The organism is uncultured Eubacterium sp. (assembly GCF_937958975.1).
Lineage (GTDB): Bacteria > Bacillota > Clostridia > Lachnospirales > Lachnospiraceae > Eubacterium_G.
Genome location: NZ_CALGRE010000023.1, coordinates 1 through 57,671, shown reverse-complemented (window position 1 = coordinate 57,671; position 57,671 = coordinate 1). Strand labels below are relative to the sequence as shown.

54 protein-coding genes and 2 pseudogenes (1 of these 56 running past the window's edge) are annotated in these 57,671 nt (G+C 34.7%); 46 read left to right on the top strand and 10 right to left on the bottom strand.

The window, feature by feature from the left end; translation table 11 throughout:
• From Q5O86_RS04180 to guaA, 12 genes are all read left to right on the top strand, one after another.
• A protein-coding gene (locus tag Q5O86_RS04180) for an ABC transporter ATP-binding protein (protein ID WP_302625892.1) crosses the window boundary here: on the top strand, positions 1-1,039 show its 3' portion. It extends 80 nt beyond the left edge of the window; the window shows 1,039 of its 1,119 coding nt (coding positions 81-1,119); the start codon falls outside the window, past its left edge; its stop codon occupies positions 1,037-1,039.
• Positions 1,040-1,421: 382 nt separating this feature from the next.
• Positions 1,422-2,510 carry a CdaR family transcriptional regulator gene (locus Q5O86_RS04175; protein WP_302625891.1) on the top strand — a complete coding sequence of 363 codons (1,089 nt, stop codon included), beginning with the start codon at positions 1,422-1,424 and terminating at the stop codon, positions 2,508-2,510.
• Between the two features lie 154 nt (positions 2,511-2,664).
• A complete protein-coding gene (gene ftsE, locus Q5O86_RS04170; RefSeq protein ID WP_302625890.1) occupies positions 2,665-3,336 on the top strand; it encodes a cell division ATP-binding protein FtsE in 672 nt (223 codons plus the stop codon).
• Positions 3,337-4,245 (top strand): permease-like cell division protein FtsX, encoded by a 909-nt coding sequence (gene ftsX, locus Q5O86_RS04165; RefSeq protein WP_302625889.1) that lies wholly within the window; start codon positions 3,337-3,339, stop codon positions 4,243-4,245.
• 13 nt (positions 4,246-4,258) lie between these two features.
• On the top strand, positions 4,259-5,506 hold the full coding sequence (locus Q5O86_RS04160; RefSeq protein ID WP_302625888.1) for a murein hydrolase activator EnvC: 1,248 nt from the start codon (positions 4,259-4,261) through the stop codon (positions 5,504-5,506).
• Between the two features lie 83 nt (positions 5,507-5,589).
• On the top strand, positions 5,590-6,771 hold the full coding sequence (locus tag Q5O86_RS04155) for a S41 family peptidase (protein ID WP_302625887.1): 1,182 nt from the start codon (positions 5,590-5,592) through the stop codon (positions 6,769-6,771).
• Between the two features lie 31 nt (positions 6,772-6,802).
• Entirely contained in the window at positions 6,803-7,147 is a 345-nt protein-coding gene (locus Q5O86_RS04150) for a hypothetical protein (protein ID WP_302625886.1), read from the top strand.
• A gap of 2 nt (positions 7,148-7,149) precedes the next feature.
• Entirely contained in the window at positions 7,150-8,352 is a 1,203-nt protein-coding gene (locus Q5O86_RS04145) for a cation:proton antiporter (RefSeq protein ID WP_302625885.1), read from the top strand.
• Between the two features lie 14 nt (positions 8,353-8,366).
• Positions 8,367-8,972 carry a YesL family protein gene (locus Q5O86_RS04140; RefSeq protein WP_302625884.1) on the top strand — a complete coding sequence of 202 codons (606 nt, stop codon included), beginning with the start codon at positions 8,367-8,369 and terminating at the stop codon, positions 8,970-8,972.
• 158 nt (positions 8,973-9,130) lie between these two features.
• The gene (gene uvrB, locus Q5O86_RS04135) at positions 9,131-11,110 is read left to right on the top strand and encodes an excinuclease ABC subunit UvrB (protein WP_302625883.1); all 1,980 of its coding nucleotides are present in this window, start codon (positions 9,131-9,133) and stop codon (positions 11,108-11,110) included.
• A gap of 15 nt (positions 11,111-11,125) precedes the next feature.
• Positions 11,126-13,972: an excinuclease ABC subunit UvrA gene (gene uvrA / locus Q5O86_RS04130; protein WP_302625882.1), complete on the top strand. Its 2,847-nt coding sequence runs from the start codon at positions 11,126-11,128 to the stop codon at positions 13,970-13,972.
• A gap of 950 nt (positions 13,973-14,922) precedes the next feature.
• Positions 14,923-16,467 carry a glutamine-hydrolyzing GMP synthase gene (gene guaA / locus Q5O86_RS04125; RefSeq protein ID WP_302625881.1) on the top strand — a complete coding sequence of 515 codons (1,545 nt, stop codon included), beginning with the start codon at positions 14,923-14,925 and terminating at the stop codon, positions 16,465-16,467.
• A gap of 383 nt (positions 16,468-16,850) precedes the next feature.
• Here guaA and istB read toward each other — a convergent pair.
• The 4 genes and pseudogenes from istB to istA all read right to left on the bottom strand — a co-directional run bounded on the left by istB (position 16,851) and on the right by istA (position 18,875).
• Positions 16,851-17,594, bottom strand: a pseudogene (istB, locus tag Q5O86_RS04120) (IS21-like element helper ATPase IstB).
• Between the two features lie 47 nt (positions 17,595-17,641).
• Positions 17,642-17,887, bottom strand: a complete 246-nt coding sequence (locus Q5O86_RS04115; protein ID WP_302625880.1) for a transposase — start codon at positions 17,885-17,887, stop codon at positions 17,642-17,644.
• Positions 17,888-17,978: 91 nt separating this feature from the next.
• Positions 17,979-18,140, bottom strand: coding sequence for a hypothetical protein (locus tag Q5O86_RS04110; protein ID WP_302625879.1), 162 nt, complete (start codon positions 18,138-18,140; stop codon positions 17,979-17,981).
• A 111-nt stretch (positions 18,141-18,251) separates the two neighbouring features.
• A complete protein-coding gene (gene istA, locus Q5O86_RS04105; protein WP_302625878.1) occupies positions 18,252-18,875 on the bottom strand; it encodes an IS21 family transposase in 624 nt (207 codons plus the stop codon).
• Between the two features lie 150 nt (positions 18,876-19,025).
• Here istA and Q5O86_RS04100 point away from each other — a divergent pair, with 150 nt between their 5' ends.
• The 16 genes from Q5O86_RS04100 (at position 19,026) to Q5O86_RS04035 (ending at position 30,773) form a co-directional block, all read left to right on the top strand.
• Positions 19,026-19,226, top strand: a complete 201-nt coding sequence (locus tag Q5O86_RS04100) for a plasmid recombination protein (protein WP_302625877.1) — start codon at positions 19,026-19,028, stop codon at positions 19,224-19,226.
• 33 nt (positions 19,227-19,259) lie between these two features.
• Complete coding sequence (locus Q5O86_RS04095) at positions 19,260-19,439, top strand: hypothetical protein (RefSeq protein ID WP_302625876.1); 180 nt, start codon at positions 19,260-19,262, stop codon at positions 19,437-19,439.
• Positions 19,440-19,562: 123 nt separating this feature from the next.
• Complete coding sequence (locus Q5O86_RS04090) at positions 19,563-19,748, top strand: DNA-binding protein (protein ID WP_302625875.1); 186 nt, start codon at positions 19,563-19,565, stop codon at positions 19,746-19,748.
• A 4-nt stretch (positions 19,749-19,752) separates the two neighbouring features.
• Complete coding sequence (locus tag Q5O86_RS04085; RefSeq protein WP_302625874.1) at positions 19,753-20,217, top strand: hypothetical protein; 465 nt, start codon at positions 19,753-19,755, stop codon at positions 20,215-20,217.
• An 18-nt stretch (positions 20,218-20,235) separates the two neighbouring features.
• Positions 20,236-22,365 (top strand): DNA (cytosine-5-)-methyltransferase, encoded by a 2,130-nt coding sequence (gene dcm / locus Q5O86_RS04080; protein WP_302625873.1) that lies wholly within the window; start codon positions 20,236-20,238, stop codon positions 22,363-22,365.
• A 57-nt stretch (positions 22,366-22,422) separates the two neighbouring features.
• The gene (locus tag Q5O86_RS04075) at positions 22,423-23,190 is read left to right on the top strand and encodes a hypothetical protein (RefSeq protein WP_302625872.1); all 768 of its coding nucleotides are present in this window, start codon (positions 22,423-22,425) and stop codon (positions 23,188-23,190) included.
• A 35-nt stretch (positions 23,191-23,225) separates the two neighbouring features.
• Positions 23,226-23,606: a hypothetical protein gene (locus tag Q5O86_RS04070; RefSeq protein ID WP_302625871.1), complete on the top strand. Its 381-nt coding sequence runs from the start codon at positions 23,226-23,228 to the stop codon at positions 23,604-23,606.
• Between the two features lie 56 nt (positions 23,607-23,662).
• On the top strand, positions 23,663-25,222 hold the full coding sequence (locus Q5O86_RS04065) for a hypothetical protein (protein WP_302625870.1): 1,560 nt from the start codon (positions 23,663-23,665) through the stop codon (positions 25,220-25,222).
• Positions 25,223-25,615: 393 nt separating this feature from the next.
• The gene (locus tag Q5O86_RS04060) at positions 25,616-26,854 is read left to right on the top strand and encodes an AAA family ATPase (protein WP_302625869.1); all 1,239 of its coding nucleotides are present in this window, start codon (positions 25,616-25,618) and stop codon (positions 26,852-26,854) included.
• 184 nt (positions 26,855-27,038) lie between these two features.
• Positions 27,039-27,299 carry a hypothetical protein gene (locus tag Q5O86_RS10895; RefSeq protein ID WP_368074733.1) on the top strand — a complete coding sequence of 87 codons (261 nt, stop codon included), beginning with the start codon at positions 27,039-27,041 and terminating at the stop codon, positions 27,297-27,299.
• 14 nt (positions 27,300-27,313) lie between these two features.
• Positions 27,314-27,451, top strand: a complete 138-nt coding sequence (locus Q5O86_RS10890) for a KilA-N domain-containing protein (RefSeq protein ID WP_368074737.1) — start codon at positions 27,314-27,316, stop codon at positions 27,449-27,451.
• Between the two features lie 174 nt (positions 27,452-27,625).
• The gene (locus Q5O86_RS10885; RefSeq protein ID WP_368074732.1) at positions 27,626-27,895 is read left to right on the top strand and encodes a hypothetical protein; all 270 of its coding nucleotides are present in this window, start codon (positions 27,626-27,628) and stop codon (positions 27,893-27,895) included.
• A gap of 18 nt (positions 27,896-27,913) precedes the next feature.
• Complete coding sequence (locus tag Q5O86_RS04050) at positions 27,914-29,080, top strand: DUF4062 domain-containing protein (RefSeq protein ID WP_302625868.1); 1,167 nt, start codon at positions 27,914-27,916, stop codon at positions 29,078-29,080.
• Positions 29,081-29,680: 600 nt separating this feature from the next.
• Complete coding sequence (locus tag Q5O86_RS04045) at positions 29,681-29,845, top strand: hypothetical protein (protein WP_302625867.1); 165 nt, start codon at positions 29,681-29,683, stop codon at positions 29,843-29,845.
• Positions 29,846-29,934: 89 nt separating this feature from the next.
• Positions 29,935-30,171, top strand: coding sequence for a RhuM family protein (gene rhuM, locus Q5O86_RS04040; RefSeq protein WP_368074736.1), 237 nt, complete (start codon positions 29,935-29,937; stop codon positions 30,169-30,171).
• A complete protein-coding gene (locus Q5O86_RS04035) occupies positions 30,168-30,773 on the top strand; it encodes a YdcF family protein (protein WP_302625866.1) in 606 nt (201 codons plus the stop codon). The genes rhuM and Q5O86_RS04035 overlap by 4 nt, the downstream gene beginning before the upstream one ends.
• A 451-nt stretch (positions 30,774-31,224) precedes the next feature.
• Here Q5O86_RS04035 and Q5O86_RS04030 read toward each other — a convergent pair whose 3' ends face one another.
• Positions 31,225-31,419: a hypothetical protein gene (locus Q5O86_RS04030; protein ID WP_302625865.1), complete on the bottom strand. Its 195-nt coding sequence runs from the start codon at positions 31,417-31,419 to the stop codon at positions 31,225-31,227.
• A gap of 76 nt (positions 31,420-31,495) precedes the next feature.
• On the opposite strand from Q5O86_RS04030, the gene Q5O86_RS04025 reads away from it, so the two are divergent.
• Both Q5O86_RS04025 and Q5O86_RS04020 read left to right on the top strand, forming a co-directional pair.
• Positions 31,496-34,198, top strand: a complete 2,703-nt coding sequence (locus Q5O86_RS04025; protein ID WP_302625864.1) for a UvrD-helicase domain-containing protein — start codon at positions 31,496-31,498, stop codon at positions 34,196-34,198.
• 77 nt (positions 34,199-34,275) lie between these two features.
• The gene (locus Q5O86_RS04020; RefSeq protein ID WP_302625863.1) at positions 34,276-34,980 is read left to right on the top strand and encodes a GIY-YIG nuclease family protein; all 705 of its coding nucleotides are present in this window, start codon (positions 34,276-34,278) and stop codon (positions 34,978-34,980) included.
• Between the two features lie 18 nt (positions 34,981-34,998).
• On the opposite strand, the gene Q5O86_RS04015 is transcribed toward Q5O86_RS04020, so the two are convergent.
• Together Q5O86_RS04015 and Q5O86_RS04010 are read right to left on the bottom strand one after the other, a co-directional pair.
• The gene (locus tag Q5O86_RS04015; protein ID WP_368074735.1) at positions 34,999-36,912 is read right to left on the bottom strand and encodes a BlaR1 family beta-lactam sensor/signal transducer; all 1,914 of its coding nucleotides are present in this window, start codon (positions 36,910-36,912) and stop codon (positions 34,999-35,001) included.
• Positions 36,803-37,189: a BlaI/MecI/CopY family transcriptional regulator gene (locus Q5O86_RS04010; RefSeq protein WP_302625862.1), complete on the bottom strand. Its 387-nt coding sequence runs from the start codon at positions 37,187-37,189 to the stop codon at positions 36,803-36,805. The genes Q5O86_RS04015 and Q5O86_RS04010 overlap by 110 nt, the downstream gene beginning before the upstream one ends.
• 184 nt (positions 37,190-37,373) lie before the next feature.
• Between Q5O86_RS04010 and Q5O86_RS04005 the strand changes: the two genes are divergently transcribed.
• The 4 genes from Q5O86_RS04005 (at position 37,374) to Q5O86_RS03990 (ending at position 42,358) form a co-directional block, all read left to right on the top strand.
• Positions 37,374-39,461, top strand: a complete 2,088-nt coding sequence (locus Q5O86_RS04005; protein ID WP_302625861.1) for a penicillin-binding transpeptidase domain-containing protein — start codon at positions 37,374-37,376, stop codon at positions 39,459-39,461.
• A 118-nt stretch (positions 39,462-39,579) separates the two neighbouring features.
• Positions 39,580-40,719 (top strand): DUF6070 family protein, encoded by a 1,140-nt coding sequence (locus Q5O86_RS04000; protein ID WP_302625860.1) that lies wholly within the window; start codon positions 39,580-39,582, stop codon positions 40,717-40,719.
• 293 nt (positions 40,720-41,012) lie between these two features.
• On the top strand, positions 41,013-41,282 hold the full coding sequence (locus Q5O86_RS03995) for a hypothetical protein (RefSeq protein ID WP_302625859.1): 270 nt from the start codon (positions 41,013-41,015) through the stop codon (positions 41,280-41,282).
• 101 nt (positions 41,283-41,383) lie between these two features.
• Positions 41,384-42,358 (top strand): ATP-dependent 6-phosphofructokinase, encoded by a 975-nt coding sequence (locus Q5O86_RS03990; RefSeq protein ID WP_302625858.1) that lies wholly within the window; start codon positions 41,384-41,386, stop codon positions 42,356-42,358.
• An 8-nt stretch (positions 42,359-42,366) separates the two neighbouring features.
• On the opposite strand, the gene Q5O86_RS03985 is transcribed toward Q5O86_RS03990, so the two are convergent.
• Together Q5O86_RS03985 and Q5O86_RS03980 are read right to left on the bottom strand one after the other, a co-directional pair.
• The gene (locus Q5O86_RS03985; RefSeq protein WP_302625857.1) at positions 42,367-43,713 is read right to left on the bottom strand and encodes an MATE family efflux transporter; all 1,347 of its coding nucleotides are present in this window, start codon (positions 43,711-43,713) and stop codon (positions 42,367-42,369) included.
• Positions 43,688-44,563 carry a helix-turn-helix transcriptional regulator gene (locus tag Q5O86_RS03980; protein WP_302625856.1) on the bottom strand — a complete coding sequence of 292 codons (876 nt, stop codon included), beginning with the start codon at positions 44,561-44,563 and terminating at the stop codon, positions 43,688-43,690. Before Q5O86_RS03980 ends, Q5O86_RS03985 begins: the two co-directional genes overlap by 26 nt.
• 192 nt (positions 44,564-44,755) lie before the next feature.
• Between Q5O86_RS03980 and Q5O86_RS03975 the strand changes: the two genes are divergently transcribed.
• The 7 genes and pseudogenes from Q5O86_RS03975 (at position 44,756) to Q5O86_RS03945 (ending at position 51,697) form a co-directional block, all read left to right on the top strand.
• Positions 44,756-45,007 (top strand): DUF3781 domain-containing protein, encoded by a 252-nt coding sequence (locus tag Q5O86_RS03975; RefSeq protein ID WP_302625855.1) that lies wholly within the window; start codon positions 44,756-44,758, stop codon positions 45,005-45,007.
• 92 nt (positions 45,008-45,099) lie between these two features.
• Positions 45,100-46,758, top strand: coding sequence for an RNA polymerase sigma factor (locus Q5O86_RS03970; RefSeq protein ID WP_302625854.1), 1,659 nt, complete (start codon positions 45,100-45,102; stop codon positions 46,756-46,758).
• 126 nt (positions 46,759-46,884) lie between these two features.
• The gene (locus Q5O86_RS03965; RefSeq protein WP_302625853.1) at positions 46,885-48,480 is read left to right on the top strand and encodes a peptide chain release factor 3; all 1,596 of its coding nucleotides are present in this window, start codon (positions 46,885-46,887) and stop codon (positions 48,478-48,480) included.
• A gap of 18 nt (positions 48,481-48,498) precedes the next feature.
• A complete protein-coding gene (locus Q5O86_RS03960) occupies positions 48,499-48,852 on the top strand; it encodes an arsenate reductase family protein (protein WP_302625852.1) in 354 nt (117 codons plus the stop codon).
• Position 48,853: 1 nt separating this feature from the next.
• Entirely contained in the window at positions 48,854-49,474 is a 621-nt protein-coding gene (locus Q5O86_RS03955) for a YitT family protein (protein WP_302625851.1), read from the top strand.
• Positions 49,475-49,503: 29 nt separating this feature from the next.
• Positions 49,504-49,908: pseudogene (gene cdd, locus Q5O86_RS03950) on the top strand (cytidine deaminase).
• Between the two features lie 136 nt (positions 49,909-50,044).
• Positions 50,045-51,697: a Na+/H+ antiporter NhaC family protein gene (locus Q5O86_RS03945; protein WP_302625850.1), complete on the top strand. Its 1,653-nt coding sequence runs from the start codon at positions 50,045-50,047 to the stop codon at positions 51,695-51,697.
• 113 nt (positions 51,698-51,810) lie between these two features.
• Here Q5O86_RS03945 and Q5O86_RS03940 read toward each other — a convergent pair whose 3' ends face one another.
• Positions 51,811-53,211, bottom strand: coding sequence for a sodium-dependent transporter (locus tag Q5O86_RS03940; protein ID WP_302625849.1), 1,401 nt, complete (start codon positions 53,209-53,211; stop codon positions 51,811-51,813).
• A gap of 180 nt (positions 53,212-53,391) precedes the next feature.
• On the opposite strand from Q5O86_RS03940, the gene Q5O86_RS03935 reads away from it, so the two are divergent.
• The 5 genes from Q5O86_RS03935 (at position 53,392) to Q5O86_RS03915 (ending at position 57,540) form a co-directional block, all read left to right on the top strand.
• A complete protein-coding gene (locus Q5O86_RS03935; protein WP_302625848.1) occupies positions 53,392-54,516 on the top strand; it encodes an aldo/keto reductase in 1,125 nt (374 codons plus the stop codon).
• Between the two features lie 25 nt (positions 54,517-54,541).
• Entirely contained in the window at positions 54,542-55,531 is a 990-nt protein-coding gene (locus Q5O86_RS03930; protein ID WP_302625847.1) for a YafY family protein, read from the top strand.
• A gap of 136 nt (positions 55,532-55,667) precedes the next feature.
• Complete coding sequence (locus Q5O86_RS03925) at positions 55,668-56,240, top strand: RNA polymerase sigma factor (protein ID WP_302625846.1); 573 nt, start codon at positions 55,668-55,670, stop codon at positions 56,238-56,240.
• A complete protein-coding gene (locus tag Q5O86_RS03920) occupies positions 56,230-57,009 on the top strand; it encodes a DUF4367 domain-containing protein (protein WP_302625845.1) in 780 nt (259 codons plus the stop codon). The genes Q5O86_RS03925 and Q5O86_RS03920 overlap by 11 nt, the downstream gene beginning before the upstream one ends.
• 114 nt (positions 57,010-57,123) lie before the next feature.
• Complete coding sequence (locus tag Q5O86_RS03915; protein WP_302625844.1) at positions 57,124-57,540, top strand: hypothetical protein; 417 nt, start codon at positions 57,124-57,126, stop codon at positions 57,538-57,540.
• Positions 57,541-57,671: the final 131 nt, after the last annotated feature.

Here is a 57,671-nt window from a genome sequence, read left to right as displayed (position 1 = left end):
CAAAGACAAGGAATTTATTATTTTCGTAGGACCATCAGGTTGTGGAAAATCTACAACACTTCGTATGATTGCTGGTCTTGAAGAAATTTCATCAGGAGAGTTATACATTGGAGATAAGTTAGTAAACGATGTGGAGCCAAAAGATAGAGATATAGCAATGGTATTCCAGAACTACGCTTTGTATCCACATATGACAGTATATGATAACATGGCATTTGGTCTTAAATTAAGAAAAGTACCAAAGGCTGAACAGGAAAGATTAGTTAAGGATGCAGCTAAGATTCTTGACCTTGAGCAGTTACTTGACAGAAAGCCAAAGGCTTTATCAGGTGGTCAGAGACAGAGAGTTGCCATGGGACGTGCAATTGTTCGTAATCCTAAGGTATTCCTTATGGATGAGCCTCTTTCAAACTTAGATGCTAAGTTGAGAGTACAGATGCGTGTCGAGATTGCTAAGATTCATAAGAGATTAGGCGCTACAATCATCTACGTTACACATGACCAGACAGAGGCTATGACACTTGGTACAAGAATTGTAGTTATGAAAGATGGTATTGTTCAGCAGGTTGATTCACCTAAGAATTTATATGATAAGCCGGTTAACTTATTTGTAGCAGGATTTATGGGTTCACCACAGATGAACTTCATCGATGCTGAGGTTGAAAAAGACGGCAATGAGATTAAGTTACATATTGGTCAGGCTAGAACATATATCACAGTTCCGGCAGAGCAGGCTAAGAAGCTTGAAGAAGGCGGATATATTGGAAAAACAGTTGTTATGGGTATTAGACCGGAAGATATTCATGATGAAGAAAGTTTTATCGAAATGTCACCGGATAGTGCGTTCACAACAACAATCAGAATTTACGAATTACTTGGTGCAGAAGTTTATTTGTACTTTGATGTTGAAGGCTTTGATTGTACAGCAAGAGTAAACTCTCGTACAACAGCCAGACCGGGTGATGAAGTAAGAATGGCAATGGATCTTACAAAATTACACATCTTTGACAAAGACACAGAAGAAGTGATTACAAATTAGTTAGGCGAAAGCCGTGCAAATAAAATCAAAAAGAGGCCGACTTGTGTTTACACAAGAGTCGGTCTCTTTTTGATTTTATTTATAGGGCGCCGCCCTCTAGTGAGATGAAGCGAAGCGGAATCGAACTAGGCACGGCTTTCGTAAAATGGAAAAGAGCCAAGAAAGCCGTTAGTTGAGATGAAGCGAAGCGGAATCGAACTAGGCACGGCTTTCGCAAAATGGAGAAGAGCCAAGAAAGCCGTCAGTTACAGTTTTTTGATACAAAATGTTCACGAAATTTTAAAGTATTATCCCATGGTTACTCTTGTTTTTTGATAAGAACTAGGTTAAAATATAACTTGAATAATTGTTTTGAAAAGGCAATAACACAAGGAGAGTTTTTATGATTTCAAATCAAATTTTACAAAATACAATAGAGGGAATAAAAAGCATATCAAGAGTAGACTTATATGTTGCAGATACAGATGGAAAAGTGATTGCAGGAACATCCCAGGCGGGAGAGCAGTTTGGACATGCAATTATGTCATTTGTTGCTTCACCGGCAGATAGCCAGTCTGTTCAGGAATATCAGTTTTTTAAGGTATATGATGAGAATCAGTTAGAACTGATATTAATTGCACAGGGAACGAGCGATGACGTATTTATGGTTGGCAAGATGGCAGCCTTTCAGATACAAAATTTGTTGGTTGCATATAAAGAGAGATTTGACAAAGACAATTTTGTCAAAAACCTTCTTTTAGATAATCTCCTCCTTGTTGATATTTATAATAGAGCAAAAAAATTGCACATTGATGTCGATGCAAGAAGATGTGTATGTATTATTGAGACAAAGAATGAGAAAGACAGTGTTGCACTTGAAACAGTGAGAACATTGTTTGCAGGTCATAAAAAAGACTTTATAACAGCAGTAGATGAAAAAAGTATTATTCTTGTAAAAGATTTAGATGAGAAACAGGGATATGAGGAGGTGGAACGCATTGCCAATACAATCGTAGACATGTTGAACACTGAGGCTATGGTAAAAGCAAATGTTGCATATGGAACGATTGTGAAGGAAATTAAAGAAGTATCACGTTCTTATAAAGAAGCGAGAATGGCACTTGACGTGGGAAAAATTTTCTTTAGTACAAAAAATGTTGTAGCGTATAACAATCTTGGAATTGGCAGGTTGATATATCAGTTGCCGATTCCACTGTGCAAGATGTTTATTAAAGAAATTTTTGAAGGAAAATCACCGGACGAGTTCGATGAGGAGACGTTGTCTACAATTAATAAGTTCTTTGAAAATAGTCTGAATGTTTCTGAAACATCCAGACAGTTATATATTCATAGAAATACATTAGTTTATAGATTGGACAAGCTTCAAAAGAGTACCGGTTTAGACCTTAGAGTGTTTGAGGATGCCATAACATTTAAGATTGCATTAATGGTTGTTAAATATATGAAGTATATGGGTAATGCAGATTTTTAAAATATTATAGCTCTATTACATAGAGCTATGTTGCCTAATTGGCACATACGGTAAAAGTGAAAAGCAAGGATGAGATTGCTTTTCACTTTTAATACGTTATAAATGAGCAGAGGTAGATAACAGAGATAAACGATAGGGATTAAGGAGAATGCAAATGATTAAAATTGAAGGTGTAAGTAAATCCTATGGCAATGGAGCACCGGCACTTAATAATTTGAACCTTGAAATAGATGAGGGTGAATTTGTTTTTGTTGTGGGAGCAAGCGGCTCGGGCAAATCAACATTTATCAAGTTACTTTTAAAGGAATTAAATCCAACTGACGGAAATATAACAGTGAACGATACCAATCTGTCGAAACTTAAGTCGAGAAGCGTGGCAAAGTATCGTAGAAAAATAGGAGTAGTATTTCAGGATTTTAGACTTTTACAGGATAGAGATGTGTATTCCAATATAGCGTTTGCACAGCGTGTTATCGGTGTAGCACCGAGAGAGATAAAGAAGAATGTGGCGAGGGTTTTGTCTCTGGTTGGATTGTCAGAGAAATACCGTTCCAATCCTAATGAATTATCCGGTGGAGAGCAGCAGAGAGTGGCATTGGCAAGAGCGCTTGTAAATCAGCCGGAAATTCTTTTGGCAGATGAGCCAACCGGAAATTTGGACCCGGAAAATTCTTGGGAAATTATGAAATTATTAGATAAAGTTAACAAGCAGGGAACCACCGTTATCGTAGTTACGCATAATATGGAGATTGTGGATAAGATGCAGAAACGGGTAATTACGATGAAAAAAGGTGTCAAGGTAAGTGATAGCAAGGTGGTGGAATAGATGAATACAAGAACAGCGAGATATTGCCTGAATCAGGGGCTGGTAAATATAAAAAGAAATAAACTGTTTTCTCTGGCATCTATTGGAACGATTGCTGCATGTATTTTTCTGATTGGAATTATATTTACTATTATTATTAATGTTAATTTTATGGAAAAACAGGTAGAGCAAAATCTTGGAGTTACTGTTTTCTTTGATAAAGGGATTCAGCAGCAACAGGTGGATGCCATAGGAGAACAGATAAAGTCAGACAATCGAGTGGAAAAATACGAATATACATCAGCGGAAAAAGCCTGGGAGGGATTTAAAGACAGTTATTTTGAGGACGATCCGGACTTGGCATCTGGTTTTGATAAGGATAATCCATTGGCAAATTCGGCATCTTATACAGTATTTTTGAAAAATATAGATGACCAGGATGCGTTTGTTAAAAAAATGGAAAGTTTAGAGGGTGTCAGAAAAGTAAAACATTCGGAACAGGCAAAGGAAACTCTCACTACTGTGGGTAAGGTTTTAGGTTATGTTTCCGTGGCTCTGATTATTATTTTATTAGGCGTCGGTATTTTCTTAATAAGCAATACGGTTATGATAGGAATTTCTGTAAGACAGCATGAAATAAAAATTATGAAGTTAATTGGTTCAACCAATGCGTTTGTAAGAGCGCCGTTTATTATTGAAGGTATAATTATTGGATTGATTGGTTCTGCATTACCACTTATCCTGATAAGAGTAATATATAATAGACTGATTGGGTTTGTTATATCGAAGTTTGGGGTTATGGCGAGTGCCATATCATTCGCTTCGGCGCGTGACATTTTTGTAATATTGGTTCCAATGGGACTGGGGATTGGAGCAGGTATCGGATTGATTGGTTCGGTGCTATCACTTAGAAAACATTTGAAAGTATAAAAGAGGAAGTATTATGAGAAGATTATCGAGAATATTTAGTCTGGGATTGGCGGTTATGCTTGGCGTCACTATGACATGTGCAACGTCATTTGCAGATGTAAAGAGTGAAAGGGACAAGTTGTCTGATTTGAATGCACAGAAAGATGAAGCAGCAGCAGAGAAAAGAAAGCTTGAAAATTCTAAATCTGATGCTGAGGCATACATAAGCAATGTGGACAAGCAGCTGACAAGACTGGCTACAGATATTTATGAGACAGAGCAGAATCTGGATAAGACAAAAGATAAGATTAGTAAAACAAATAAAAAACTTAAGACGGCGCAGGAAAGTGTTACGGTTCAGTATAGTGATATGAAATTGAGAATACAATATATGTATGAAAACGGTGACACTCAGATGTTGGATTTAATTTTAAATTCGGGTAGTATTACGGAATTTTTAAATAAAGCTGAATATATTACAGAGTTGTCACAATACGATAGGAAGATGCTTCAAAAGCTAAAAGACACGAGACAGGAGATTGCTGATGCGAAAAAAACTTTAGAGACAGAAGAGAAAAATCTTGTGGCAATGCAGAAACAGCAAAAGAGTGATAAGGCAGAGTTGGAGCAATTGTCAGAGTCAAAGAAACAGGAATTGGCTTCTTATAAGTCGCTGTTAGCGGATAACGAGGCAAATGCGGCAGCGCTTGATGATGCAATTAATGCGCAGGAGAGAAGAATTGCATCCGCAGAACAGGAAAGTATTGCGGCGGCAAAAAGGGCAGCGGAACAGAGAGCAGCGGCACAAAAAGCTGCGCAGGCACAGCAGGCAGCAAACAATAAACCAAGCGGAAATCAGGGAAATACCGGAGGCGGTTCCCATTCCGGAAATGGTAGTTTTATATGGCCTTGTCCGGGATATACATCTGTGTCATCAGGTTATGGTTACAGAAGCGATCCGTTTTCAGGCTCCAGTTCATTTCATAATGGAATAGATATACCGGCACCGTCCGGAACGCCGGTCGTGGCAGCAGGTTCCGGAACTGTAGAGTGGTCCGAGCCAAATCCAACAGCCGGTAACTGGATTGGAATTAATCACGGAAATGGAGTATATACTATTTATATGCATATGTCTGCATTATTGGTAGGCGCAGGTACTCAGGTAAGTGCCGGACAGACGATAGGTCTTGTGGGAACAACGGGTTCTTCTACAGGAAATCATCTGCACTTTACGGTCAGAGTAAATGGTGCTTATGACAATCCGTATAATCATTTAAAGTAATAAAGTTATAGTTTAATTATCACTTAGATTACATATATATGAGGATGAATTGAAAAAATAAAGAAAGAAGAAAAGAAAGAGATATGAAGAAAAATAAGACTAGATTTGTACCAGGCTTTCTGCTTGGAATGCTGGCAATGCTTGTTTTGGTTGCAAGTATTGGTATTGGGCTTTATTTTTCAAAAGAGAAAATAAATGTTGGAACGCCGGTTAGTGATAAAGTGTCAAATAAAATTGATTTTTTAGAGAAATTAATTGAGGCAAAGTATTTAGACGAAACTGATAAAGACAAATTGGAGCAGGGAATATATAAAGGGTTACTCTCTGGTTTGGAAGACCCTTATTCGGTATATTATACCAAGGAAGAATATGCAGCTTTGATGGAGGAAACTTCCGGAACTTATTGCGGTATCGGCTGCCTTGTTTCTCAGGATGCTAAAACCGGTGTAATTACAGCAATTAATGTTTTTGATAATTCTCCTGCAATGAAAGCCGGAATGAAGGATGGAGACATTATTTATAAGGTGGAAGATAAAGAAGTTACCGGAGAGGACCTTAACAATGTTGTAGCGAAAATGAAAGGTGAAAAACATACAAAAGTTAAGATTAACATATACCGTGCTTCAGAAAAGAAGTATATGGATGTGGAAGTTACAAGGGATGAGGTAAATGTCCCAACTGTTGAGTATAAAATGCTGGATAAAAAAGCCGGGATTGGTTACATACAGATAACGCAGTTTGAACAGGTGACCGACAAACAATTTTCTGTGGCATTGGCTGATTTAAAAAAGCAAGGAATGAAATCGGTTATCTTTGACGTAAGGGATAACCCGGGCGGTCTTTATGATGTTGTATGTAATATACTTGACGAGTTACTTCCGGAGGGTACACTTGTTTACACAATGGATAAGGATGGCAAGAAAGTTGAGCAGACTTCGGATGCAAAAAGCGTTAATATACCAATAGTCGTGTTACAAAATGAGAACAGTGCCAGTGCTTCAGAGATTTTTGCCGGAGCAATTCAGGATTTTGGTGCCGGAAAGATTGTCGGAACACAGTCTTTTGGTAAAGGAATTGTTCAAAGTATTCTTCCGCTCAGTGATGGTTCAGCAGTCAAATTGACAGTGGAGAAGTATTATACACCAAAGGGTGTGAACATTCATGGTAAAGGAATTACACCGGATGTGGTTATTGAAGCCGGAGAGGATGAAAAGAAAGATTTACAGTTAGAGAAGGCTGTGGAGACGATTAAAAAGATGAAATAAAGAATCAATAGGGTAATGATTGGAGGTTTGGATGAAGCAGCTGACGATGATTTTAAAAAAGACCGAGTTAATCAGTGAATTGAATGAGGAATTAAAAAATATTGGTATTCATCATGGAACGATTGTTGACGCGAAGAGCATGACCAATGGTCTTAGAGCGTGGTCAGACGATTCGATTATTATAGGTGGGGTTCTCAGAAGAGCGAAAAATTTTGAATATAATGAGAGTTGTAAAATTCTTATGTTTATACTTGAGGATGAACAGTTAGAGAGTGCAAAGAGAGTAATTAATGACGTAGTCGGTGATATCAGCAAGCCCGGTACAGCTATTATGTTTACAACTCCAATTGATTTTGCAGAGGGACTTGGAGAATAAAAATGGAATCCAAATATTTACTACTGATATATTTAACTGTTGGACTTTTTTTGTGTCTGATTGCGGGAAAAATTGTTAAACAGTTTAAATTACCAAATGTTACAGGATATATTATAATGGGACTGATTGTAGGGCTTGTGCTTGGAACACATCAGATGGAAACACTTTTTGGAGAAAATGTGGCAGAGGAAATGGTTTCTAAATTTGATGTAATTAAGGATTTGGCGACAGGCTTTATCGCGTTTTCTATCGGTACTGAGTTTGAATTTAAATATATAAAAAAACTGGGAAGTTCACCTGTCGTAATTGCATGTTGTGAATCTGTAGGAGCAGTTGTATTTGTTGCTCTCGGTATTTATATTGTCACTGGGAATATACAGTTGGCATTGATTATGGGGGCCATTGCGGCGGCAACAGACCCGGCGGCAACGATTTTAGTGGCAAGGCAATATAAGGCTAAGGGAATTGTGACCAGAACATTGATACCGGTTGTTGCGATTGATGATGCTACAGCGTTGATGTCATATGGTATTTGCGTGGCGTTGGCAAGGTCCCTTACAGGGCAAATTTCAGCAGCAACTTTTATTGAACCGATAAAAGAGATTTTTGGTTCGCTGGCATTTGGAATTTTGCTTGGAGTAATATTTACTATATTAATTAAGTTTTATACCGGTCGCGGAAACAGACTGGCAATCACAATAGCAATGGTTTCTTTATGCGTTGCTGTTTCTCATATTGAAGTATTGAGTTTTTCGCCACTTCTTGCCTGTATGGCACTCAGTATTACTGTGGTAAATATTTCTCACAATTGGGAACCGGTATTTGAACAGATGGATAGAATGACCCCTCCTATTTTTATGTTGTTTTTCTTTGTCACAGGGGCAGGAATGGATATCTCTATTTTACCTAAGGTAGGTCTTATCGGTGTTGTTTATATTATTGTTCGTGTAATAGGAAAAATGGCAGGGGCTTATCTTGGCGGCAGGATTTCTCATGCTGATAAAAATGTTCAGAAGTATCTTGGTATCGGTTTGATACCGCAGGCAGGTGTCGCTATTGGACTTGCTATGATGTGTGGAACAGTGGTTCCGGAGTATGCAAGTGAAATTACGGCTGTAGTGGTCTGTGGTACGATTATTTATGAATTGGTAGGTCCAATATTTACAAAGATTATGCTAGTAAAAATCGGTGAGATAAAACAATAAAGGCGGGAAAGTTTATGTTTAAAATGGATAGCGCTTTTTTTAGAGTTGTGAATAAAATTTTTGACGTGGCTGCTGTAAGCATTCTTTGGTTTGTATGCAGCCTTCCGTTATTTACGGCGGGGGCAGCGACAACGGCATTATATGATACAGTTTTAAAAAATATAAGAGGGAATAGAGGGTATTGCTATAAAGGATTTTTTCATTGTTTTAGAGAAAATTTTAGAAATACAGTTGTTCCATCTGTTATATTTGTAATTTTAACACTTATATCTATTGGAGATGTGGTTATATTACATAATAATATAAGAGAAGTACCGGAATTTGCAGGGATGCAATTTATATTTATTGGATTTTGGGGAATGATAATGACATGGGCAATATGGACTTTTGCCTTGACTGCAAGATTTGAGAATACATGGAAAGTTACAATGAAAAATGCGGCCATTATGTTTTTTGCGCATTTGCCGACTACTTTTATTATTATAATTATATTTGGAATATCTGCGATGCTGTTTTGGGATATTCGATTTTCTGTTGCTTTTGTACCTGTTGGAGCAATGTTTTTAAACAGTTTGCTGTTGGAAAAGGTTTTTGTAAAGTATATTGAGAAAGAAAACTAAAATAAAACAAAATGTAGTGTGAAATTATTCAGAAAAAAGGTTTACATAAAAAGTACAGAATTAATTGAACAAATGTTCGAGTAATTCTGTACTTTTTTATGCTTCAGTGGTACAATGAGTGTGGTAATAAGAAAAAAATTATTGGAGAGGATATGGAGATGGATAGATTTGTTTTAAAAGCGCCTTTTAAGCCTACAGGTGACCAGCCACAGGCAATAGAAGCTTTGGTGAAAGGCTTTCAGCAGGGAAATCAATTTGAAACATTGCTAGGTGCTACCGGTTCGGGAAAAACTTTTACAATGGCAAATGTGATACAGGCTTTAAACAAACCTACGTTGATTTTGGCACATAATAAAACATTAGCAGCTCAGTTATATGGTGAGTTTAAGGAAATGTTTCCGGATAATGCCGTAGAGTATTTTGTCTCGTATTATGATTATTATCAGCCGGAGGCATATGTTCCGAGTACGGATACTTATATTGAGAAGGATTCAGCAATTAATGATGAGATAGACAAGCTTCGTCATTCGGCAACTATGGCGTTAATGGAAAGAAAAGATGTTATTATAGTATCATCGGTTTCCTGTATTTATGGATTGGGTGATCCGATTGATTATAAAAATATGGTTGTGTCTCTTCGTCCGGGAACAATTAGGGATAGAGACGAGGTGATTCATAAATTGATTGAAATCCAGTATGACAGAAATGATATGGATTTTAAACGTGGAACTTTTAGGGTAAGAGGTGAAAACTTAGAGGTTTTTCCTGCTTCGTATACGGATAGCGCTGTAAGAGTTGAGTTTTTTGACGATGAGATAGAGCGTATTACAGAGATAGATACATTGACAGGGGAAGTAAAGAGGGCTTTGGAGCATGTGGCTATATTTCCAAATTCCCATTATGTTATCCCACCGGAGAGAATGGAGGGAGCTATCAAAGCAATTGAAGCAGAGTTAGCGGAACAGGTAGCTTTTTTTAAATCAGAGGATAAGCTCATAGAGGCGCAGCGCATAGCGGAACGCACAAATTTTGACATGGAGATGTTACGAGAGACAGGAATATGTTCGGGAATAGAAAACTATTCGAGACATATGGCCGGGTTAGAACCAGGTGCTACACCTCATACGTTAATTGAATATTTTGGAGATGATTTTCTTATTATAATAGATGAAAGTCACATTACACTGCCACAGGTTCGTGGGATGTATAATGGTGACCAGTCCAGAAAGGGTACACTGGTGGATTATGGATTTCGTCTTCCGTCGGCAAAAGATAACAGACCGCTGAAGTTCGAAGAGTTTGAGAGTATGATTGACCAGATGTTGTTTGTATCGGCAACGCCGAATGTATACGAAAAAGAGCATGAATTATTGAGAGCAGAACAGATTATCAGACCTACGGGACTGCTTGACCCAGAAATTAGTGTGCGTCCTGTTGAAGGTCAGATTGACGATTTGATTTCAGAGATTAATAAAGAGGTAGAAAAGAAGAATAAGGTGCTTGTTACTACATTGACAAAACGTATGGCAGAGGATTTGACAGATTATATGCGTGATGTGGGAATACGGGTGAAATATCTTCATTCTGATATCGATACGCTAGAGCGTACGGAGATTATCCGTGATATGCGTTTAGATGTCTTTGATGTATTGGTCGGTATCAATCTTCTTCGTGAGGGGCTTGATATTCCTGAGATTAGTCTGGTGGCTATTTTGGATGCGGATAAAGAGGGATTTCTGCGTTCAGAGACTTCACTGATACAGACGATAGGACGTGCGGCGCGTAACTCGGAGGGACATGTAGTTATGTATGCTGATACGATAACTGAATCTATGGACAAGGCAATTTCTGAGACAAACAGAAGACGTGAGATACAGAAAAAATATAACGAAGAAAATGGAATTACACCGACAACGATTAAGAAAGCGGTTCGTGATCTTATCAGTATTTCTAAGGAAGTCGACAAGAAGATTAATGATATAGAAAAAGATCCGGAGTCTATGGACAAAAAGGAATTGAAAAAGCTGATGGACAAGGTAGAAAAGAAAATGCAGAAAGCAGCGGCAGAGCTGGATTTTGAAACGGCGATTGAGATGCGTGAGCGCCTTGCAGAACTTAAGCTGATGTATCATAGATAAGAAAGGAATAGAGAGATGGCAAATAAGAAAAAGTACATTAAGATTAGAGGGGCATGTGAACACAATCTAAAAAATATAAATATAGATATACCAAGAGATGAATTTACGGTTATTACAGGGTTAAGTGGCTCTGGAAAGTCCTCTTTGGCTTTTGATACCATTTATGCAGAGGGGCAAAGAAGATATATGGAGTCATTGTCTTCTTATGCAAGACAGTTTTTAGGTCAGATGGAGAAACCGCAGGTGGAAAGTATTGAAGGACTGCCGCCGGCTATTTCTATTGACCAGAAATCTACAAATAGGAATCCACGTTCTACGGTGGGGACGGTGACGGAAATATATGATTACAAGAGATTGTTGTTTGCAAGAGCCGGTATACCACACTGTCCAAAATGTGGAAAAGAAATAAAAAAACAGACCATTGATGAAATGGTAGATAAAGTTATGGAATTGCCGGAGCGTACAAAGTTTCAGATACTGGCACCTGTTGTGCGTGGAAAAAAAGGAAGGCATGAAAAGGTATTTGAGAGTGCAAAAAAAAGTGGTTATGTCAGAGTTCGTGTAGATGGAAATATGTATGAACTTACAGAAGAAATAAAATTAGATAAAAATATAAAACATAACATTGAAATTATTATTGATAGATTGAGTATTCGAGAAGGAATTGAGAAGCGTCTTACGGATTCTATTGAAAATGCATTGAAGCTTGGAAATGGATTGATGGTTGTAGATGTAATTGGCGGAGAGGCAATTACTTTCAGTCAGAATTTTGCATGTACTGATTGTGGCATTAGTATTGATGAAATACAGCCGAGAAGTTTTTCTTTTAATAATCCGTTTGGTGCATGTCCGGATTGTTTTGGGTTGGGATATAAGATGGAGTTTGATATTGATTTAATGATTCCGGATAAAAGTCTCAGTATTAATGAGGGAGCTATTGTCGTTCTTGGATGGCAGAGTGCAAACGATGGAAAGAGTTTTACAAACGCAATTTTACAGGCTTTGGCTAAAAAATATGGATTCAGCCTAGATACACCGTTTGAAAAATATCCTAAAAACGTGCAGGATATTTTAATTAATGGAACTAATGGTGAGCGCGTTCCGGTACATTATCAGGGACAACGTGGTGTAGGAACTTATGATATTGCATTTGAAGGATTGGTGAGAAACGTAGAAAGGCGTTATCGTGAGACCGGTGCGGAATCCAGTAAGGCAGAGTATGAGACTTTTATGAGAATTACACCGTGTGCAACCTGTCATGGGCAGCGGCTTAAGGCAGAGTCTCTGGCTGTAACAATTGGAGATAAAAATATATATGAAATGACAGAAATGCCCGTGAGAGATTTGAAACAGTTTCTGGATGAACTTAAACTTACGGATACACAGTTGGCAATTGGAAAAGAAATTTTAAAAGAAATTAAGGGAAGATTACAGTTTTTAATAGATGTGGGGTTGGATTATCTGAGCTTATCCAGAGCTACCGGAACTTTGTCCGGAGGAGAGGCACAGCGTATCAGACTGGCAACACAGATTGGTTCCGGTCTGGTTGGTGTTGCATATATTATGGATGAACCAAGTATTGGTCTGCATCAGAATGATAACGAAAAACTGCTTGCTACATTGAAACATTTGCGGGATTTAGGAAACACTTTGGTGGTAGTAGAACATGATGAAGATACAATGTTGGCGGCTGATTATGTAGTTGATATTGGCCCTAGGGCAGGAGAGCATGGCGGTGAGGTCATTGCAAAGGGAACAGCACAAGAGATTATGAAGAATAAAAAGTCCATAACAGGGCAATATCTTAGCGGAAAAATTTGCGTGCCAGTGCCTGAGAAAAGAAGAAAACCTACTGGATTTATTAAAGTAGTAGGGGCAACAGAAAATAATTTGAAAAATATCAGTGTAAAAATTCCTCTTGGTATATTTACATGTGTTACCGGAGTTTCCGGCTCAGGGAAAAGTTCTCTTGTCAATGAGATTTTATATAAAAGCCTTGCAAGGCAGTTAAATCGTGCGAGAACGATTCCGGGCAGGCATAAAAAAATAGAGGGTGTGGAGCAGCTGGATAAGATTATTAATATAGACCAGTCACCGATTGGAAGAACTCCGCGTTCGAATCCGGCAACCTATACCGGGATGTTTGATATGATTCGAGATTTGTTTGCTACGACGATGGATGCAAAGGAACGTGGCTATAAGAAGGGACGTTTTAGCTTTAATGTGAAGGGAGGGCGCTGTGAGGCATGCTCCGGAGATGGAATCTTGAAGGTTGAAATGCATTTCCTGCCTGATGTGTATGTTCCATGTGAAGTTTGTGGTGGAAAGCGATATAATCGTGAGACTCTCGAAGTGAAATATAAGGGTAAAAATATTTATGATGTGTTAGAAATGACGGTGGAAGAAGCATTAGACTTTTTTCAAAATGTACCGAGAATATATAATAAGGTGAAAACACTTTATGATGTGGGTCTTGGATATATTAAGCTGGGACAGCCAAGCACACAGTTGTCCGGAGGAGAGGCACAGCGCATCAAATTAGCAACAGAATTGAGCAGAAGAAGCACGGGAAAGACGATTTATGTTTTGGACGAGCCGACGACAGGACTTCATTTTGCAGATGTGCATAAATTGGTTGAGATTTTGCAGAGGCTGACCGATGAGGGCAATACGGTATTGGTGATTGAGCATAATCTTGATGTGATAAAGGCAGCAGATTATATTATTGATATGGGACCGGACGGTGGTGACCGGGGAGGCACTGTAGTTGTTGCAGGAACACCGGAAAAGGTGGCGGAACATGAGACGAGTTATACGGCAAAATTTGTGAAGCAGATGCTGGAAAAAGCAACTAAGAAGTAGATAATTATTGTGAATGAGTTAGATTCATTTTATCGTGTTTTGTTGTTTGAAGAAATTTTGTGAGGTTTTTATAAAAAAACGATTCATAAAAATGTTTAAAATTTATAGGTTTTAGGCAAAGTGATGAAGATAAAAAAGTTGCTCTAAAACCCTTTAAATCAGGCAGAAAATATGGTAAATTTTAAGTACAAATTAAATAAGTTTTTTATACCGAATGTTTTTACAAGGTGCATTAACAGCATGTGTTACCGGATGTCGACCCGGTAACAAAAGTATCTGAGTATAGGTAAGCAAAGGAGATTACCAATTGATATCCTGCTTATATTACAGTGGAAACGAAGAAGACTGTAAAATGAGTATTTTTTGGATAAAGTATCACGGAGAGTTGGAAAGGATAGATGAGTATTCAAAACGAAGATTCGACGAGGAATGATATTTTATTTGAGCAGATATCTAAAGCCGTAAGCAGGCAGAGAAATAGATAATTGGAAATAAAAGAGCCGATAGTAGAAGAGAAAAGTCGGATATGAGTGATGAGAAAGTTTCCGGAGGAGAAAGAAAAGCCTGTAGTTGTTAATGAAAAAGGTAAAAACCAGGTATTGATATAGAAGGCATCTGGTATATAGAAATTATATATCAGGTGTCTTTTTTGTGGGGGAAGATTTTTATATATGTATCGTATAGATGTAAAGACATAAATGCTTAAAAGCTTACTACTGTTTAGTTTGATTAATAAATGAGGGTATTTTAAAGTTATAGGGCTTTGAATACCCACTTTTTAAGTGTTAATATAAGAGATATGGCAAAAAATACGATTCTCTTCTGATGAAAAATATTCTTTATTCTTGTTTAATAAACAAAAATGAAGTAGAATTGTAGGAGTATATATGCATTAGGTTGTTATACAACTGAAAATTATATAAGAATGGAAGGGAAACTTAGGAGGAGACATGAATAGAGAGTTAGTTATTGTAATTGATTTCGGTGGACAGTACAATCAGTTGGTAGCACGTCGTGTTCGTGAATGCAATGTGTATTGTGAAATTTATTCATACAAAACAGATATTGAAAAAATTAAGGAAATGAATCCAAAGGGAATTATTCTGACAGGTGGTCCAAATAGTTGTTATGAGGAAGATTCTCCTACATATAGAAAAGAGTTATTTGAACTTGGAATCCCTGTATTAGGTTTGTGTTATGGAGCACAGCTGATGCAGCACATTTTAGGTGGTAAGGTGGAGAAGGCACCGATTCGTGAATATGGAAAGATAGAAGTTCATTTAGATACACAGTCAAAGCTGTTTACAGATATAGAAAAAAATACAGTATGCTGGATGAGCCATAATGACTATATTTCGCAGCCGGCACCGGGATTTACGATTACGGGATATACAAACGATTGCCCTGTCGCAGTGGCAGAGTGTCCGGAAAAGAATCTGTATGCGATACAGTTTCATCCAGAGGTGCTTCATACTGTTAGAGGAAAAGAGATATTAAGTAATTATGTGTACAATGTATGTGGTTGTGCAGGTGATTGGAAGATGGATTCGTTTGTGGAAAATTCCATTAAGGCCATTCGTGAAAAAGTAGGAGATGGAAAGGTATTGTGTGCACTGTCAGGTGGTGTGGATTCATCGGTGGCAGCGGTACTTTTGGCAAAGGCTATTGGAAAGCAATTGACTTGTGTGTTTGTAGACCATGGTTTGCTTAGGAAAGATGAAGGTGATGAAGTTGAGGCTGTGTTTGGACCAAATGGTTCTTATGACTTAAATTTCATCCGTGTTAATGCACAGGAAAGATATTATAAAAAACTGGCAGGTGTTGAGGAGCCGGAAGAGAAGCGTAAGATTATTGGTGAAGAGTTTATCCGGGTATTTGAGGAAGAGGCAAAGAAAATCGGTTCAGTGGATTATTTGGTACAAGGAACAATTTACCCTGATGTTGTAGAGAGTGGTTTGGGCGGAGAGTCCGCTGTGATTAAGTCGCATCACAATGTAGGTGGATTACCTGATTGCGTGGATTTCAAGGAAATTATTGAGCCACTTCGTGATTTGTTTAAGGATGAAGTCAGAAAAGCCGGATTAGAGTTGGGTATTCCGGAGTATCTGGTCTTTCGTCAGCCATTTCCGGGACCGGGACTTGGAATAAGGATTATTGGAGAAGTTACCGCTGAGAAAGTTAAAATGGTTCAGGAGGCAGACGCTATTTATCGTGAAGAAATCGCTAAGGCGGGGCTGGATAAGGAGATTAATCAATACTTTGCGGCATTGACGAATATGCGCTCCGTTGGTGTTATGGGTGATGAGAGAACTTATGATTATGCTATAGCATTGAGAGCTGTTAAGACGATTGACTTTATGACAGCAGAGTCGGCGGAGATACCTTATGAGGTATTGAATCGGGTGATGAATAGGATTATTAATGAAGTCAAGGGGGTTAATCGGGTAATGTATGATTTGACGAGTAAGCCGCCGGGAACGATAGAGTTCGAGTGATGAAATGGGTTTTAAGAAGCTAGTGTTTATGCGGGTTGCAAACAAATTTGTTTAGGAACTGGCAACATTTTTAACATCATGCACTAAATAATTACATCAATAGCATAAAGAAAACCTTGCTGATTTGCGCGAGCAATGAGGAAAATGGAAATGCTTGCATTTCCATTTGACGAATGCCGCGATAACCGCACGACAGTGCGGGTTCAGATATGGAAATTGAATATCGGCAAGGTTTTTTTATGCTTATTTCTGTTTTTTCTTTTTAGCTGTTTTCTTTTCTTTTTTTTCGATTTTCTGAAATTCCTCCATAAGCATATCACTGTTAATGACATTCTGATTTTGCAGTTTTTTGGCGTTTAAATTTTGTGTTTTTTGATAAAAAATTAATTTCCTGTTTCAAATAAAGTATTTACAACTGTGTTTATGTTGGACATCATCTCCTTCCTCTCTTTTAAGCGATAACTTTCACCCTTTATACTAATTACCTGGCAGTGGTGCAGTATCCTGGCAAGAATTGCCGAGGCAATCGTGATATCTGAAAACACTTCATTCCATGATGAGAATGCTTTGTTTGAAGTAAAAATAGTTGTATTCTTTTCATATCTCTTGGCTATTAATTGAAAGAACAGGTTGGCACCCTATATATCCATAGGCAGGTATCCTATTTCATCAATAATCAGAACCTTATACTTTGCGTAGTTTTTTAATCTTTCCTGAAGCCTGTCTTCATAATGGGCTTTGTTCAGTTGCGTTATAAGGTTATGGCAATTGATATAGTATGTTGAATATCTGTGCTGTGCAGCTATCATTCCAAGAGAGACTGTAAGGTGTGTTTTACCAACTCCCGGTGTTCCTAAAAATACCACATTTTCTTTATTTTCAACAAAACGCATTGTGGCAAGCTCCATTATCTGTTCTTTGTTTATGCTTGGCTGAAAATCAAAATCGAATTGTTCCAGAGTTTTTCTGTAAGGAAAGCCGGACATTTTAATCTGATTCTCAACCGCCCGGTCTTTCTTTGTTTTTGCTTCTTCTGCTAACAGGTAATCCAGAATTTCAACAATATTTTTCTTGTCATGAATAGCCTTTTCAAGATAATTATCAAGAATAAGGGATGTGTTTTTCATGTTTAATATTTCAAGATTTTTCTTTATCCGTTCGTAAACAACTTCACTCACAGCATCATACCTCCCATCAGCTCATCATATTTCTTCAGAGAATGATTCGGGATACATAAGTCTACTAAATCCGGATTATTTAATAATGTATTTTCAATATCAAAGCCTGATTTCACAATCATGGATTTATAGTGTTCTTTGTTGACATTCAAAGTGTTTCTACTGTAAGATAGTTTATGCAAAGTGATTTGTTTACCCCCGAAATATGCTGCTAACATATGGTCGAGGACAATGACTGTCACATCCCTGCCAACGTATTCTGGTGGAACAGAATATTTATTACCGGCATAGCTGATGAGGCAGTCTTTTTCAACTCTTCTTAAATTTATCTTATCAATAATGTATTCTCTCTTTATATGGAAGAAGATTTTCTTCTGTCAGCCGGTCTATCGGTCGCTCATTTGTTGTTCCATGGATTTTGGCGTTGATTTTATTACACCCTGCGTGTGCCTGACTGTTTAAATCTGCAAGGGAGCTATATTTAATTCCCACCATAAAATTTTCCCTGACATACCGGACTGTTCTTTCCACCTTGCCTTTTGTCTGCCCTCTGTACGGGCGGCACAAAACAGGTTTATAACCATAAAATCCTGCAAAATCTTCAAACTACTTATTCAATTCACTTTCTGATTGTTTCATCATACATTTCACAACAACTTGCTTCATGTTGTCATATAAGATTTCTTCCGGATATCCTCCGAAGTACCTAAATGCATTGATATGGCATTTAATTAATGTTGTTGTACTCATGTCTGTTACAAACTCGATATATCGCATTCGTGAATAACCAAGAATCATCAGAAAACAGCATAATTTCTTATATTCTCCATTTTCTAAGATTTTATAATTTTCGAAAAATCCCCAGTCAACCTGCCCCTGTAATCCAGGCATTGTTTCAAATCTTACTGTTGCTTTTTCATTTAAATCAGCTTTTCTTGAAGCTACATACTGGCATACAATCGTATATTTGCAATCACATCCCTGTTCTACCAGTTTTTCATGAATACGTACTGCACTATAAGGAGCTTCTTCCAGCCACATATCTAGCAGGTGTTTATAAGGATTCAGTTTAGAAGGCTTTGATGCTGTAAGTGTATACACAGGTTTACTGTCAGACTCTGCATATTTTTTTGCAGTTCTTGGATCAATATAATGTTTTCGTGCTATTTCCGTATAGCTCAATCCTTTCTTGCGTTCATTTCTAATTTCCATCCATAAGTTTCCTTTCATTGTTTAATCACTCCTATAATGTATTTATAAGAGTGTATCACATCCTAAGATGTATCGAAAAAACTACATAATTTAAACGCCTTTTTCTTACATTTTAACACAGTCATTGACAGAGAAAAACAGTTAAGAGATATTCATATAATTTACAAAATGATAGTGGATAAATTAATGGAGTTGATGCCTAGTTTTGTAGTGGCAAATGCAGTGGTCCATTATGATGAAGCAAGTCCACATATGCACGTGGTAGGTGTGCCGGTCGAAAGAGGTTTTAAAAGAGGATTGGAGACGAAGGTTTCAAAGAGGTCGGTATTTACCCAGAAGACATTGTCAAATGTGTTGCAGGGAGGCTGAGGGAATTAGCTGAGTGCAGATTGGGTGTTTGGTATGAAATTAAAGGAGAAACAAAAAGGAAAGAATCATGACTTAACGGTTGCGGAGTACAAGGTTAAAAAAATGTTGGATAAGGCACTAGATTTTATGAAACAGTTTGTGATAGATGAAAGAAGTGTGTTGGATAGGTTTAAAGAGAAAGTTGATAAGGTTAGGGATGAGAGAAGAAGATAAATTATAGGGAAATTATGTAAAAAGAAAAGAGGTGCTAATAAGAAAAGAGAACCTATGTTCGTGAAAACACTTGCAATTATTCAGATAAATAAATATAATATTTTATATAATAAGGAGGCGGAAATGGACTATTTTACAACTATAGAAATGTCAAAAGAGTGGGGGATATCGTCAAGAAGAATAGCCTTGTTGTGTGAACAAAATCGCGTGGAGGGCGCTGTCAAAAAAGGAAAAACGTGGCTTATTCCTTATGGAACAATGAAGCCTCAGGATGCAAGAAAAAATAAACATAGTGAAGCAAAGGAATAGTTAAATGAGAACAATGTTATTGAGCTTTAAACCCGAAGTGTTTGACAGGGTTGTATCTGGCCAAAAGATATTTGAACATAGGAGCGTATTTCCAAATGAGGATGTGATAGCATATTTGTATGTTAGTAGTCCGGTACAAGCTATAAAGGGAGTAATGCTTTTAACTAATAAAGTAAACCTGATAGATTGGAAAGAACAGTATAAGAATGATATTGAAGTAATAAAACGTATAGACAAATATCTAAAAGACTATAAGTGTGTTATGCAAATATCTAGGTTTCAAAATACAACATCAATTTCATTAGATAGATTAAGAAAAGAAAGAGACCGTTTTATTGTACCCCAAATGTATTATTATTTAGATGGTACAGACTTGCTGAAATATATACAAGACAATATAGAGTATATTGGGGAACCAATAGAACATGATTTTTCTTGTATAAGTTCAGAACAAATTTGCGTATTATAGTAGGACATGGTGAAGAAGATGAGTAATAAATTAAAATTTATAGATTTGTTTGCAGGCATTGGAGGATTCCGATTAGGAATGGAAAGAAATGGATTTGAATGTGTATATAGCTGTGAAATAGACGATCATGCTTGTGAAGTATATGAGAGCAATTATGGTGTTAATCCAAAAGGAGATATAACAGAATTAAATCCAAAAGAATTACCAGAGTTTGATGTGTTATGTGCTGGCTTTCCTTGCCAGACTTTTTCGATATGTGGAAAGCAAAAGGGATTCTATGACACTACAAGAGGAACTTTATTTTTTGATATATGTAGAATATTGGAAGAAAAGAAACCTAAAGCATTTATTCTTGAAAATGTTCAAAATTTAGAGAAACATGACAAGGGAAATACTTTATATGTGATGATGCAAGCGTTAAATGATTTAGGATATTCAGTAACATATAGGGTATTGAACGCTAAGGATTTTGGAGTTCCACAAAATAGAGAGAGAATACTTATTGTAGGAAATAGAGATGGCAAAGTATTTGACTTTGACAAATTGGAAACACATCCAGTAGACAGTATGAAACCTTTTTTGGATAGAGACGGTAATTTCGAATATTTAAAGCCAGAAGAATACACAATTCTTGATAGCTATAAAAAACAACCAAAATCCGGACTTGTTTTTATTGGATATAGAAATAAAAAAATTAGAACTGTCGGTGTTAGACCTGGAACGGAGCATTTATCGAGAGTTCATAAACAACCAAACAGAATATATTCATCAGATGGTGTTCATCCAACGATTGCATCTCAGGAACAGAGTGGACGATATTGGATATATGATGAAGGAAGAGTAAGAAAACTTACGATAAATGAGTGTTATAAATTCATGGGCTTCCCAAAGAATTTTAAAAAGCCGGGATTAGTTTCAAAATTATATGAACGTGTAGGAAACAGTATATGCGTAAATATGGTAGATGCAGTATCAAAGGAATTAAAATATCAATTTTTTAAAGTGAAGGGAGATGGAGATATGAAACAAGTGAATCCAACAGTATTTTTGGAAGATACATACAAAGAAGCATTACAACGTGATAGTGTTGAAAATGTGGGATTAAACGCTGAACAACTAGGATGGGTTACAAGTGTTTATATGAAGGAAGAAACTTTTAAAGGAGTATTTACAGTACTTGTTACCAGCTTAACTTATAAGTGTTTGCATCCAGAGCAAGATGTTAGATATCATCAGGCTAATATGGATGGTGGATATAGCGGACGTAGTTTTGACACAAAGTATGTCACACCATTTATGAAAATAAAACAATTTCCAGGAGCGATGAAGGAATCTGGTTGGTTGACAAGAAGTCTGGAACAAAATATACCATATAACTTAGAATTTCCAGGGAAAATTCAAAACAAAGAAGTAAAGAATGCATTTTTAGCTATTTTAGATGATGTATGTGTAAAGGGTGCAAACTCATATAAATATTTGCTTGCACTTTTTAAGGGAAGCATTACCGAAAAGGCAAAAAAGGTAGTTACATTAATTAATCCGATAGAGTCTGAATCTATATTAACTATCGATACAATTATGAAGTATCTAACAGCACATTTTTATCATCCATACAAAAGTAGAGGTGCTTCGATTTTGCCTGTCATAGCACTATATAGTGTATATGAGTGTATGATTTCTCAAATGGGAAGATATAGTGACAAGGTATTAGAACCCTTAGGTTCACATAATAGTTGCGATAGAAGTAGTGGAGCAGCGGGAGATATTGTTATAAGAAATTTGGATGGTAGTTTGTACGAGGTAGTAGAAATTAAGTTTGAAATTCCTGTTACAGGAATTATGGTTTTGGATGCATACAAAAAAATAAAACCAACTACAATTCAGAGATACTACATATTAAGTACAAGTTCAATGGATGAGGAAGAGAAGCATAATATTAGAATGCTAGCATATCAAATTAAAAGTGAACATGGATGCCAGGTGATTACTAATGGAGTATTTTCTACTTTGGCTTATTATCTTAGATTATTAGATAATACAGATGATTTCATTAATGCATATATAAAAAATTTGGAAGCAGATTCTGAACTGAATTATGAACATAAAATTGCATGGAATACAATTATGAAAGAAGGAAATGAAGAATAACATAATAATTTGCATTTGTGTAGAACTAAGAATTTATCACAGATTGGATATATCAAAATGAAAAGAAAAATTATTGTTGTGCTTAGTGCAGTGTTAGCAGTTGTTATCATAATGCCGCTATTACTTGATAAGTTTATATTTGGAAATGGATACAAAAGCAATATTTCAAATTCAGATTGGGCGAGTTTTCTTGGGGCCTATATTGGATCAATTATAGGTGCGATAGCAACATTAGTAGGTATTGTTATTACTATTTTGTATACTGGTAAACAGAATAAGATTGATAGGCAACTTCAATTTTCTCCCTACTTAGCAGCGACATTTAAAAAGGTGAATACTCCATTAAATACTAATGGAGGTACTATACAGGCGGTTATAAACGAAAGTGGACCTTTGAATTTATACGCCTGTTTATCTTTAAAAAATGTGGGACTGGGACCAATAACATATTGGAAAGTAAAAAGTTCGTATTATAATCCGCAAGATACAAATGGTACTAACGCGATAGAACAAGGAAAATGTTTAAATTTAGGAATTGAGATTGCCGCTTATGTGGGACTTGTGCCAGGTGTAAAAACGAAAAAGGAAAATAATTGGTGGAGTACAGAACCTAAGCTTGATAAGATGGGATATACAGATATACCATTGACTGTTTTTTATAAGGATGTTATAGGAACTACATATAGCCAAGATATTAAACTTCAAGTAGATACGTATTCTTACATAAGTGAAAAAGGAGCAGGATATATCTCGGAATTAAAATTTAAATGTATAGGATTGAGACAGATAGAAAAAAACAAATGGCAAGACAGTATTGATATATAAATGTTAAGTTAGAGTACATGATAGGAAAAGTAATAATGAATAAAGAAAAAATATTTAGATTAGCTGTTGTTTTAGGAGATAGTTCTGCTAAAAATTTCACAACTAATTTAAGGAAAATAATTAAATTAGTTTTGTTTGATTCTTATGGGACCCCATTAAAAATAAATGAAATTATTGATGCTTTAAATGAAATATATACTCATGAATTTTCATATGATGAAATAAAGGATGCGTTAAAAAAAGAAAGAGGGATTGTAGTATATGAAGAACAAGATCAACTACTCAATAAATATACGATAAATCCTAAAGAATATGAAAAGATGAAAGATTCTGAACGCATAAATATTAACGAATATATCAAACTTTTTCTTGAGGAAAAGGAATCAAAGTATGGATTTGAAGAATTAAAGATTTGATATATAGATTCTTATATAATACGTTTAATGCGGAAAAGAATACAGTATTAGAGTTAATGAACTATTGTGATTCAAAAACTGTTGATAGTGTGATTGATACAAAATTTGATCCCGATCAATCGAGAGTAATAAATGATTTTTTGAATTGGGATTATAAACCGAAAAACGAGTTCATACTTAATTTAATTGCTTCATGTTTTGAATATTGTATGTTGACAGTTAAAAAGAATACAAGTTCTTTTGCGCAAATTTTTAATGGAAAAGAATTTTATTTGGATTCAAATGTCATTTTTAGATTGGCAGTTTTTAATAATGAAGAAAGAAAAAATGTAATGAACGCATTTATTAAAAAATGTACAAGCGCAGGGATTAAAATATGTTATACAAATCATACAGCAGTTGAAATAACAAATACGATTAAGTATCATGTTAATTTGTTAAAAAAGGCCTTAGGGCAAAATAAACCATTATCTGTGAAGGCAATGAGAATAATGGGTTCAAAGTATGCAAATTTAGATTTTTATGAGCAATATACAATATGGTGTGGAATGCCAGGAAACTATGCAGGCGAATTCGAAGAATTTAGAATATATTTAGAAAAAGAAGTAAATAAGATTTTAAGACCGTTTAAGAAGACTGTTGTAAATAAGGATTACGAAGGGGATTCTAGATGTGGTTTTAATGAACTTGTTGCAGATTTTTCTAAATATAAGGAAGAACATTACAGAAATACATATATTAGTGCAATAAAAATAGATATAAACAACTATTTATATATGGTGGATAAGAATGATAAAGGGCAAGCATCTAATTTTATGGATCTGAAATATTATTTCATAACAGCGGACCATTGTTTGACAGATTGGGCGATGGAAAAAAGATCTGGAACAATACCTATTTTTGTTTTGCCGAGTGTATGGTATTCAATTTTACTGAAATATAAAGGAAGAACTTCGGATGATTACAAAGCCTTTTGTCAATTCCTAAACATAAGAATTGCTCCGGAGAAGGATAAGCTGAAAGATGTTAAAGAAAGAATCTTTCCTTATATTATGAATTTAAATGAGGAAAATGAAATAAAAGAAGAAATAATATATGATATAGAAAGAAAGTTGAGCGAAACAAATGCAGTAGATGAAAACATAGAGGGAATTGTAGAGGAATCTCATAAAACTATTTTAGAAAGTAGGATTGCAGCAATCGAGAGTAAACATAATGATGAAATAGAATTGTTAAAACAAAAAATAGAATTTATGCAAAATGTAAGCGATGGAAACGAGGAATTCTCGAAAGGACAAGAAGATATAATAGATAAGCAGGCTAAAAAAATTGTGAGAAGAAGAAAAATAATTAGTTGCATATGTTTTTCATTGTTTATAGTAGGGATAATAATTATAGCTTCGTTATGTATTATAAAATATGTAACTAAGGATTGTGAGGAAATTAATGGATTTGTAAAATGGTGCAATGATAATCAAGGAATTATTAGCATACTTATAGTTGTAATAGAAATTATAGGAGCCAGCATAAAAGCTAAAACAGAGAAAATGGATATGTTTTCACTAGATATTGAAATAGTAAAAAAATGGCTAAGGGATAAGTATAAGATTGATTGATACAGTTGTGTGTATACAAAGTCTTAAAATGACGGAGAGTATCTTAACATAATAACTGGCTCCATTTTGGCTCCATAAAATCACATCGACACAAAAAATATCAATAATACAAAGATAAAACAGACCAAAATACACAAATGTGTACTAAAATCAACTATGATTGCATTTACTATAAATGAATTTGAATAATTAAATTTCTATATAGGATATATTATATGGCAGGTAGTCTATGAGATTGCCTGCCATACTTATATTATCTACATTTTTTAGTTTATATCAATTTCCGTTATCAGCATAATGGATTAAAACTGTTAGACACAATTTGCCTGTATCTTTAGTTAGACGCATGATATAATAAAAACATCTTAGTAGAAATAAATGTGAGGATGTACCATGAAGGATAGCAAATTATTGGATAAAGTTATTAGATACTATTTGGATTCGAGTAGTTTTAATGGTTTACCTATTTATGAAATAGAAGATTATGATGTAAATGAAATGATAGAATTAATTAATGACGGGTTTGTGGAAGCAATTTCCGAGGTTGATGTGTTGAATCCTCATATCAAAGGATTTGATATAGGGTTATCAAAGGAACATCAAATAGCAAATGCAAGAAATACCGATAGACATACATGTTTTTATCCAACAGATCAGGCATTAGAGGGAGTCGAAATTGATTATCAGAAACCATATACAGTCCTTTTGCAAAGAGGCAAGGAACAGTTTGAAGTCATTTTTTTTGATATAGAAATATTAGAAAGATACATTAATAATCCAAAGTTCTTAGTCATGGATAATGGGTATAGAGGTACCATATGCATTAAAGATGAATTTTATGAAGAAGGTTCTCCGAATGAATATATTAAGGATTATGGTATGGCATATATAGAAGGCGAAAAACTAAATAGAGCAATAGGAGTTTTTGTAATAGATTTAGCTAAATTATCTCCCAAAATTCAAATGCTTTGGAAAGGATTTGAGTTAGAAAACCAAAATAATTGCAAAGTTAGTGCGGGATTTATTAAAAATTTGCTTATGGGAGAATGGGTCACCCAATATTGGATATTTCACGCTCTTTTAGAGGAAATGCAAGTGATAAATAATCTTTGTGAAGCAATGAGTATTCCTAAATTATTTTCACATACATATGGAATACAAGATACAGATATGCCGGAGGGATATAGGAATATACTATTACCAACAATGAAGAATTATTATGATTTTGTGTTAGTGTTAGAAAAGTTGGTAGTACATAACATTTCGATAAAAACATTTCAAAAAGATTCTGTATTTATAAAAGGAATAGAACGAAAAGATGAGGAAGGTAAAGATAAGGGCAGTATAGTAATGTTCAAAGAGTGGCTTCTTAAAAATGTTAAAGCTAATTTTGATGTAGATGAAGTTATAATTAAACCTATTAGGCAGATAAGAAAGATTAGGCAGGTTCCTGCACATGAATTAACTAATAATAGTTACAATGTCGATGTATATGAGAAGCAGAAGGAATTGATGATAGAGATATATGGTTCGGTTAGGGCAATAAGAATTTTATTTAAGGGACATCCGCTTACAAAAGATGTGAAGATTCCAGATTATTTAGAAGATGGAAAGGATATTGTATTTTACTAATACATGTATTAAGGTATTTATAAATAATAGCAACAGTTTGATAATAGAAAATCAGTAAGATAAAGTAAATGATGCAATTGAAATAAGAAAATTTGCAAGGTTTCTATTGTAAAACATATATTGGGAATGTTACTCATATAAAAAACGTATTCGGGAAATAGCATGAGAGGGGTGAAGAGACACAATGAAGAATATGAAAATAGATGCTAACGGAACAGAAATCAGAGTAATTGGAGAGGTTGTTAATGAGGAAGCTTATATTTCGAAGACAGATATTGCTAAATATAAAAATCCTGATAATGCGTTTATCGTGGTGGCAAACTGGATGCGTAACCATTCCATGATTTCGTTTTTGGGCTTGTGGGACCAAATCCATAATTCCAATTTTAAACCTATCGAATTCGATAGGTTTAAAACAGAGTCGGGGATAATGCGTTTACATTGACACCGTAACAATGGATAAAAGCAACAAATGCAATCGGTATCATATCAAAATCAGGACGGTATGGCGGCACTTATGCTCATACAGATATTGCTTTTGAGTTTGCTTCGTGGATTTCTCCAGAATTTAAACTCTATATTATTAAAGATTATTAGCGATTAAAGAAAGATGAAGCAAATCGGTTAGCGATTGGATGGGATGTAGAGAGAGAACTTTCAAAAATAAACTATCGTATTCATACAGATGCGATAAAGGAATTCCTGATAATACCGATATTATTTCCGCAGGAGATAGCATATGCATATGCTTCTGAAGCGGATATTTTGAATATGGCGTTATTGGGGAAAACAGCGGTACAGTGGAGAAATGAGAAAGGAATAAGCGGGAAAACTCCTAATATCAGAGATTTTGCTTTGGCGGAAGAATTGGTTGTGCTTATCAATCTGGAAGATACGAATGCTGATTTGATGAGACGGGAAGTGCCAAAAATCGAGAGGCTGAAAATATTGAGAGAAAAAGCATATAGACAACTTAAAATTCTAAAAAGGAATCTGGATGCTATTGAAGCGTTGCGAAAAAATCTAATTGAAGATATATAAAAAGGATAAGGAGAGAATATGAATACAGATAGACATACACCAGTAGTTTTTGTTAGTTCTACTTGCTATGACCTAAAACAGGTTCGAGAAGACTTAAAAGAATTTTTTGAAACTAATTACGGTTTTCAAACTATGCTGTCCGAGTTTGACTCGTTTCCTATTGATCCATGTATTGGGACTTTTGAAAATTGCTTGAGTAATGTTGATAAATCAGCGGATATTTTTATACTTATTGTTGGAACTAGATATGGATATGTGACGGAGAGTGGAAAATCTATTACGAATTTAGAATATTTACATGCAAAAGCTAAAGGGATTCCGGTATTTGTGTTTGTGGATAAGCAGTTATATAGCCAATTAAAAATATGGGAAGTCAATAAAGATGGGAATTTTTCGACTGTTGTGGACAATCCTCAGCTATTTGAATTTGTTTCGGAAATTTATAGTGAATCAAAACAATGGATTTATACGTATGAATCTGTGCGAGACATAACCACTACGATGAGACATCAATTAAGTTTGATATTTTCTGATGGATTGAGATATAAAAAAATATCACATACTCTGGAACCACATATTTTAGACAGTAATATTTCTGCAGAAGCGTTACGTGTTTTAATTGAAAAGCCATATGCATGGGAGTATAAATTTCTTGCTTATGTGATGAAAGACGAGTTTGACAAATTACAGAAACATAGATGGGATTTTAAGTATGGTTTATTTGCGACACATATAATTGAAATGAGTCCTGATGAACTATTAGAGAATGTTTCTGTAAAACTGAATGAAATTGTCAAATTAAACGGAATTTTGTGTACACTTTTGAATTCTGCAATTCAAGATGCGATTGGGGAAGCGGGAGTACCGAGTGATTTGGAAATGATAGTATATGTTTCAAAGCAGTTTGCTTCACTTTATGAAAGGATAGTTGCATGGGCGTTATATTTTAAAACAATACATACGAATGAAGTGTTTAAACAACTACTTAAATTGTTATATGAACTTCCGAAGTCGTTACTTACCCAAATGGATAATTTTGTAAATAGGTTATATGTTGAGATTGCAAATTTGCCAGATATAGAAGATGATGTTAGGCGTGAAATCAAATTATCATGTGTTTTAGATGAAGCAAATACGAGAGCTATTAATGAAGAAATCGAAAGACTTCATGAGTTGTTATGTTGATATAGATATTTTCTTAATAATGGAATGTTGATTTCACAAATAGAATCGTTTATAATCAATACCAAATATATAGTTATTATCATCTGCAGTTATAGAGCGAGTGTTATCAACACTGATAACAAAATGATAATATTAGCCCATATAGGCAGGATAATATGGATATATCAAATAATCTAAAAACGATAAACACGACAATAAATAATTTCTAAATAAAATTGGTTACTAATTGTCGAGTTCGAATAAGCTACAAGCCATGCAAGGCTGAAAAAAGGAAAGCTCCCGAGGACATTTATGTACTCGGGAGCTTTTCTTTTTTCAGCCTTATACGGCGCAAGCCGTCAGTAAGATGGAGCGAAGCGAAATTGAACTGAGCATGGTGAGGGAAAACTTATATTTTATTTTTTATGGATTTTGATATAATTATTTTAGCAAAAGTTTTTATGGATTGTAAACGGATAAAAATTAATAATTGAAATACAAGAAAGGACAATTTTCATGAGCGAAGAACTACAAATAAGAAATAGTGCCGTTGATTTCTTGGTGTTTACTTGTGATGCAGGGGGGATATAGAATAGAGGCCAGAGTGTAGAATAATGATGTATGGCTGATACAAAAAGCTATTTCATAGCTTTTTATGTAGACAGAAGCGTTGTTACGAAGCATTTAAAGAATATTTTTGAAGAAAAAGAATTGGATGAAAATTTAACTTGTGCAAATTTTGCACGAGTTGCTGATAACGGAAAAACATACCAATATAAGTTTTAATTACTGGCAGCTATCGTTGCAGTTGGATATCGTATTAATTTTGAGAAAGCAATTTAGTTTAGAGTGCGGGCAACAAAGGTACTTGACACATTTACAAAGCAGGCCATGTATTAGATAAAAACCGTCTAATTAATGGGCAGATTTTTGACGAGGATTATTTTGAACACCTGGTTGCTGAAATTCAGAAAATCAAATCAAATGAACGAAGATTTTGTCAAAAAAATACAGATATATATGCAACAGCAGTTGATTATGATAAGAATTCACAGGTGACAAGAGATTTTTATGCAATGGTTCAAAAGTTCAAAATAAAGGTAAGGATATGAAAGGGATAAAAAGTAATATAAGTAAAATTATAATAGGAAGCATATTGTGTGCTTTGATTTATGTATTCGCTAATGTAATAACAATATGCAACTATAGTAAGGTATATAGTGAAAAAATGTGTGATGTGGCTATTGTTTTGGGAGCAGCATGTTCAAATGATGAAGTTTCCGAAGTATATAAACAACGTTTAAATCATGCAATAAATTTATATAATAGTAGAAAAGTAAATATTATTATTACTACAGGTGGAATTGGTGAAGGCAATTCGATTGCTGATGCAACAGTGGCAAAAGAATATTTAATCAAATGCGGAGTACCGGAAGAGATAATTTTAGAAGAAACAACATCAACAATTACGCAAGAGAATTTAGAAAACGCAAAGGAGTTGATGGATAGTAGAAAACTAAAATCTGCATTGATTGTAAGTGATCCGCTACATATGAAGAGGGCAATGTTGCTTTCAAAAGATGTTGGTATAGATTCTTTACCATCGCCAACTGATACAAGTGCATACAAAACATTAAAATCAAAGATTCCTTTTGTAGCAAGAGAAACATTCTTTTACATAGGATATAAGTGGTATAGAGTATTTATTAAGTAGATTGAATTTTAAAGAGCAGATTCTAAAAAAATAGGCAAAGTCGAAAATGTTTGATGAATTTGTCTATTTGGTAAATTCCTGTTTGTAAAAGATGTTGAAACAGCTTACAATAGTGATGAATAATGACAATAGAATGACAATACTTTTACCCAAAAGTATATGAAAATAAATCAAAACAGTACAGAAATGAACTGATAAACATAACAGATACCCTATCTTATAAAGGAGTAAACTTTTGAGGATAGGAGTTTGAATAATTTCGTGACTTGCGTAAGTGCTTTGTTTATGCATATTTCAAACAAATTTGTTTAAGTAGTGGCAACGGATTGGCGACACTTTTTCGAAGTTAGCCATGACCTTGTCAAGACGTAAATTCAATAAAATTAAAAAAGTTTTGGTATTCAGAACAGTTAAGAAAATCAAATTTTGTGGATTATATGTTATAGTAGCTCTAATTCTTCTTCGCCAATTTCTTTTTTGCAAACTCTATTGTTTCTTGTGTTAAATCACCTGGAAGAGAAAGATAAATTTGCTTATCGGATTTGTCCCATAAAGGACTTTCTAAAATGTATATAATGGAATCAATATATTCTTCCTGAATTTTTGCAGAAGCTTTTATCTTCTTTGTAAAAAAATGTAAAAACATATAAAAATCCTTTCGTGTGTGCTATGATGTAAATAATATAGCACATATTAAAATGTATGTCACATTGGAGATAAAAATGGGTATTATTGTATGTATTGACAAGGAAAAACTAGAAAAAGAAATTATGGAATTTTGTTATGAGTATGTAAACTTAGTGTATACTCCAAGATTTATAACAGAAAGAGATGCAGCTCATTGGATAAAAAAGTATGAGGGATTGTATGAAGAGTTGTGTGGATTTAATAATCTTGATAGTATAAAACGTCAAGTATCAATTTCAGAAGAAAAAATAGACTTCTTTATAAAGAAAATGAGTTTATTAAAGGATGAAGTTGAATGGCATAATGAAAGATATGTTGAAATGCAGATGGAGATAGAGAAGTTATATCTTGATGACATTTTAAAAAGCATAGATTCCCACATAAGTTTAGACAAAGAACAGAGAAAAGTTGTTTTAAATGATTCGGATGCAGCATTAGTCGTTGCAGGAGCTGGGGCAGGAAAGACAACAACCATGGCTGCTAAAGTAAAATATCTGGTTGAAAAACAGAATGTAAATCCAGATGAGATTATTGTTATTTCATTCACAAATAAAGCTGTAGATGAATTGAAAGATAAGATTCAAAAACAGTTGGGGATACCTGCAAAGGTAACTACTTTTCATTCTTTTGGAAATGAAATTATTCGCAATTCTATACAAGATTATCCGGAAATTGAGAATTATAAAAGAAAATATTTTATAGATATATTGAAAAATCGAATATATGAGAATCGATTGTTGTTGAGGAATGTTTTGTTATTCTTTGGTTACTATATGGATATTCCGGAGGAAGCATTGGATTATAACAGTTTGGCACAATATCATGAACAGAAATGTGCCAAGGATTTTGAGACAATGAAGAGTGTTGTGCAGGAATATTCAAACAAAGTTATTGATAGTCTTACAAAGAAAACAAGAACAATTAAAGGGGAGTTTTTGCGTTCTACACAAGAGGTTCAGATTGCAAATTTCTTATATTTGCATAATTTAGAATATTACTATGAAAAAGAATATGAATTTGATATTCTTAATGCCAAAAAGAAATATACACCGGATTTTTTTATAAAACAGGATGGAAAAGAACTATATTTGGAGCATTTTGGTATTCATGAAGATGGAACTTCAACACGGTTTACACAGGAGGAATTGGATAAATATAAGAGAAGTATAGAGGATAAGATTAGACTTCACAAACAATATGGGACAAAGTTAGAATATACATTTGCGAGTTATAATGATGGGAGAAGTCTTTTAGAGCATTTGGAAGCAATTCTGTTAAAAAATGGGTTTAAATTAGAAGAAAAAAATGACGAAGAGGTCTATCGCCAGCTTACAAAAGTGGAAAGTGATAAATATATTTATCGTTTTGCAATATTCATGGAAGTTTTTATCAGTCGATTTAAGACAAACGGATATGAAGAAGGAGATTTTGAAGTATTAAAAGAAAAAACAGATAACGTGAGAAATCGCCTGTTCTTAGATATTGCAAAAGATGTATATAATCAATATCAGGCTATGTTGGTTCAAAATCGAAAAATAGATTTTGAAGATATGATTAATAAAGCTGAAAAATTACTCGGTACATATAAAGAAGATATAGAGTTAGGTTATAAATATGTCATTATTGATGAATATCAGGATATTGCACGACAGCGTTTTAATTTAACAAAGAGATTGGCAGAAATTTGCAAAGCGAAAGTAATTGCGGTAGGCGATGATTGGCAGTCTATATATGCTTTTTCCGGGTCGGATATTTCACTGTTTACAAACTTTTTGGACCTAATGGGATATGGTAAATTATTAAAAATTACGAAAACATACAGAAATTCACAAGAGTTAATTGATATCGCAGGTACTTTTGTACAAGAGAATGGAAGTCAGATAAAAAAACAGCTGCAATCTCCGAAGCATATCGAAAATCCTATTATAATTAAAACTTATGATGATTCACAGAATATTATGAGGAATAAGACAAAGGCATTAATAGATGTATTGAAACAGATTGAAATAGAGTTTGGAGAAGATGCAGAAGTATTGTTAATTAGCCGTTATGGATTTGAAATTAATCAATATTGTAAAACAGGCGAATTTTTACAATATCAAAATAGTAAGACAAAAGTGATATGTAAACAATGTCCCAAAATGAAATTACATTATATGACGGCTCACAAGTCGAAAGGCTTAGGTTTTGATAATGTAGTTATTTTAAATGGTGCAGAAGGTAAGTTTGGTTTTCCGTCGCAAATTGAAGACGACCCAATTATGAAATTAGTTACAGTTGATGATAAGACTCTGCCTTTTGCAGAAGAAAGACGTTTATTTTATGTAGCCCTTACAAGGACAAAAAATAGGACGTTTATATTAACACCTGAAAACAGACCATCACGTTTTGTGATGGAATTGGTGGAACATTTTAATTTGCCTGTTGCACAGAAATTGCATTATCAGGCGTATGTAGGAAATACATTGAGAGTTAAATGTCCTGAGTGCGGATATCCATTAAAAAAAGAGTATAATCAAAATTATGGATTAACATTATTTATGTGTACAAATGAACCTGAAATATGTGATTTCATGTCTAATAATGGAACTTATTTAGGAAATATTCATAAATGTAAGTGTTGTAAAAGCGGCTATATGATTGTGAAGGCAAATAATAAAACAGGACAGCACTTCTTTGGATGTACTAATTACAATATGCAGGGAATTAAATGTAAAAATTCAGAACAGTTAGTATAACTCATGGTATGAAGATTTAAGGTAATATATGAAGAGTATGTTAAAAATTAGATAATAAAATATAAGGAGTTTGATAAATGAAAGAGAAGAAAAGTATGAGTTCAAAAAATGGGGTTATATACATACTTACAAACCCATCATTTCCTGAGTATGTTAAAATTGGTTATGCAACAAGCATAGAACAAAGATTAAAGCAGTTAAATCGTAGTGAAACAATACCTTTTGCGTTTCGGGTTTATGCTACATATGAAACGTCAAAAGCCTTGACCGACAAAAAACTGCATGAACTTATAGATAATCTTAATCCAGAATTGAGGGCTATTGAAACTTTTGATGGAAAGCAGCGCACAAAAGAATTTTATAACATGAAACCCGAACAGGCATATCAAATTCTTGAGTGTATTGCAACTATATCTGGAACTAAGGATAAACTCAAGAGAATGAAGCCGGAAGGTCATGAAATTCTTGATGAAGAAATTGCAGAAGAAAACAGAAAAGCTTCAAGAAGACCACCATTTAAATTTTCTATGGTAGGACTGAAACCAGGAGATGAAATTATTTATAAGGATGGAGAAACCAAGGCAACGGTTGTTGATGATTCAAAGATATTGTTTCATGGTGAAACCGTGTCATTGTCCAGAGCGGTTTCGTTAATATATGGAGATGTTGAGTGGGAACATTCATACTGTGGACCTGAATATTGGTATTATAAAGGTAGAAAATTATCGGAATTGAGAAGTGAGGAAGAAAATAATCAATTCAAACCGATAATAATAGATTGAAAAAAATAAGAAAAGAATTTAGTTTAATTCCCATATCCCCAGATTAGATAAAACTGATTTGGTGATTTGGGTTGCCTTACTTCCGGTAGTATTGAATTTCCCCTGAATATTTGTAGCAAAATAATATACATGGTTGGATTTTTCAATATATCCGACAAACCATCCATTTACATCCTGACTATCTATCCGACCTGTTCCGGTTTTACCATATAAAGAAAAGTTTTCTGTAGAAGATAAGTAAATTGAATTTTTCACAGCAGTAACGTTTTCAACGGAAAAACCGAAATCATTGTGATAAAGTTTCCTTAAAAGTTCGACTTGCTCAATGGCTGAAATTTTAAGAGAAGAATCATTCCAGTACATTTCTAAATTATTGCCAATTGTTCTATTTCCGTATCCAATTTTATCAAAGAATGATTTTACAGTATTATAACCGCATTTTTTGTCTATTAACTGAAAATACCAGTTAACCGAATTAGTCATAGCAGACTTTAAATCCTGATTATTCTCCCAGGCATTGAAAGCGTAACTTTTCCCGTCCCAATTTATAAGAGAATTATCCGGTGTAATTATACCGTGTTCCAGCCCCAGAAGTGCATCGTATATTTTATATGTAGAATTTGGCATAATGCGTTTAACGGCATGTTTTTTGTTGTATATTTTCCATTGGTCCGAAGATTCATCATATAAAACAAAACATCCCTCGTAATCGCCAAAGGCTGAAGGCAGGTTTAATAAAGAAATTTTTTGTTCATTGACATTAAATTTATAATTATCTTGGTCAGTTGCGTAAATAGATAAAATGGGTGCCATTCCCAAGACAACAACTGAAATCAGAATATATATTACAATGCCTTTTACTTTTTGATATAAGGTTTTAGACTGATAACCTGTAATATTTGTAACTCGACGTGTCAGTTGTTTTATATTTCCACCAATTCCCGATGTAAAGGAAAAAGGAGAAAGTGCGATTTTTTCAGCAAAATTAATTAATGTATTTCCATATTTCTCATAGTCTGATGGGTCGAGCATCTGCAAGACGGAAGAATCACAGGCAATTTCTCGTTCTATCTGCAATTCCTTTAGAGCATACCGGACAATCGGATTAAACCAATATAGAATACCAAAAAGAATTGAAAAATAGTTCATAAGAGCATCTTTGTGGCGATAGTGTTGTAATTCGTGTAATAACATATATCGCATATCTGTTTTGCTTGTGGTAGATATTAAGTCAATCGGAAGATATATTTTAGGGCGGATAAAGCCAATGGTAACAGGAGACTTTAAGAAAAGGGTACTGTATATTGAAATCTGTCTTTTTATTTTCAATTCAGACAGACATTTATCGAAGATGTTTTGAACCTGCATGTTTTGAAGTGGGAGTGCAGATTTTTTTATTTTCAAAATATATGTCAGAGAGCGAATTACAAAAAGCAGCATAATAAATGCTCCCAGCAGCCATAAGGATAAAAGGAGTATATTTAAGAAAGATGGAGTTTTTGAACTTACAGAGATAGCATAATCATTGATGAAATCTAATGCGGTGGGGGATTCATCAGACCTGTTGTCTTGTGTGAGAATATTGGATGAGTGTGTTAATGTGTTGTTGAAAGAATTAAGTCGAGATAAACCTTGTGAAAATCCAATTAGACGCACAGGAAGAAAAGGAATAACAAGTAATATAAACAGTATTATCCAGAGGTTATACTGAATACGCTCTGATAAATGTTTTCTAAATATTCGTTTTGAGATTGTTATAATTCCGATAAGAAATGCGATAAAAATATTGCATATTAAAAATTGAATCCCAAAGGTTTGCAAATCATTTTCCTCCTTTTTTTGAACGCTTGGAAAGGAGACTGCGAAGCATATGGATTTCTTCCGTTGAAAGATTATCACTATCAAGGTAGGAGGAAAGCAATGCCGTAACATCCCCATTGAAATAGCGTTTCAGAAAAGAATTACTTTCCTGTTTAATATATTCGGCTTCTTTTACCAAAGGTGTATAAACAAAAATACGACTCTGTTTTTCATAAGTAAGTACCTGCTTTTGGACTAGTCGTTTTAACATTGTCTGTATTGTTTTTGGACTCCAATCAGTAGTTTTTGAAAGATGTTCGGTTACTTCGTTTGTGTTAACCGGAGCATATTTCCAAACGACTTTCATCACTTCAAATTCTGCCTCGGAAATCTGAGGTAATTTTTTCATAGTTATTTCTCCCAATCTTACAAATGTAATATATATTATAATTTTTCAATGAGGATAAGTCAAATGTTGTTTTAGATAAAAAAGATACTTGACATTTAAATATTACAAGTGTAAGATTTAAAAAACTGTTTGAGAAAATTATTTTTTTATGCTGCTAATTTAGAGCAGCGGATTGGAGAGTGTTATGAAAAAAATAATAGTAACTATAGTGTCAGTATTATTGGTTGCTACAGTGGGAATAACGATTTATATGGTCAGAGAAATGCACTTATCAAAAAAGGAAAAACCGGAGGAAATAATTGTAAAATATATGAGTTATATAGAAAAGAAAGAATATGATGCCATGTATTCGATGATTAGGGCAAATAGTGAAAATAGTGACAGTAAGAGGAATTTTGTCAATAGAAATTCAAAAATATATGAAGGAATAGAGGTTAAGAATCTTAAAATAGATAATATTAAGGTAGAAAATAGCGAGAGCGATAATGTGATAGTCTCATATAACATGACTTTTGAAACCATTGCAGGAGAGGTGAATTTTCGCAATAAAGTAACCTTAATTGATACAGAAGATGGTTATAAAATATTGTGGAATGATAATTTGATTTTTCCAGAAATGGAGGAAACAGATAAGGTAAAGGTTTCAACAATAAAGGCTGAGCGTGGCGAAATAGAAGATAGAAATGGAAAAATGCTTGCCGGAAAGGAGATTGCTTCCTTAGTTGGAATTGTTCCGGGAAAATTAAAACATAAAAAAGAGTCATTGAAAAAGCTGAAGAAAATTTTAAATATTGACATAGAAACGATTAAAAATAAATTAGAAGCAAAGTGGGTAAAGGAGGATTCATTTGTACCAATTACTATAATTCCTAAAATTGATGAGTTGGATTTAATGGAAATGGGGTTTAAGGAAGAAGTTCAAAAGGAACAAAAACGTCAGAAAAAACTCTTGAATATTCCGGGAGTGATGTTATCAGATACAGAGATACGTTCATATGAATTAGAGGAGGCTGCTGCTCATTTAATAGGCTATGTGCAGAGAGTGACAGCGGAAGATTTAAAACAGCATCCGAAAGAGGGTTATAACTCCAATAGTGTAATTGGCCGAAGTGGAATGGAAGGTCTGTTCGAAAAGCGATTAAACGGAAAAGATGGTCATAAGATTTGTATTGTAGATGAAGATGGAAATATAAAAAAGACGATTGCCTCTATTGAAGAACAAGATGGAGAGAATATTCAACTGACCATTGATTCTAATTTACAAAAACTTTTGTATGAAGAATTTAAAAAAGATAAGGGTTGTTCTGTTGCTATTAACCCTTATACCGGTGAGGTTCTGGCATTGGTGAGTACGCCGTCTTATGATAATAATGATTTTATCAGGGGGATGTCATCAAAACAGTGGGATGCATTAAATCACGATAAAGATAAGCCGTTATATAATCGTTTTCGTCAAGTCTGGTGTCCCGGCTCTACGTTTAAACCGGTTATTGCTTCTGTTGGTTTAGAGACAGGTGCTTTCCAGGAAAATGATGACTTCGGAAATGAAGGTCTCTCCTGGCAAAAAGACTCTTCCTGGGGTTCTTATTATGTTACAACACTTCATGAGTATGAACCAGTCATCATGAAAAATGCACTGATTTATTCTGATAATATATATTTTGCCAAGGCGGCATTAAAAATAGGTACAAATAATTTGATGAAATCGTTGGATAATATAGGATTTTATCAGGATATGCCTTTTGAAATACTTATGAGTCAGTCGCAGTATTCCAATACAGACAAAATTGAAACAGAGGTACAGCTTGCAGATAGTGGTTATGGTCAGGGGCAGATATTGGTTAATCCGTTGCATCTTGCCAGTATATATACTGCTTTTTTAAATAATGGAAATATTATTAAGCCATATCTGACCTATAAAGACGATGCAAAGGGGGAAACGTGGATACCACACGTTTTTTCCGGTGATACAGTTTATAAGGTAATGGAAGGACTAAAAGGTGTGATAAATGATTCCAATGGAACTGCACGCTCAGCTCACAGAGAGGATATAACACTTGCAGGAAAAACAGGAACTGCAGAACTTAAGGCAACAAAAGAAGATACGGAAGGAACTGAAATAGGATGGTTTGCCGTATTGACGGCTGATAAGGATGTAAAGAAACCGATACTTATTGTAAGCATGGTAGAAAATGTAAAAGGTATCGGGGGCAGTGGATATGTTGTAAATAAAGATAGTGCAGTGTTGAATCAGTATTTGAAAGAAAACTAAATATTATTGCAAAACAAAAGAATATAATAGATGGAAAGGTAATAGGTACCAAATGAGAAAAAAAATAATTTTTATTATTATAATTTTTATTTTATTGTCATTATTAGGATGTAAAAATATGGGAAGCTTGCAAAAAAAAAGCTCTGTTATTCATGAGAATATTTCTGTAAATGGATATAATCTTTCGGTTAATGAAAAAGAAAAAGAGGAGGCAGAATCCGAATGTAAAAAGATAATGGAGAAGATAAAAAAGATTTATTTGGAATGTGATAAAGGGGCGGCAAGCAATGTGTCTGTTTTGGACGAGACTGCATTGGAAATGGTGAATGTATTAAAAAGGGAAGATTATCCGGTATATTATTACAGTAGTAAAGGTATGAGCAATTATGAAAAAATGGAAAAGTTTTTAGAGCAGTCAGTAAATGGACATAAAGGAAATATTGTGTATTATGAGATAAATTCAAAGGGTGGTGTGGCAAGAAATAAATTTGTTTTTGATGGAAAAGATATGTATTATCTATATACAAATTGTACATGGAGTGAGGATAACACTCCGATAGTTTCCGATACTTTTTATAATAAAATAAAGAAATGGGAGTACACAAAGAAAGGATGGTTTTGTTATGAAATATGCACGCCTGAACCGCCCGAACTGACAGAAGTAATGGACGGAAATTGTATGATTCGGGTAAAACCAATAAAAAAAAGATATGATGAGATATCTTCAAAATATTTGGAAATGTTAGGGTATCAGGGGAATAATTTGCTTTGTTCTAATTGGGATGCAGATAACTTAGAAGAATTGGATTATACCGGACTCTATGAATATCTTTATTATATGAAATATCAAGAAAAATTGAACGGTGAGACTTATCGACAGGGAATCCCCAAAGAAGAATTTGAAAAATTGATGATGGAGTGTCTGCCTGTGAACAAACGGCAACTTCAAAAATATGCAATGTATGACGAGAAACGAAAAACGTATGCATGGTGTAGGCTGGGTTGTATGAATTATACACCAAATGCATTTGGCTATGCAATGCCGGAAATAACGAAGATAAAGAAAAACAAAGATGGTACACTTTCAATTCAGATTGATGCTGTGTGTGATATGTTAAAAAATGATTCGGTGATGAGCCATATACTCACGGTAAAGATTTATGATAATGGAAAAATAAAATATCTGAGCAATCGGATATTAGGGAAAGGATTGCAAAAGATACCTACATACCAATATCGCATAAAGAAAAAGTTTTAAAATTTTTAAACTGTCTCATTGCATATATTTTTTCTTTGAATTATGCTTTTATTCAGGAGAGATTTATCTTGTGATACCAAGTTTAAGTTTACAATGGTGATTTTTTGTTGCTTGAATTGCTGCTAAAATTGAATGTCAAATCATTTTGACACATGATTTTGGGTAAATGTCAAAGCCTTTTGATAGAAACTTTACCTTCCGGGTGATAAGGTTAGGGTGGTTCAAGAGTACGAAAATAAGGAGCCAGATAAAAGGAGGGATGAAATATTTCGGCTGTTCCACTTGCGGTATTGATGAATTGGTATGGACTCATTCCATGGGGAATATTATTTACAGTAACAATGTATTTTGCGTTGAAAGTGGAAAAGGTTAAAAAAGATAATCACATTTTTACCTATAAGGAAATTGTTGCTTTTACGGAAGGAAAGCGGTTAGATGAGTTGGAAACGCAGCAGGAATTTGGAAAGCGACCATATCAAAAAGTGCTGCTTGTGTTTGGAAGTGCAGCGATTGGTTTTGTTATATGCTGCTTGATGGCACTGTTTTTTGGTTTTTTGGCATAATTTATACATGCGTGATATAATTTTTAAAATAGTATATGAAAAGTTTTGCAGTTATATATTTATTTTTAAAGATATAAAAGAAAACGTAAGGGAGATAGCAGATGAATAATATAAAAAAAATAGCTGTTTTAACAAGCGGTGGTGATGCACCCGGAATGAATTCAGCAATTCGTGCTGTAGTGTACAGTGCATACCAGTTGAGCATTGAAGTTGTAGGAATCTTTCGTGGGTATGATGGACTCATTGACTGGGAAACGAAGCCACTCGGATTAGAAGATGTACGAAATATTAATAATCAGGGAGGCACGTTTCTTTATACCAGCAGAAGTGAAAGATTTCTTAAAAAGGAATATAGAAAACTGGCGGCAGAGAATTTAAATAAAAACAATGTAGATGCTGTTATTGCAATTGGAGGAGACGGGACGCTGCGTGGAGCGATAGAATTTCGGGAACAGGGCATAAACATTGTGTGTATTCCGGGAACGATTGATAGAGATGTGGCATGTACGGAATATACATTGGGATTTGATACAGCGGCAAATACAGCTACTGAGGCTATTGATAAGATAAGAGATTCCTCGGTTTCTCATGGCAGATGCAGTGTTGTCGAGGTGATGGGAAGAAAACGTGGCTATATTGCATTATGGGCTGGCATGGCAACTTCGGCAGATGCGATTATCCTTCCGGAAAAATGGAATGGAGATTATGACAGCGTAACCGATGCCATCAAGAGACGACATGCAGACGGTCGGGACAGTTACCTGGTGGTTGTTGCAGAAGGTGTGACAGATGCTCCGGAGTTAGCAGAGATGATTCGTGAAAAAACAGGTATTGAATCCAGAGTATCTGTGTTAGGTTATATTCAAAGGGGCGGAAGTCCAACAGCAAAAGATAGAATGTATGGCTCACTGATGGGAGCCTATGCAGTGGAAATCCTAAAGCAGGGAAAAGAGAACCGCATTGTTGCAATCAAAAATGATTTACTGGTAGACTATGATGTTGCAGAATCATTGACAATTGAAAACAATAAGCTGGACTCATTCCAATATGAGATGAGTTTAAGGTTGTCAGAATAGGTACTTTGTTATATGTATTGATATTTTTTTCTATGAACCCAAATCAAAAATACTGCGATACAAAAGGTTAAGAATTCCGCTATTGGAACAGCCAGCCAAACGCCTGTTATACCAAGAAATATTGGAAAGACGAGCAAACTAATTATAATAAAACCGAATGTTCTCAAAAAAGAAATGATTGCGGATATCTTTCCGTCGGATAGTGCTGTAAAAGAAGCAGAAGAAAATATATTGAATCCGGAAAACAAAAAACTGTATTTGAATATCCGGAATCCTGTTGCTGTAATTTGATAAATATCTGTTTCATTTGTCGTGAAAAGTTGTATCAATGAATTTTTCAATATTATAGAAAGCAGGAAAATCAATATAGAGCTAAATGTAACAAAGGATATACATATCTTATAAATTTTCTTTAAAAAAGTGTAATTTTTTGCTCCAAAGTTAAAGCTGATAATAGGTGCTATCCCCATTGAAAAACCAATATACAAAGTAGTCAGTAAAAACTGGGTATAGATAATAATTGTGATTGCGGCAACGCCGCTTTCACCCAACAGTTCCATCATAGTAAGATTAAAAAACAAAGTAGTAGTTGCTGTTGAAATCTGGCTTACCATTTCTGATGAGCCATTCATACAACTTTCTGTTAATACAGAGAAATCTATAACGGGCTTTTCAAAAGATAAGGCCCCTTTTTCATGAGCGAAAAACAGAATTCCTAAAATGGATGGAATCATATAACTGATACCTGTACCGAGTGCGGAACCTATGATGCCTAAATTGAAAAGAACTATAAAAATATAGTCCAACATAATGTTAATTATACCAGCTCCCAAGGATAGAAACATTCCAAATGCAGGTTTTCCGGCAGTAATAATTAAATTTTGGAACAATACCTGTAACATACTTGCAGGAGTGAATAGTAAAATGATAAAAAGATAATCTTTACAGTAAGGGAACAATACTTCGCTTGCACCCAATCTCCAAATAATTTTATCAATGAAAATAATTCCTAAAGTCATGAGGAGAAATGATAAAACAGCCCCAAATATAACAATAAGTGTAAAATCCTGATTGGCTCTTTTCATGTTACCGGCCCCAAGTTTTCTTGCTACAATAGCGCTTCCACCGGTTGCAATCATTGTACCCAGACCAACAATTAGGTTTATCACAGGACAGACAATATTGATTGCTGATAGGGCATCTGTATTGACAAATCTGGATACAAAAATAGTATCTATTATCGTATATAATCCCATGAACAACATCATGGTAATGGTAGGAAATGCAAAGCGCAGTAAAGAAAATAGTGAGAAATTTTGAGCCAAAGGATTAAGATTGTTTTCGGATGGATTCATTTTTATTTCCTCCTGTCAATGGTGTTAGGACAAGCCGTTGTGTAGGATACCCAAATTCAATTAGTAATTCGGCTTCTGCAAATCCCAATTCTTTATAAGTTTTCCTATAACCGGTATCAGCTTTGTCACCTTCACGAAATGTTGTAATACTTATTTCTTCTCCTTTTAAAAACTCATTCATTACTTTTTCAAGAAACAATTTTGGAATTTCACATTTTCTATATAGTGGGTGAACACCAAAGAAATCAATACTTTTAGAATCATAGTTAATTGCCATGACAGCAATGGCAATATGTTTGTCTTTTAAAATAAAAGCACGATTTTCATAAATACTTTTTTTCAAATATTCTAAATATTCATCTTCCTTTAGGTTGGGGAATCCATCGATAATTAAATGAACTAAATCTAACCATAAAGGAATATCCGATATCGTGGCCAATGTAATATTAGCCTTTATATCATCTGATGGTGATGTTGTAGCTAATTCTTTTTTCAAAATAAATCTAAGCTGCAAGGGATAAAATTCCTGATTTAACCGATATTCATTTGGTGATTTTTTATACATTTGCTTAAAAACTGTCGTAAAAGCCTGTTGACTATCATATCCAGACAAAAAAGCAATTTCTAATATGGATTTATTAGAGAACACAAGCAGTTTCGCGGCTTCAGTTAATTGTCTGCGCCTGACATAATCGTGTATGGACAGACCAACTGTATCTTGGAACATACGATGCAAATGGTATTTTGAATATCCTGCGGCATTGGCAATAGAAGTCAGATTTAATTTTTCATTCAAATTATTTTCTATGTGATCAATAACAGTAATAATATTTTCAATATTGTTCTGCAATTCAGCATCCTCCTTTCAGATTAAATTATAAACAATAAAGTCATAATTGTTTTAATATTTATTGCGGTTTTTACAGGTTTATAATAATTGTTATTATTTACTCTTATGTTACAATAAAACTGATATCTTAAATAAAAAGTTTTCGAAGTGATTATTAAATCTACACACTAAAGTAATGGAGGTAAGTAAACAATGCATGAAAAACAAGACCTGCTTGTTCATTTGGACAAACTGCATACAACGGAATTAGGGGTTGTAAGAATTAAGAAAAATTTATTGTTAGATACAGATAATGTAGTTGAATGGTGTAAGACCAAAATAGAATCACCGAACGCAATGATTACAAGAACCGGGAAAAATTGGTATATCCATATTGATGGTTGTGTTATAACAGTAAATGCATACAGTTATACAATCATAACAGCTCATAAGGAAAAGAAATAATTTTTTTACCCAACCGTTTCCAAAAATTCTACACTATATATATGAAAACAAAAAAACTGTGCACAGATTAGGTTAACTATCGGAGGTTTTCAATGAATAAAACAAATGCGGATGCATTGGTATTAAAATATCAGAAGAAAATATTTGGTTTTGCGATGGACAAAATGCATAATATTTCAGATGCAGAAGAATTAGCAGCAGATATAGTGTGTGAATTGTACAAATCCCTGATAAATGCGAAAACAATTGCAAATACGGATGGATATGTTTATCGAATTGCAAAAAATGTGTATGCAAGGTATTTGAACAGAGAAAATCAGCATAAACATTTAGATTTAATGAATATTCAACATCAAATAATTGACAGAAATTTTGTAAGATTGGAAGAGCAGGAGACCTATCGGAAACTTAGACAGCAGATAGGTCTGTTATCAGAACGCCAAAGAGCAATTATTTATATGAAGTATTATAAGAATATGGCAATTCAACGTATTGCAAAAGAATTAAATATTTCTTCCGGAACAGTAAAATGGCATTTATCAGATGCTAAAATGAATTTAAAGGAGAAAATAAAGATGGAAAAGGTTCAAAATTTAAGTATTAACCCTATAAAATTTATAGGGATGGGTCATAGTGGAACACCGGGAACGAGTGGAGATACAAAGGATATGTTTGATAGCAGATTAAAGCAAAATATTGCTTGGAGTTGTTATTATAAAGCAAAGAATATGGAAGAAATAGCCGGGGATATAGAGGTTCCGATAGCCTATATAGAAGGAGAATTAAAAAAACTGGTTGCGTGGGGGTATATTGACCAGATAGATAACAGCAAAAATCCTAAATTTTTGACAAACATGTGTATAACAGATTATAGGTTATTTGACGGAACAGAAATAGATTTAAATAAAAAGGCTGCGAGATTTTTGTGTGACAATCTTTTTAATAAAGTATTTAAAGATTTTGACAGAGCAGAGGACTACTGGGGATTTCAGTGTCCGGGTAATGACAAAAATTTTATTAAATATAATTTGGTAATGCTTATTATAAAGAATTTGTGCGAAAATATGTGGAGCGATTGGGATAGGTTTGCTGTTAAGAGACCGGATGGTGGACATTTTATTGCATATGCAACATTGTCAGATGATTGTACTCCAATAAGAGAGGATAAATATAGTTGTTGTGGATATATGTTTGAACAGGTATGGAGAGATGAACAGCTAAAAATGCAGGTGGTACAGTGTAATTGCAGATTTAGTGACAGAGAAATTGATTGGCGCGTAAATGCACATGAGGATTGGGACAATTTATATTCATATATGGAAAATGGATATGACAGGAATAAGATGCAGATGGAGCGATACACAAATTTATGTCAAAAAGGATATGTATTAGATGAAAAAATACAGGTTGTTACACTGAACTCAAAGTCAAATCATTTGGAAGAAGCTATGGATGAACATATTAAAAAATATGTTCAAATACCGGATGAGGTTTGGAAAGAGGGAAGAAACTTTAACGAGAAAAGATTTGAGATAAATAAGAAGAAATATCCAAAACATTTAGAAGAGTTAGTGAAATATAATAATAGCGGCGGTTTTTCCGATGCTGTAATGATTCCGTATGTAATAGAGGAAATGATGAAAAGAGAAATGTTGCAGCCACTGACTGAAGAACAAAAGAAAGCAGTTTTTACTGTTGTATGCTGTGTGGAGGGGGTTATGAAAAAGAACCATATTATTGAAAATTCTTGAGTAAATAAAAGGAATTGTATATAATAAAACGCGGTACGAAAAATAGTAGAGTAAGAATGTATGCTTTGGGTTTGTGCTTCCGCCAGAAGTGCAAGAATATTTATTCGAAGCATTAGGAGGCACAAAATGGAAGAAAATTTAAAAAAAGAAATAGAAAACCGAAGGACTTTTGCAATTATTTCACATCCGGATGCCGGTAAGACAACTCTTACAGAGAAGTTTTTATTGTATGGAGGGGCTATTAATACCGCAGGTTCCGTAAAGGGAAAGGCGAACTCTAAATATGCTGTGTCCGACTGGATGGATATAGAAAAGGAAAGGGGAATTTCCGTAACTTCTTCTGCGTTGCAGTTTAAGTATAATGGGTATTGTATTAATATTTTAGATACTCCCGGACATCAGGATTTTTCTGAGGATACCTATCGTACATTGATGGCAGCGGATTCAGCGGTTATGGTCATCGACGCATCTAAGGGTGTTGAGGCACAGACTATTAAACTTTTTAAGGTTTGCGTAATGAGGCATATCCCGATTTTTACATTTATAAACAAAATGGACCTTGAGGCGAGAGACCCATATGAGCTGCTCGAAGAAATAGAGAATGTTCTCGGAATTAAAACCTGTCCGATTAATTGGCCTATTGGTTCCGGTAAGAGATTTAAAGGTGTCTTTGACAGAAATACAAAGAAAGTTTCAATGTTTCAGGCAGTTTCAGTAGGCGGTGCAAAAAGTGCAGCGGAGACTACTTATGAGATAGAAGATGAAAAACTGAAAGAGGAAATAGGTGAGGAATTATATGAGCAGCTTGTGGAAGATGCAGAACTTCTGGATGGTGCAAGCGAACCTTTAAGTCAGGAGCTTGTAGATAGTGGGGAACTGTCACCGGTATTTTTTGGCTCTGCACTTACCACATTTGGTATTGAGACATTTTTAGAGCATTTTCTTAAGATGACGGAATCTCCTTTGCCAAGAATGTCAGACAAGGGATTAATTCATCCTATAGAAGAGCCGTTCTCAGGATTTGTATTTAAAATTCAGGCAAATATGAATAAATCACATCATGACAGAATTGCTTTTATGAGAATATGTTCCGGTCGGTTTGATTCGTCTAAGGATGTATATCATGTACAGAGTGGAAGAAAAATGAAGTTATCCCGTCCTCAGCAGATTATGGCACAGGATAGAAGTATTATTGAGGAGGCGTATGCCGGAGATGTTATGGGCGTTTTTGACCCGGGAATTTTTTCTATTGGAGATACTATTTGTACTCCGGGAAAAAAATTTGCTTATGAGGGAATACCTACGTTTGCACCGGAACATTTCTGCCGGCTTGTAGCGCTTGATTCCATGAAGCGCAAGCAGTTTATGAAAGGTGTAACTCAGATAGCTCAGGAAGGAGCCATCCAGATTTTTCAGGATTATAATTTGGAAATGTCAGAAATAATCGTTGGGGTAGTAGGGGTACTTCAGTTTGATGTTTTAAAATATAGAATGGAAAATGAGTATGGCTGTGATGTGAGACTAGACCCGCTTCCGTATGGCCATATTCGGTGGATAAAGGATACCGGTTTAGATGTCAATGGTCTCAAATGCCCAAGTGATACAAAAAAGGTAAAAGATATGAAAGATAATCCATTGATATTGTTTACAAATGAGTGGTCCATTCGAATGACTCTTGAGAGAAACGAGGGGCTTGAGTTTATGGAATTTAGAAAGAATTAACAGATAAAGGAGAACGAAATGTTATTTTTAGAATATCCAAAGTGCAGTACATGCAAGAGAGCAAAGAAATTTCTTGATGAAAACAATATGAAGTATGAAGATAGAAATATAAAAGAAGATAATCCCACAGTGGAAGAATTGAAAGAGTGGCATACGAAAAGCGGTTTGCCATTAAAGAGATTTTTTAATACCAGTGGAATGCTGTACAGGGAAATGGGATTGAAAGATAAGCTGCCGGAAATGAGCGAAGAAGAGCAGTATCAATTGTTAGCGACAGACGGTATGCTGGTAAAGAGACCGGTTTTGGTTACAGAGACAACAGTATGTGTTGGATTTAAGGAAGCAGAATGGGAAGTAGTCGGAAAGGCATAAAATGGAATGGAAACGTTTGTGTGGTACAAGAACAATCCTGAAGTATGTTAATCTATTAAGCGGAAGTGCAATTTTGGCATTTGGCTTATATCATGTGCATTCATTCTCCGGTGTTACGGAAGGTGGTGTGTTGGGACTGACGTTATTACTTCATCATTGGTTTCGTATTTCACCGGCAGTGTCAGGGTTCATATTAAATTTCATATGCTATATATTGGGAATGAAAGTTTTAGGAAAAAAGTTTATTGCTTATTCTATAATTTCCGGCAGTGCTTTTTCTATTTTCTATGCTATCATTGAACAATTTGACCCGTTGTGGCCGAATTTGGTTGATTATCCATTATTAGCCGCAGTTGTTGGAGCTATGTTTGTCGGAGTTGGCGTGGGATTATGTGTCAGAGCGGGTGGAGCTCCCGGTGGTGATGATGCATTGGCAATGAGTCTTGCCAAGATAACAAAAAAAGAGATTCAATGGGTTTATTTAGTTAGTGATTTGATAGTTCTTATGTTGTCTTTAAGTTATATACCGGTACAGAGATTAATTTATTCATTGTTGACAGTCGTACTATCGGGACAAATAATAGGAATAATGCAGAAAATGAAAGTAAAGCGCATTTTATAATCAGGCAGATGAATCATTGGGAGTAAAATATGGATAAAAAGAAAATTGAAGAAATGGTGCAAATTGCAACGCAACAATTACAGTTTTCATACGCACCTTATTCTCATTTTAAAGTAGGTGCAGTGCTTCTTACGAAAAATGGATAGTTATATACAGGATGTAATATTGAAAATTCAGCATATACTCCAACGAATTGTGCAGAACGTACTGCCTTTTTTAAAGCAGTCAGTGAGGGTGAAAGAGAGTTCCGGGCAATCTGTATTGTTGGGGGTCAGAATGGACAGATAACAAATTATACACCGCCATGCGGTGTGTGCAGACAGGTTATGATGGAGTTTTGTAATCCTGATATATTTCAGGTCATTCTGGCAAGGCAGGATGAATATAAAATATTTACATTGAAAGAACTTTTACCTATGGGATTTGAATTGTAATAAAGGCTCGGAAAAGTTTCAAAAGGTATCATTTTAATAAAAATGTTCCCCTTTTTAATATAATAATTGATTAATTGTAATTTCTCCTTTACAATAAAAATTACAAATATGTTCAAAGAACAGAAGGAGAAAGATTATGAACAAATTACAGAAGAAATGGGGAAAGATGAAATTCTCAGCAATAGTATCGCTGTCGGTACTATTGGTGGTGGTGTGTGCCACAGTAGTTTTTGGAGCAGACGAGACGGGATATGTTCCGGCACTGTATGCTTCCATTTGGGCATTGATTCCACCGGTCGTAGCAATTGGGCTGGCGTTAGTTACTAAGGAAGTCTACAGTTCGTTATTTGTCGGAATATTGGTCGGTGCAGTGCTTTATGGACAAACGAATGTAGAGAAAATTATGATGCATACGTTTGAGGATGGCTTTGTAGGGGTATTATCAAATCCCTCTAACGTAGGAATTTTAATATTTCTAGTTATTCTTGGAGCGATTGTTGCATTAATGAACAAAGCAGGAGGCTCAGCAGCTTTCGGAAAGTGGGCGAGTGAGCATATTAAGTCGAGAGTAGGGGCACAGCTTGCAACTATCCTGCTGGGTGTTTTGATTTTTATTGATGATTATTTTAATTGTCTTACGGTTGGAAGTGTTATGAGACCGGTTACGGACAAGCACAATATTTCCCGTGCAAAGCTGGCATATTTAATTGATGCAACAGCAGCACCGGTTTGTATTATTGCACCGATATCCTCTTGGGCGGCAGCAGTGAGCGGTTTTGTAGAGGGGGAAGATGGATTGGCATTGTTTGTTAGAGCAATTCCTTATAATTTTTATGCCATTCTTACAATTGTTATGATGGTTACAATGGCAATTTTAAAAGTAGAATATGGTCCGATGGCGAAGCATGAAAAGAATGCTGAAAAAGGGGATTTGTTCTCAATGGGAGAGAGAGTAAAATACAGACAGGAAGAAGATGATTCTGTAGAAAAGAAGGGAAAAGTTAAGGACCTTTTAATTCCGATTGTATCTCTCGTTATCTGTTGTGTCATCGGAATGTTATATACAGGTAAGTTTTTTAAAGGTGTTGGATTTGTAGAAGCATTTTCCAATAGTGATGCTTCGGTTGGTTTGGCACTGGGAAGTTTCTTTGGATTGGTTATTACTATTTTACTCTATGTCTGTAGAAGAGTTTTGCCGTTTAAGCAATGTATGGATTGTCTGGTAGAAGGATTTAGGGCTATGGTTCCGGCAATCTTAATTTTAACGATGGCATGGACATTGAAAGCGATGACAGATTCATTGGGCGCAAAAGAGTTTGTAGCTGAATCGATGCAGGCAGCAGCAGGTGACTTTATGAACTTCCTGCCGGCAATTATCTTCCTGGTTGCGTGCTTTTTAGCATTTGCCACAGGTACGTCGTGGGGAACCTTTGGCATATTAATTCCTATTGTTGTGGCAGCATTCCAGAATACGGATTATCAATTAATGATTGTATCAATTTCAGCATGTATGGCGGGAGCTGTCTGTGGTGACCATTGTTCGCCGATTTCTGATACTACAATTATGGCATCAGCAGGAGCAGAGTGTGACCATGTAAATCATGTTTCTACACAGCTTCCTTATGCAATTTTGGTGGCAGTAGTATCATTTTTCTCATATATTCTTGTGGGACTGTTAAGCTTTATTAAATTAACTTGGATTACATTGTTAGTATTGCCGATATCAATTGTAATGATGGTGTTGGTAGTTGTACTTATAAAAGTCATAACACAAGGCAAAATAAAGTAGGATTATTAAAAAATAAAGTATTAGAAAAACTCCGGCAACTGATATGCTGCCGGAGTTTTTTGATGTGGATGCCCCTTTAGATATTGCAATATTTAAGTACATTCTTAAGGAAACTATATAATTTTTATTCCTATAGACTGCAATAATAATATAAGTAATAAAACAGGTGCTATAAATTTAATCATTATAATATATAGATTCTTTCTTCTAAATTTATATCCACCATGGCAAACTTCATCGATAATTGTTTTAGGCTTTACAACCCATCCGATTAAAATGCATGTAAGCAGGGCAACTAATGGCATAAGGCAGTTATTACTGATATAGTCCATAACGTCTAAAATTTGTCCCACGGTACCGTTTGGAAGTTTCAACTCAAAATAGAATAAATTATATCCAAGACAGACAATGAGCCCACCAATAACTGCATAGAGCGTAACCAGCAGGGAACTCTTTTTTCTGGAGAGTTTGAATTTATCCATTATACTTGAAACAATAGCTTCCATGACAGATACGGCAGAAGTTATCGCCGCAAAAATAACCATCAGGAAAAATAAAATGCCGATTATTGTACCAATAGAACCCATGGATTTGAATACTTTTGGAAGTGAAATAAACATAAGTCCCGGTCCTTTTGACATTCCATCCTGTCCCATAAAGGTAAATACTGCAGGGACAATCATAAGACCTGCGAGCAATGCTACAACGGTATCAAAAATTTCAATCTGGTTGATAGATTTCATCAGATTAACATCTTTCTTTACATAAGAACCATATGCAACCATAATTCCCATAGAAACACTGATAGAGAAAAACAATTGTCCTAAGGCGTCTGTTATAACAACAAAAAAGTCTTTTACCGTCATTCCTGAGAAATCAGGAACAAGATAAATTTTTAATCCCTGAAGCCCTGTTCTTGTGACACCGTCAGCATCTACATGACGAAGTGTTAAAGAATAAACGGAAATTCCGATAATAAGGACTAATAGAATAGGCATGAGAATTTTGCTGTATTTTTCAATCCCCTTTTCAACACCACTGAAAACAACTAAAGCGGTCAAAGCAAGGAATACGAGCATCCATATGATGGGTCCGTTTATTGATGTAATATAGTTGGTAAAGTATCCATCTGCCGCAGATGATTCTCCGGAGCCTGTGATAAAGGAAAAGAAGTATTTCATTACCCATCCTCCGATAGAACAATAGTATGGTAAGATGATAATTGGTACTAAACAAGCGATTACTCCAATTCCCTTCCATTTAGGATGAATTTTTTCATAAGCTGTCAACGGACTCTGAGCAGTCTTTCTTCCGATTGCAATTTCTGTAGTAAGTAATGCAAAACCAAATGTCAGAGCCAGAATAATGTAGAAAAATATAAAAACTCCTCCATTATCTTTGGCTGCGAGATATGGAAATCTCCAAGTGTTTCCTAATCCTACAGCGCTGCCGGCCGCAGCCATAACAAAGCCTAACGTACCCGTAAAATTTCCCCTTTTATTTTGAGCGTTCATTGAATCTCCTCCCAATTATTATTAGTAATAATATTCTAACGGAAATAATAAATTAAGGCAAGGAAATATATTGATTGGCATAGAAACAGACAGATGATGAAATATAAAAATATGTAATTGTGTATATAAAAAGTATATAATATAATGGTTATAGAAAAGTTAATAATTGGAGGAAAATATATGAGCGAAAAGAAACTTGGATTTGGATTAATGAGATTACCATTAAAAAATCAGAATGATGATGGAAATATTGATATTGAGTTGACATCCAAAATGGTAGATACTTTCCTGGAAAGGGGCTTTACATATTTTGATACGGCATGGATGTATTGTGCCTTTAAAAGCGAGGAGGCTGCGAAAGAGGCATTGGTAAAAAGACATCCAAGAGATAGTTTTACACTGGCGGATAAATTACACGCCGGCTTTATACAGAATAAAGATGATAGGGATAAAATATTTAATGAGCAGTTAAGAAAGACGGGAGTCGAATATTTTGACTATTATTTATTGCACGATGTTGGTTTGGACCATTATAAAGTTTACAGTGATTTAGACTGCTTTGGATGGCTGATGGATAAGAAAGAAAAGGGATTTGTGAAACATATAGGATTTTCTTATCACGATAATGCGGAACTTCTGGATAAGGTTTTGACAGAGCATCCGGAAATGGAATTTGTTCAGTTACAGATTAATTATCTGGATTGGGAGAGTGAGGGAGTACAGTCCCGCAAATGTTATGAGGTTGCGAGGAAGCATAAGAAACCGGTCATTGTGATGGAACCTGTCAAGGGTGGTACACTGGCAAAGGTGCCTGAGGCAGTGGAAGAACATTTTAAATCCTATAATGAAAACGCATCCATACCATCCTGGGCAATAAGATTTGCAGCAGGTCTTGATGGCGTAATGATGGTTCTAAGCGGAATGAGTAATATGGAGCAGTTATTAGATAATACAGGATATATGATGGATTTTAAGCCATTGACAGCAGAAGAACAAAAGATTGTGTGGGAAGCTGTAGAGATATTGAATGCGAATATTGCAATACCGTGTACAGGGTGTTCTTATTGTACAGAAGGTTGTCCAAAGAAAATAGCAATTCCTAAATATTTTTCTTTATTTAATGCAGATATGCAGGAGATTAAAGAAAAAGGGTGGACACCACAGGGCGAGTATTATGACAGATTAACAGGTATATTTGGCAAGGCGGGTGATTGTATTGCGTGTGGAAAATGTGAGAAAGTATGTCCGCAGCATTTGCCAATAATAGATGATTTAAAAGAAGTGGCAAAACATTTTGGAAAGTAAATAACAGTAGATTACGGGAGATAATATGGCAAAGTTACCCAATCAAAAGTTGAAAATTTTATATTTAATGAAAGTATTGTTGGAAAAGACGGACGAATCCCACAGCATTACAATGCCTGAAATTATAGCAGAATTAGAAGCTTATGGAATAACTGCTGAGAGAAAAAGTATATATAATGATATGGAATGTCTCAGACAGTACGGTTTAGATATCATAGGGGAACAATATGATAGGACATATTATTATCGTATAGGGAACAGGCAGTTTGAATTGGCGGAGTTAAAACTGCTTGTGGATTCCGTTCAGTCTGCAAAGTTTCTTACCGCAAAAAAATCAAATAGGCTGATAAAAAAAATTGAGGGATTGGCGAGCAAATATGAGGCATCTCAGTTACATCGTCAGGTTTATGTAGCAGAGCGGATTAAGACAATGAACGAGAGCATTTATTATAATGTGGATAATATACATAATGCGATTGCGAAAAACTCCAAAATTACATTTCAATACTTTCAATGGAATATAAAAAAAGAAATGGAGTTGAAAAGGGATGGAGCATTGTACGAGGTCAGTCCCTGGGCATTATCGTGGAATGATGAAAATTATTATTTGGTGGCGTACGACAGTGTGGAGCAAATGATTAAGCATTTTCGTGTGGACAAGATGTTAAACATTACAGTGACAGATGAAAAGAGAGAAGGAAAATCTTTGTTTCAGACGTTTGATATGGCAGTTTATGCAAAGAAGATGTTTGGTATGTTTTATGCACAGGAACAGACTGTAAAACTGGAGTGCGCAAATTCTCTTGCGGGAGTTGTTATTGACCGGTTTGGGAAAGATGTTATGCTAATTCCAAAGGATGACAGTCATTTTACAGTAAATGTCAAGGTAGCGGTAAGTTTGCAGTTTTTAGCATGGATAATAGGGTTGGGTGAAGATGTAAAGATTTTAGAACCCAAAACAGTTGTAGATAGAATAAATGGGGAAATTGACAGGTTAATTCGACAATATAGATAAAATATGACCTTAATTACCGGATAAAAATATTTTATTTGAGGTTTTATGTATTGGTAGGTTCATTTTTGTGATATATTAATCTATATAAAAATATGTCGAAAAATATAGAGAAAGAATTTAACATAAGAGGAAAGATATGATTGCAGCAATTTTAGCGATAGAAGATGACGACCAGAGAAGGTTAGTTGAACAATGGTATAGAAAATATTATAAAATTATGCGAAAAAAGGCATATGATATTGTGCAGGATTTGGATGTCGCAAATGACATGGTAAATGAAGCTTTTATCAAAATAATTAATAATTTTGAAAAAATTTCTACATTAAACTGTTCCGAAATGCTATGTTACTTCGTTGGTACTATAAGGAGTGTTTCAATTGATTATATCAGGAAACAAAAAGCGGGGCCTGAAATAACCAAGGAAGACTTCGAAGAACTTATGGAGGACAACCTTTTACGCGAAAACGTCGTAAAGTCACCTGAGGAGATTTTTATCAATAACGAAAGTATTGAGATAATTGCTAAAGCATTGGAGAAGTTAAATGAAAGAGAGGCGATGCTGTTAGTAGAAAAATATTATTTTGGAAATTCCAATAAAGAGATTGAAAAATCTTTAGGTATTAAGGAAGAGTATGTCCATGTGTATGTTAAAAGAGCTTATATCAAACTTTTAAAAATTATTAATGGAGATGAAAACTATGAAAAATAAGGAAAACGAACAGATTTCGAAGGAGCTTTTAAAACTGGCAATCGGCAGGTATATGGAGAACACAGGAAATGCATTATTAGAGGAAATGAGTCTTCTGAATAGGGAAGAAGGAGAAGCGCTTCCAACAAAAAAGCAGATAATAAAGTTCCGAAAACTGTGCAATAGGGAGTTTAAAAAGAGAAAAAAGATAGTAACCATACCATATAAAGTAGCAGTTGCCGCAGCAGTATTGCTGGTTGCATTTAATATATCCGTAGTATCTGTTCCAGCGGTAAAAAATGTAGTATTGAATTTTCTGACGAAAACAGAAAAGACACATACAGAGATTAGTATCAGTGACGAAGAATTTAGAAAGAAAGAACAGAGTACAATTCATGATAGATATCGGGTTTCTCTCGATAAAGAATACCAGATTACGGAGTTACCAAAAGAGTTTCAGGTGTTAAAAGAGACAAAAACATCTTCTTATTTAAGGGTTGAATATGGAAATGCGCATGATGAGCGTGAAATAGAGTTTGAACAACAAAGCGATAGTGCGACAATAAATCTGGACACGGAGCGTGCAGTGGTAACCTATGTGGATATCAATGGGTATCAGGCTATGGTTGTAGAAAAAAAAGAAAGAGTTACTGTTATTTGGCGACAGGACGGATATTTTATAGGGGTATCTTCTTCTGGAGTAGATAAAAAAGAGTTGGTTAAAATAGCTAAAACTGTAAAGAAGGTAAATAAAAAGGAAAATGCTGATATAGATAAAAATATCGAATAGATGATGAAAATACATAATAATACAAAAAAATAGAAAAAGTTTCATTTTTTGTGTTCCGAAATTCAATTTTCTTCGTTATTACTTATAGAGGGCATATTGAAAGGAGTAATAACTATGAAGATGAAAAAATTATTATGTATGCTATTAATCTCTACTTTAATGTTTTCATTTAATGTATATGGTGCAGACGGCGACGATGGTATTATGCCATGCTATGACAATATGAATAGTATATCATCTCTTCTAACCAGAAGCGGCAGCACAGCTACATGTTTTGGAAAATATACCATGACGACAAGCAAAACTTCTGAGATTGAGATGACATTACAGCGTCGCCCGAAGTCCGGACAAGTATATTCAGAGTATGCACAGTGGACACAAAAACATTCGGGTAAGGGAACTTATGAAATGAATAAGATTAAAGAAATCAAAACCGGTTACTATTATCGCCTGAGAGTAGTAATCAAAGTGTATTCGGGAGATAAAGTTACCGAAGCAGGTGCATGTTATTCAAAGGAAGTTCCATACTAGGTTGGGGTGAAAAACAAATTATTGAAAAAACTATTTACAAATGATACTGAATTTTTGGCTCTTTGTCAAGAGTGGGGGTAAAGTTTACAGCACATTTGTGGACAATCGTCCACAAATGTGTTTCTTTATTT

Coding starts and splice junctions, on each gene's coding strand:
- Q5O86_RS03975 (WP_302625855.1), top strand. CDS start 44,756: ATGCATGAAAAACAAGACCTGCTTGTTCATTTGGACAAACTGCATACA.
- Q5O86_RS04095 (WP_302625876.1), top strand. CDS start 19,260: ATGAAATTAAAGGAGAAACAAAAAGGAAAGAATCATGACTTAACGGTT.
- Q5O86_RS03965 (WP_302625853.1), top strand. CDS start 46,885: ATGGAAGAAAATTTAAAAAAAGAAATAGAAAACCGAAGGACTTTTGCA.
- Q5O86_RS04000 (WP_302625860.1), top strand. CDS start 39,580: ATGGGAAGCTTGCAAAAAAAAAGCTCTGTTATTCATGAGAATATTTCT.
- Q5O86_RS04010 (WP_302625862.1), bottom strand. CDS start 37,189: ATGAAAAAATTACCTCAGATTTCCGAGGCAGAATTTGAAGTGATGAAA.
- Q5O86_RS04100 (WP_302625877.1), top strand. CDS start 19,026: ATGATAGTGGATAAATTAATGGAGTTGATGCCTAGTTTTGTAGTGGCA.
- Q5O86_RS04065 (WP_302625870.1), top strand. CDS start 23,663: ATGAACTATTGTGATTCAAAAACTGTTGATAGTGTGATTGATACAAAA.
- Q5O86_RS03970 (WP_302625854.1), top strand. CDS start 45,100: ATGAATAAAACAAATGCGGATGCATTGGTATTAAAATATCAGAAGAAA.
- Q5O86_RS03955 (WP_302625851.1), top strand. CDS start 48,854: ATGGAATGGAAACGTTTGTGTGGTACAAGAACAATCCTGAAGTATGTT.
- Q5O86_RS04075 (WP_302625872.1), top strand. CDS start 22,423: ATGAAAAGAAAAATTATTGTTGTGCTTAGTGCAGTGTTAGCAGTTGTT.
- Q5O86_RS03990 (WP_302625858.1), top strand. CDS start 41,384: ATGAATAATATAAAAAAAATAGCTGTTTTAACAAGCGGTGGTGATGCA.
- Q5O86_RS04025 (WP_302625864.1), top strand. CDS start 31,496: ATGGGTATTATTGTATGTATTGACAAGGAAAAACTAGAAAAAGAAATT.
- Q5O86_RS04155 (WP_302625887.1), top strand. CDS start 5,590: ATGAAGAAAAATAAGACTAGATTTGTACCAGGCTTTCTGCTTGGAATG.
- Q5O86_RS03940 (WP_302625849.1), bottom strand. CDS start 53,211: ATGAACGCTCAAAATAAAAGGGGAAATTTTACGGGTACGTTAGGCTTT.
- Q5O86_RS10885 (WP_368074732.1), top strand. CDS start 27,626: ATGGCGTTATTGGGGAAAACAGCGGTACAGTGGAGAAATGAGAAAGGA.
- Q5O86_RS04045 (WP_302625867.1), top strand. CDS start 29,681: ATGGCTGATACAAAAAGCTATTTCATAGCTTTTTATGTAGACAGAAGC.
- Q5O86_RS03925 (WP_302625846.1), top strand. CDS start 55,668: ATGATTGCAGCAATTTTAGCGATAGAAGATGACGACCAGAGAAGGTTA.
- Q5O86_RS04175 (WP_302625891.1), top strand. CDS start 1,422: ATGATTTCAAATCAAATTTTACAAAATACAATAGAGGGAATAAAAAGC.
- ftsX (WP_302625889.1), top strand. CDS start 3,337: ATGAATACAAGAACAGCGAGATATTGCCTGAATCAGGGGCTGGTAAAT.
- Q5O86_RS03960 (WP_302625852.1), top strand. CDS start 48,499: ATGTTATTTTTAGAATATCCAAAGTGCAGTACATGCAAGAGAGCAAAG.
- uvrB (WP_302625883.1), top strand. CDS start 9,131: ATGGATAGATTTGTTTTAAAAGCGCCTTTTAAGCCTACAGGTGACCAG.
- Q5O86_RS04085 (WP_302625874.1), top strand. CDS start 19,753: ATGAGAACAATGTTATTGAGCTTTAAACCCGAAGTGTTTGACAGGGTT.
- Q5O86_RS04050 (WP_302625868.1), top strand. CDS start 27,914: ATGAATACAGATAGACATACACCAGTAGTTTTTGTTAGTTCTACTTGC.
- Q5O86_RS04110 (WP_302625879.1), bottom strand. CDS start 18,140: ATGGTGGGAATTAAATATAGCTCCCTTGCAGATTTAAACAGTCAGGCA.
- Q5O86_RS04015 (WP_368074735.1), bottom strand. CDS start 36,912: ATGTTACGGCATTGCTTTCCTCCTACCTTGATAGTGATAATCTTTCAA.
- guaA (WP_302625881.1), top strand. CDS start 14,923: ATGAATAGAGAGTTAGTTATTGTAATTGATTTCGGTGGACAGTACAAT.
- dcm (WP_302625873.1), top strand. CDS start 20,236: ATGAGTAATAAATTAAAATTTATAGATTTGTTTGCAGGCATTGGAGGA.
- Q5O86_RS04070 (WP_302625871.1), top strand. CDS start 23,226: ATGAATAAAGAAAAAATATTTAGATTAGCTGTTGTTTTAGGAGATAGT.
- ftsE (WP_302625890.1), top strand. CDS start 2,665: ATGATTAAAATTGAAGGTGTAAGTAAATCCTATGGCAATGGAGCACCG.
- Q5O86_RS04160 (WP_302625888.1), top strand. CDS start 4,259: ATGAGAAGATTATCGAGAATATTTAGTCTGGGATTGGCGGTTATGCTT.
- Q5O86_RS04145 (WP_302625885.1), top strand. CDS start 7,150: ATGGAATCCAAATATTTACTACTGATATATTTAACTGTTGGACTTTTT.
- Q5O86_RS03915 (WP_302625844.1), top strand. CDS start 57,124: ATGAAGATGAAAAAATTATTATGTATGCTATTAATCTCTACTTTAATG.
- Q5O86_RS04035 (WP_302625866.1), top strand. CDS start 30,168: ATGAAAGGGATAAAAAGTAATATAAGTAAAATTATAATAGGAAGCATA.
- Q5O86_RS03920 (WP_302625845.1), top strand. CDS start 56,230: ATGAAAAATAAGGAAAACGAACAGATTTCGAAGGAGCTTTTAAAACTG.
- Q5O86_RS03995 (WP_302625859.1), top strand. CDS start 41,013: ATGAATTGGTATGGACTCATTCCATGGGGAATATTATTTACAGTAACA.
- uvrA (WP_302625882.1), top strand. CDS start 11,126: ATGGCAAATAAGAAAAAGTACATTAAGATTAGAGGGGCATGTGAACAC.
- Q5O86_RS04090 (WP_302625875.1), top strand. CDS start 19,563: ATGGACTATTTTACAACTATAGAAATGTCAAAAGAGTGGGGGATATCG.
- Q5O86_RS04020 (WP_302625863.1), top strand. CDS start 34,276: ATGAAAGAGAAGAAAAGTATGAGTTCAAAAAATGGGGTTATATACATA.
- Q5O86_RS04060 (WP_302625869.1), top strand. CDS start 25,616: ATGAAGGATAGCAAATTATTGGATAAAGTTATTAGATACTATTTGGAT.
- Q5O86_RS03935 (WP_302625848.1), top strand. CDS start 53,392: ATGAGCGAAAAGAAACTTGGATTTGGATTAATGAGATTACCATTAAAA.
- Q5O86_RS03985 (WP_302625857.1), bottom strand. CDS start 43,713: ATGAATCCATCCGAAAACAATCTTAATCCTTTGGCTCAAAATTTCTCA.
- Q5O86_RS04150 (WP_302625886.1), top strand. CDS start 6,803: ATGAAGCAGCTGACGATGATTTTAAAAAAGACCGAGTTAATCAGTGAA.
- Q5O86_RS04030 (WP_302625865.1), bottom strand. CDS start 31,419: ATGTTTTTACATTTTTTTACAAAGAAGATAAAAGCTTCTGCAAAAATT.
- Q5O86_RS03930 (WP_302625847.1), top strand. CDS start 54,542: ATGGCAAAGTTACCCAATCAAAAGTTGAAAATTTTATATTTAATGAAA.
- istA (WP_302625878.1), bottom strand. CDS start 18,875: ATGAAAGGAAACTTATGGATGGAAATTAGAAATGAACGCAAGAAAGGA.
- Q5O86_RS10895 (WP_368074733.1), top strand. CDS start 27,039: ATGAAGAATATGAAAATAGATGCTAACGGAACAGAAATCAGAGTAATT.
- Q5O86_RS04005 (WP_302625861.1), top strand. CDS start 37,374: ATGAAAAAAATAATAGTAACTATAGTGTCAGTATTATTGGTTGCTACA.
- Q5O86_RS04140 (WP_302625884.1), top strand. CDS start 8,367: ATGTTTAAAATGGATAGCGCTTTTTTTAGAGTTGTGAATAAAATTTTT.
- Q5O86_RS03945 (WP_302625850.1), top strand. CDS start 50,045: ATGAACAAATTACAGAAGAAATGGGGAAAGATGAAATTCTCAGCAATA.